General features: G+C 68.7%; 57 protein-coding genes, 5 tRNA genes and 1 other RNA gene (2 of these 63 running past the window's edge). 37 read left to right on the forward strand and 26 right to left on the reverse strand.

What is annotated here, in order from left to right; genetic code table 11:
- The 6 genes from trmD to ACX80U_RS08885 all read left to right on the forward strand — a co-directional run.
- Positions 1-173 carry the end of a tRNA (guanosine(37)-N1)-methyltransferase TrmD gene (trmD, locus tag ACX80U_RS08860; RefSeq protein ID WP_459268131.1) on the forward strand. The gene continues 619 nt to the left of window position 1, outside the view, so the window shows 173 of its 792 coding nt (coding positions 620-792); the start codon falls outside the window, past its left edge; its stop codon occupies positions 171-173.
- 214 nt (positions 174-387) lie between these two features.
- Positions 388-747, forward strand: a complete 360-nt coding sequence (gene rplS / locus ACX80U_RS08865; RefSeq protein ID WP_087075993.1) for a 50S ribosomal protein L19 — start codon at positions 388-390, stop codon at positions 745-747.
- An 88-nt stretch (positions 748-835) separates the two neighbouring features.
- Complete coding sequence (gene lepB / locus ACX80U_RS08870) at positions 836-1,441, forward strand: signal peptidase I (protein WP_459268132.1); 606 nt, start codon at positions 836-838, stop codon at positions 1,439-1,441.
- 83 nt (positions 1,442-1,524) lie between these two features.
- Positions 1,525-2,367, forward strand: a complete 843-nt coding sequence (gene lepB / locus ACX80U_RS08875) for a signal peptidase I (protein ID WP_133080690.1) — start codon at positions 1,525-1,527, stop codon at positions 2,365-2,367.
- A complete protein-coding gene (locus ACX80U_RS08880; RefSeq protein WP_459268133.1) occupies positions 2,364-3,104 on the forward strand; it encodes a ribonuclease HII in 741 nt (246 codons plus the stop codon). The genes lepB (ACX80U_RS08875) and ACX80U_RS08880 overlap by 4 nt, the downstream gene beginning before the upstream one ends.
- Before the next feature lie 7 nt (positions 3,105-3,111).
- Positions 3,112-3,435 carry a DUF2469 domain-containing protein gene (locus ACX80U_RS08885; protein WP_087075985.1) on the forward strand — a complete coding sequence of 108 codons (324 nt, stop codon included), beginning with the start codon at positions 3,112-3,114 and terminating at the stop codon, positions 3,433-3,435.
- Positions 3,436-3,451: 16 nt separating this feature from the next.
- Here the strand turns inward: ACX80U_RS08885 and ACX80U_RS08890 are convergent, their stop codons facing one another.
- Positions 3,452-3,751: a hypothetical protein gene (locus ACX80U_RS08890; protein ID WP_208741364.1), complete on the reverse strand. Its 300-nt coding sequence runs from the start codon at positions 3,749-3,751 to the stop codon at positions 3,452-3,454.
- 190 nt (positions 3,752-3,941) lie between these two features.
- On the opposite strand from ACX80U_RS08890, the gene ACX80U_RS08895 reads away from it, so the two are divergent.
- From ACX80U_RS08895 to ACX80U_RS08920, 6 genes are all read left to right on the forward strand, one after another.
- Positions 3,942-4,307 (forward strand): YraN family protein, encoded by a 366-nt coding sequence (locus ACX80U_RS08895; protein WP_459268134.1) that lies wholly within the window; start codon positions 3,942-3,944, stop codon positions 4,305-4,307.
- Entirely contained in the window at positions 4,307-5,842 is a 1,536-nt protein-coding gene (locus tag ACX80U_RS08900; RefSeq protein WP_459268135.1) for a YifB family Mg chelatase-like AAA ATPase, read from the forward strand. Before ACX80U_RS08895 ends, ACX80U_RS08900 begins: the two co-directional genes overlap by 1 nt.
- Positions 5,839-7,128, forward strand: coding sequence for a DNA-processing protein DprA (gene dprA / locus ACX80U_RS08905; RefSeq protein WP_459268136.1), 1,290 nt, complete (start codon positions 5,839-5,841; stop codon positions 7,126-7,128). Before ACX80U_RS08900 ends, dprA begins: the two co-directional genes overlap by 4 nt.
- Positions 7,125-7,730 carry a methylated-DNA--[protein]-cysteine S-methyltransferase gene (locus tag ACX80U_RS08910; RefSeq protein WP_459268137.1) on the forward strand — a complete coding sequence of 202 codons (606 nt, stop codon included), beginning with the start codon at positions 7,125-7,127 and terminating at the stop codon, positions 7,728-7,730. Before dprA ends, ACX80U_RS08910 begins: the two co-directional genes overlap by 4 nt.
- Before the next feature lie 30 nt (positions 7,731-7,760).
- On the forward strand, positions 7,761-8,693 hold the full coding sequence (locus ACX80U_RS08915; RefSeq protein ID WP_459268138.1) for a tyrosine recombinase XerC: 933 nt from the start codon (positions 7,761-7,763) through the stop codon (positions 8,691-8,693).
- Positions 8,694-8,906: 213 nt separating this feature from the next.
- Entirely contained in the window at positions 8,907-9,410 is a 504-nt protein-coding gene (locus ACX80U_RS08920) for a DUF3145 domain-containing protein (protein ID WP_459268139.1), read from the forward strand.
- 127 nt (positions 9,411-9,537) lie between these two features.
- Here ACX80U_RS08920 and fabF read toward each other — a convergent pair whose 3' ends face one another.
- From fabF to aceE, 6 genes are all read right to left on the reverse strand, one after another.
- Positions 9,538-10,773 carry a beta-ketoacyl-ACP synthase II gene (gene fabF, locus ACX80U_RS08925; protein ID WP_459268140.1) on the reverse strand — a complete coding sequence of 412 codons (1,236 nt, stop codon included), beginning with the start codon at positions 10,771-10,773 and terminating at the stop codon, positions 9,538-9,540.
- Between the two features lie 112 nt (positions 10,774-10,885).
- Entirely contained in the window at positions 10,886-11,131 is a 246-nt protein-coding gene (locus tag ACX80U_RS08930) for an acyl carrier protein (protein WP_133080681.1), read from the reverse strand.
- A gap of 76 nt (positions 11,132-11,207) precedes the next feature.
- Positions 11,208-12,269: a beta-ketoacyl-ACP synthase 3 gene (locus ACX80U_RS08935; protein WP_133080680.1), complete on the reverse strand. Its 1,062-nt coding sequence runs from the start codon at positions 12,267-12,269 to the stop codon at positions 11,208-11,210.
- Positions 12,266-13,231: an ACP S-malonyltransferase gene (locus ACX80U_RS08940; RefSeq protein ID WP_459268141.1), complete on the reverse strand. Its 966-nt coding sequence runs from the start codon at positions 13,229-13,231 to the stop codon at positions 12,266-12,268. Before ACX80U_RS08940 ends, ACX80U_RS08935 begins: the two co-directional genes overlap by 4 nt.
- 78 nt (positions 13,232-13,309) lie before the next feature.
- Entirely contained in the window at positions 13,310-14,638 is a 1,329-nt protein-coding gene (locus ACX80U_RS08945) for a PucR family transcriptional regulator (RefSeq protein WP_459268142.1), read from the reverse strand.
- Positions 14,639-14,758: 120 nt separating this feature from the next.
- A complete protein-coding gene (gene aceE / locus ACX80U_RS08950; RefSeq protein ID WP_459268143.1) occupies positions 14,759-17,512 on the reverse strand; it encodes a pyruvate dehydrogenase (acetyl-transferring), homodimeric type in 2,754 nt (917 codons plus the stop codon).
- Positions 17,513-17,867: 355 nt separating this feature from the next.
- Between aceE and ACX80U_RS08955 the strand changes: the two genes are divergently transcribed.
- The 5 genes from ACX80U_RS08955 to ACX80U_RS08975 all read left to right on the forward strand — a co-directional run bounded on the left by ACX80U_RS08955 (position 17,868) and on the right by ACX80U_RS08975 (position 20,691).
- Positions 17,868-18,287 carry a DUF3052 family protein gene (locus ACX80U_RS08955; RefSeq protein WP_133080676.1) on the forward strand — a complete coding sequence of 140 codons (420 nt, stop codon included), beginning with the start codon at positions 17,868-17,870 and terminating at the stop codon, positions 18,285-18,287.
- A gap of 2 nt (positions 18,288-18,289) precedes the next feature.
- A complete protein-coding gene (locus ACX80U_RS08960) occupies positions 18,290-18,754 on the forward strand; it encodes a redoxin domain-containing protein (protein WP_459268144.1) in 465 nt (154 codons plus the stop codon).
- Positions 18,755-18,864: 110 nt separating this feature from the next.
- The gene (locus ACX80U_RS08965) at positions 18,865-19,710 is read left to right on the forward strand and encodes an NAD-dependent protein deacetylase (RefSeq protein ID WP_459268205.1); all 846 of its coding nucleotides are present in this window, start codon (positions 18,865-18,867) and stop codon (positions 19,708-19,710) included.
- A gap of 118 nt (positions 19,711-19,828) precedes the next feature.
- Positions 19,829-20,431 carry a hypothetical protein gene (locus ACX80U_RS08970; RefSeq protein WP_459268145.1) on the forward strand — a complete coding sequence of 201 codons (603 nt, stop codon included), beginning with the start codon at positions 19,829-19,831 and terminating at the stop codon, positions 20,429-20,431.
- A 44-nt stretch (positions 20,432-20,475) separates the two neighbouring features.
- A complete protein-coding gene (locus ACX80U_RS08975; protein ID WP_208741349.1) occupies positions 20,476-20,691 on the forward strand; it encodes a hypothetical protein in 216 nt (71 codons plus the stop codon).
- Between the two features lie 554 nt (positions 20,692-21,245).
- Here ACX80U_RS08975 and ACX80U_RS08980 read toward each other — a convergent pair.
- The 3 genes from ACX80U_RS08980 to rlmN form a co-directional block, all read right to left on the reverse strand.
- Complete coding sequence (locus ACX80U_RS08980; RefSeq protein ID WP_459268146.1) at positions 21,246-21,488, reverse strand: ubiquitin family protein; 243 nt, start codon at positions 21,486-21,488, stop codon at positions 21,246-21,248.
- Positions 21,489-21,850: 362 nt separating this feature from the next.
- A tRNA-Val gene (locus ACX80U_RS08985) sits at positions 21,851-21,926 on the reverse strand.
- 97 nt (positions 21,927-22,023) lie between these two features.
- Entirely contained in the window at positions 22,024-23,250 is a 1,227-nt protein-coding gene (gene rlmN, locus ACX80U_RS08990; protein WP_459268147.1) for a 23S rRNA (adenine(2503)-C(2))-methyltransferase RlmN, read from the reverse strand.
- Positions 23,251-23,482: 232 nt separating this feature from the next.
- Between rlmN and gndA the strand changes: the two genes are divergently transcribed.
- Complete coding sequence (gene gndA / locus ACX80U_RS08995; protein WP_459268148.1) at positions 23,483-24,922, forward strand: NADP-dependent phosphogluconate dehydrogenase; 1,440 nt, start codon at positions 23,483-23,485, stop codon at positions 24,920-24,922.
- Positions 24,923-24,980: 58 nt separating this feature from the next.
- Here gndA and epsC read toward each other — a convergent pair whose 3' ends face one another.
- The 3 genes from epsC to msrA all read right to left on the reverse strand — a co-directional run bounded on the left by epsC (position 24,981) and on the right by msrA (position 27,202).
- Entirely contained in the window at positions 24,981-25,568 is a 588-nt protein-coding gene (gene epsC / locus ACX80U_RS09000) for a serine O-acetyltransferase EpsC (protein WP_133080667.1), read from the reverse strand.
- Positions 25,569-25,631: 63 nt separating this feature from the next.
- On the reverse strand, positions 25,632-26,567 hold the full coding sequence (gene cysK, locus ACX80U_RS09005) for a cysteine synthase A (RefSeq protein ID WP_459268149.1): 936 nt from the start codon (positions 26,565-26,567) through the stop codon (positions 25,632-25,634).
- Positions 26,568-26,677: 110 nt separating this feature from the next.
- A complete protein-coding gene (gene msrA / locus ACX80U_RS09010) occupies positions 26,678-27,202 on the reverse strand; it encodes a peptide-methionine (S)-S-oxide reductase MsrA (protein ID WP_459268206.1) in 525 nt (174 codons plus the stop codon).
- 105 nt (positions 27,203-27,307) lie between these two features.
- Between msrA and ACX80U_RS09015 the strand changes: the two genes are divergently transcribed.
- The 3 genes from ACX80U_RS09015 to ACX80U_RS09025 all read left to right on the forward strand — a co-directional run bounded on the left by ACX80U_RS09015 (position 27,308) and on the right by ACX80U_RS09025 (position 30,001).
- A complete protein-coding gene (locus tag ACX80U_RS09015; protein WP_133080665.1) occupies positions 27,308-28,234 on the forward strand; it encodes a Nif3-like dinuclear metal center hexameric protein in 927 nt (308 codons plus the stop codon).
- A gap of 85 nt (positions 28,235-28,319) precedes the next feature.
- A complete protein-coding gene (locus ACX80U_RS09020) occupies positions 28,320-29,063 on the forward strand; it encodes a zinc ribbon domain-containing protein (protein WP_208741339.1) in 744 nt (247 codons plus the stop codon).
- Positions 29,064-29,080: 17 nt separating this feature from the next.
- Positions 29,081-30,001: a reverse transcriptase-like protein gene (locus ACX80U_RS09025; protein ID WP_459268207.1), complete on the forward strand. Its 921-nt coding sequence runs from the start codon at positions 29,081-29,083 to the stop codon at positions 29,999-30,001.
- A gap of 3 nt (positions 30,002-30,004) precedes the next feature.
- Here ACX80U_RS09025 and ACX80U_RS09030 read toward each other — a convergent pair whose 3' ends face one another.
- Entirely contained in the window at positions 30,005-30,766 is a 762-nt protein-coding gene (locus tag ACX80U_RS09030; RefSeq protein WP_459268150.1) for a YaaA family protein, read from the reverse strand.
- An 80-nt stretch (positions 30,767-30,846) separates the two neighbouring features.
- On the opposite strand from ACX80U_RS09030, the gene rnpB reads away from it, so the two are divergent.
- An RNA gene (rnpB, locus tag ACX80U_RS09035) (RNase P RNA component class A) lies at positions 30,847-31,243 on the forward strand.
- Positions 31,244-31,330: 87 nt separating this feature from the next.
- Here rnpB and ACX80U_RS09040 read toward each other — a convergent pair.
- Complete coding sequence (locus ACX80U_RS09040; protein ID WP_459268151.1) at positions 31,331-31,720, reverse strand: DUF1643 domain-containing protein; 390 nt, start codon at positions 31,718-31,720, stop codon at positions 31,331-31,333.
- A gap of 856 nt (positions 31,721-32,576) precedes the next feature.
- On the opposite strand from ACX80U_RS09040, the gene ACX80U_RS09045 reads away from it, so the two are divergent.
- The gene (locus ACX80U_RS09045) at positions 32,577-33,878 is read left to right on the forward strand and encodes an MFS transporter (protein ID WP_133080651.1); all 1,302 of its coding nucleotides are present in this window, start codon (positions 32,577-32,579) and stop codon (positions 33,876-33,878) included.
- A gap of 33 nt (positions 33,879-33,911) precedes the next feature.
- Here ACX80U_RS09045 and ACX80U_RS09050 read toward each other — a convergent pair whose 3' ends face one another.
- The 4 genes from ACX80U_RS09050 to orn all read right to left on the reverse strand — a co-directional run bounded on the left by ACX80U_RS09050 (position 33,912) and on the right by orn (position 36,607).
- Entirely contained in the window at positions 33,912-34,484 is a 573-nt protein-coding gene (locus ACX80U_RS09050; protein ID WP_208741329.1) for a peptide deformylase, read from the reverse strand.
- Between the two features lie 5 nt (positions 34,485-34,489).
- Positions 34,490-35,662, reverse strand: a complete 1,173-nt coding sequence (locus tag ACX80U_RS09055; RefSeq protein ID WP_208741327.1) for an acyl-CoA dehydrogenase family protein — start codon at positions 35,660-35,662, stop codon at positions 34,490-34,492.
- A gap of 151 nt (positions 35,663-35,813) precedes the next feature.
- A tRNA-His gene (locus ACX80U_RS09060) sits at positions 35,814-35,886 on the reverse strand.
- Between the two features lie 118 nt (positions 35,887-36,004).
- Entirely contained in the window at positions 36,005-36,607 is a 603-nt protein-coding gene (gene orn / locus ACX80U_RS09065; RefSeq protein ID WP_208741325.1) for an oligoribonuclease, read from the reverse strand.
- Between the two features lie 319 nt (positions 36,608-36,926).
- Here orn and mptB point away from each other — a divergent pair, with 319 nt between their 5' ends.
- From mptB to ACX80U_RS09080, 3 genes are all read left to right on the forward strand, one after another.
- Positions 36,927-38,447 carry a polyprenol phosphomannose-dependent alpha 1,6 mannosyltransferase MptB gene (mptB, locus tag ACX80U_RS09070; protein WP_208741324.1) on the forward strand — a complete coding sequence of 507 codons (1,521 nt, stop codon included), beginning with the start codon at positions 36,927-36,929 and terminating at the stop codon, positions 38,445-38,447.
- Between the two features lie 83 nt (positions 38,448-38,530).
- Positions 38,531-38,950 (forward strand): DUF3224 domain-containing protein, encoded by a 420-nt coding sequence (locus ACX80U_RS09075; protein ID WP_133080647.1) that lies wholly within the window; start codon positions 38,531-38,533, stop codon positions 38,948-38,950.
- Between the two features lie 68 nt (positions 38,951-39,018).
- Positions 39,019-39,091, forward strand: a tRNA-Arg gene (locus ACX80U_RS09080).
- A gap of 74 nt (positions 39,092-39,165) precedes the next feature.
- On the opposite strand, the gene ACX80U_RS09085 is transcribed toward ACX80U_RS09080, so the two are convergent.
- Positions 39,166-39,609, reverse strand: coding sequence for a DUF6098 family protein (locus ACX80U_RS09085; protein WP_133080646.1), 444 nt, complete (start codon positions 39,607-39,609; stop codon positions 39,166-39,168).
- A 195-nt stretch (positions 39,610-39,804) separates the two neighbouring features.
- Here ACX80U_RS09085 and ssb point away from each other — a divergent pair, with 195 nt between their 5' ends.
- Together ssb and ettA are read left to right on the forward strand one after the other, a co-directional pair.
- Entirely contained in the window at positions 39,805-40,407 is a 603-nt protein-coding gene (gene ssb / locus ACX80U_RS09090) for a single-stranded DNA-binding protein (protein WP_459268152.1), read from the forward strand.
- Between the two features lie 56 nt (positions 40,408-40,463).
- Positions 40,464-42,146 (forward strand): energy-dependent translational throttle protein EttA, encoded by a 1,683-nt coding sequence (gene ettA / locus ACX80U_RS09095; protein WP_459268153.1) that lies wholly within the window; start codon positions 40,464-40,466, stop codon positions 42,144-42,146.
- A gap of 128 nt (positions 42,147-42,274) precedes the next feature.
- On the opposite strand, the gene tesB is transcribed toward ettA, so the two are convergent.
- Positions 42,275-43,195 carry an acyl-CoA thioesterase II gene (gene tesB / locus ACX80U_RS09100; RefSeq protein WP_133080643.1) on the reverse strand — a complete coding sequence of 307 codons (921 nt, stop codon included), beginning with the start codon at positions 43,193-43,195 and terminating at the stop codon, positions 42,275-42,277.
- Positions 43,196-43,396: 201 nt separating this feature from the next.
- Between tesB and ACX80U_RS09105 the strand changes: the two genes are divergently transcribed.
- Together ACX80U_RS09105 and ACX80U_RS09110 are read left to right on the forward strand one after the other, a co-directional pair.
- Entirely contained in the window at positions 43,397-43,861 is a 465-nt protein-coding gene (locus tag ACX80U_RS09105; RefSeq protein ID WP_459268154.1) for an acyl-CoA thioesterase, read from the forward strand.
- Positions 43,862-43,868: 7 nt separating this feature from the next.
- Positions 43,869-44,537: a hypothetical protein gene (locus ACX80U_RS09110; protein ID WP_459268155.1), complete on the forward strand. Its 669-nt coding sequence runs from the start codon at positions 43,869-43,871 to the stop codon at positions 44,535-44,537.
- A gap of 121 nt (positions 44,538-44,658) precedes the next feature.
- On the opposite strand, the gene ACX80U_RS09115 is transcribed toward ACX80U_RS09110, so the two are convergent.
- The 4 genes from ACX80U_RS09115 to pepN form a co-directional block, all read right to left on the reverse strand.
- Positions 44,659-45,198, reverse strand: a complete 540-nt coding sequence (locus tag ACX80U_RS09115; protein WP_133080640.1) for a globin domain-containing protein — start codon at positions 45,196-45,198, stop codon at positions 44,659-44,661.
- Entirely contained in the window at positions 45,195-45,827 is a 633-nt protein-coding gene (locus tag ACX80U_RS09120; protein ID WP_459268156.1) for a mechanosensitive ion channel family protein, read from the reverse strand. The genes ACX80U_RS09115 and ACX80U_RS09120 overlap by 4 nt, the downstream gene beginning before the upstream one ends.
- 124 nt (positions 45,828-45,951) lie before the next feature.
- On the reverse strand, positions 45,952-46,452 hold the full coding sequence (locus ACX80U_RS09125) for an OsmC family protein (protein WP_208741316.1): 501 nt from the start codon (positions 46,450-46,452) through the stop codon (positions 45,952-45,954).
- A gap of 70 nt (positions 46,453-46,522) precedes the next feature.
- Positions 46,523-49,075: an aminopeptidase N gene (gene pepN / locus ACX80U_RS09130; RefSeq protein ID WP_459268208.1), complete on the reverse strand. Its 2,553-nt coding sequence runs from the start codon at positions 49,073-49,075 to the stop codon at positions 46,523-46,525.
- Between the two features lie 209 nt (positions 49,076-49,284).
- Between pepN and ACX80U_RS09135 the strand changes: the two genes are divergently transcribed.
- The gene (locus ACX80U_RS09135) at positions 49,285-49,755 is read left to right on the forward strand and encodes a ribose-5-phosphate isomerase (RefSeq protein WP_133080637.1); all 471 of its coding nucleotides are present in this window, start codon (positions 49,285-49,287) and stop codon (positions 49,753-49,755) included.
- Entirely contained in the window at positions 49,748-50,626 is an 879-nt protein-coding gene (locus ACX80U_RS09140) for an Fpg/Nei family DNA glycosylase (protein WP_459268157.1), read from the forward strand. Before ACX80U_RS09135 ends, ACX80U_RS09140 begins: the two co-directional genes overlap by 8 nt.
- Before the next feature lie 97 nt (positions 50,627-50,723).
- On the opposite strand, the gene ACX80U_RS09145 is transcribed toward ACX80U_RS09140, so the two are convergent.
- Positions 50,724-50,794 (reverse strand) — tRNA-Gly (locus ACX80U_RS09145).
- Between the two features lie 114 nt (positions 50,795-50,908).
- Here ACX80U_RS09145 and ACX80U_RS09150 point away from each other — a divergent pair.
- The 5 genes from ACX80U_RS09150 to clpX form a co-directional block, all read left to right on the forward strand.
- Positions 50,909-50,982, forward strand: a tRNA-Pro gene (locus tag ACX80U_RS09150).
- 69 nt (positions 50,983-51,051) lie between these two features.
- Positions 51,052-52,563: a trigger factor gene (gene tig / locus ACX80U_RS09155; protein ID WP_459268158.1), complete on the forward strand. Its 1,512-nt coding sequence runs from the start codon at positions 51,052-51,054 to the stop codon at positions 52,561-52,563.
- Between the two features lie 252 nt (positions 52,564-52,815).
- The gene (locus tag ACX80U_RS09160; RefSeq protein ID WP_279628600.1) at positions 52,816-53,442 is read left to right on the forward strand and encodes an ATP-dependent Clp protease proteolytic subunit; all 627 of its coding nucleotides are present in this window, start codon (positions 52,816-52,818) and stop codon (positions 53,440-53,442) included.
- Positions 53,443-53,482: 40 nt separating this feature from the next.
- On the forward strand, positions 53,483-54,157 hold the full coding sequence (locus ACX80U_RS09165) for an ATP-dependent Clp protease proteolytic subunit (protein WP_133080634.1): 675 nt from the start codon (positions 53,483-53,485) through the stop codon (positions 54,155-54,157).
- A gap of 164 nt (positions 54,158-54,321) precedes the next feature.
- On the forward strand, positions 54,322-55,527 hold the 5' portion of the coding sequence (clpX, locus tag ACX80U_RS09170) for an ATP-dependent Clp protease ATP-binding subunit ClpX (protein WP_133080633.1). The gene runs 87 nt beyond the window's last position; 1,206 of the gene's 1,293 nt are visible here — the first part of the coding sequence; the start codon lies at positions 54,322-54,324; its stop codon lies beyond the right edge, outside the window.

Genomic DNA, 55,527 nt, shown 5'->3' on the forward strand with positions numbered 1-55,527 from the left:
ACGCGAAGATCGCCGAGTGGCGGCGCCTCGAGCAGTTCCACCGGACGGCCGAACGGCGCCCGGACCTCCTGGCAGGCGTCGACACCGGGGCACTGACGAAGGTGGACCTCAAGGCCCTGCGCGCAGCGGGATTCGACGTCGTCGACGGCAGGCTGATCCGGCCGGAGCATTAGCAGTCTGCGCCGCCCCTGTGGAATAATCGTAGATTGTGTCCACTGGGCCGGACCCTGCCACAGGGGGAGTCCAGCCAACAGTTCCACACACCGGCCGCCGGACCTCCGGACCGACCGGGAATCCTTTCTTCGACGGCATTGCCCGGGTCCACGCCCGGTCCTTGACCGTCGTGACCAACGTGAATGACCTGTGGCGTTCACCAGGAGCATCAACATGCATATTCTCGATTCCGTTGACGCCGGATCGTTCCGCGACAACGTCCCCGACTTCCGCGCCGGCGACACCGTCAACGTCCACGTCAACATCATCGAAGGCAAGAACACCCGTGTTCAGATCTTCAAGGGCTTCGTCGTCGGCCGCCAGGGCGATGGCATCCGCGAGACCTTCACGGTGCGCAAGGTGAGCTTCGGAGTCGGCGTGGAGCGTACGTTCCCCGTCCACAGCCCGGTGCTCGACAAGATCGAGGTCGTCTCCAAGGGCGACGTGCGCCGCGCCAAGCTGTACTACATGCGCGAACTGCGCGGCAAGGCAGCCAAGATCAAGGAGAAGCGCGACCCCAAGACGGTCAAGTAACCTCCTGAAGGTGCACGAAACCCCCGCTTCCCGGTCTCCGGTCGGAGAGCACACGAAACGCCGGTCCCGCTGTACGGGCTGGCGTTTCGTGTTCTCCGCCGTCCTCGTCGCGGCCCTGCTCACGGGCCTCGTGCGCGGCTTCCTCATCGACGTCTACTTCATCCCGTCCGCGTCGATGGAACCCCTGCTCACCGAGGGTGACCGGGTGCTCGTCAGCAAGTTCGAGGACACGCGTGGCAGCGTGCGGCGCGGCGACGTCGTCGTCTTCGACGGCCGGGGGTCCTTCGACCCGATCACCGATCCGCGCAGTCTCCCCGAACGGATCGTCGCCGGGACTGGGCAGTGGCTGGGTCTCAGCGGCAGCGACACCGTGTACGTGAAGCGTGTCGTGGGTGTCGGCGGTGACCACGTGGTGTGCTGCTCTGTGGACGGTCGCCTGACCGTCAACGGGGACGGGCTGGACGAGCCGTACCTCCATCCGGGTGACGCGGCGAGTGAGAACGCGTTCGACGTCGTGGTGCCCGAGGGCCGCGTCTGGCTCCTCGGCGACCACCGTTCGGCCTCGATGGATTCCCGGTCCCTCCTCGGCGCGCCGGGAGGCGGGCTGATCGCGGAGGATCGGATCATCGGGCGTGCCTTTCAGCTAGTCTGGCCCCTTGACCGGTTCGCGCCGATCGAGCGCCCTGCCGGCTGATCCGGGAGGCCGGACCGGCGCTCTCGTAGAACTTCCTCCGGTGGGTGGCCGCCGGGTATTCCGACCACAGAGGACACCAGCACATGGCACGGAGCTTCCGCAGGAAGTCACCCTCGGGCGCAGAGGCCCCCGCGACCAATGCACCCGATCCGGACACGGAGAGCGCCCCGGGGACCGCCGCCGACGACGCAGGCGACACCGGGAGGCCCTCGAAGCGCCGCAAGAAGGACGCCGACCACGGTTTCGGCGCGTGGCTGAAGGAGATCGCGACGATCGTGGTCATCGCGCTCGTGCTGTCCTTCCTCATCAAGACGTTCCTGTTCCGTGCGTTCTTCATCCCGTCGGGCTCCATGGAGGAGACCCTCGAGATCGACGACCGCATCTTCGTGAACCAGCTCGTGCCGCAGCCCTTCGACCTGCAGCGCGGCGACATCGTCGTCTTCCGCGACACCGAGGGTTGGCTGCCGCCCCAGGCCGCGGTCCAGGTGAGCTGGCTGAAGGAAGCGCTCATCTTCATCGGGCTCGCTCCCGACGAATCACAGCAGCACCTCGTGAAGCGCGTCATCGGGCTGCCCGGCGACCACGTCATCTGCTGCGATGCCGAGGGCAGGCTCACGGTCAACGGTGAGCCCCTCGACGAGCCCTACCTCTTCCCCGGCGCCAATCCCTCCGACCTTCCGTTCGACGTCGTCGTACCCGAGGGGAAGGTCTGGGTGATGGGTGACCACCGCAACGCCTCCGCCGATTCGCGGGCGAACCGGGACAAGCCCGGGGAGGGCTTCGTCGCGATCGAGAACATCGAGGGCAAGGCGGCCGTGATCGCCTGGCCGCTGACCCGCATCGGATTCCTGGGCAACCACCCCGACGTGTTCGGCGGTGTCCCCGATCCCGAGCCCGCGGCACAGCCCACCCCTGCAGGACCATGACCACTCTCCGTAAGAAACGGTCCAGCGCCCCGAACCTCGGCGTCGAGAAGTCCTTCGCCGTCGACGGGCACCGTTACATCGCCGGATGCGACGAAGTGGGCAGGGGAGCGCTGGCCGGTCCCGTGTCCGTCGGCATCGTCGTCGTCGACCTGGCTGCCGCCACGGGCCTGCGCGGGGTCCGCGACAGCAAGCTGCTCCAGCCCGGGGAGCGTGAGGCGCTGGTCCCGCGCATCCGCCGCTGGTCCGTCGCGTCCGCCGTCGGGCACGCGACGGCGGCCGAGATCGACGCATTCGGCCTGATGGCCGCCCTGCGCGCCGCAGGGAGCCGCGCCTGGGCGACGGTGACGGAGGTCGTGACGCCCGACGCGGTCATCCTCGACGGCAACCACGACTGGCTGTCCGCCCGGTCGCAGGGCGCGCTCTTCGACACGGACGGCCGAACGGCGCCGGTCGAGTCGGTCGGTTGCACGGCGCCCGTCCACACCAGGATCAAGGCGGACCTGAAGTGCGTGAGCGTCGCTGCGGCGAGCGTGCTGGCGAAGGTGGAGCGCGACGCCCTGATGGTCGCACTCGCGGGGGACCATCCGGCGTTCGGCTGGGACGGGAACAAGGGGTACGCCACCGAGGGCCACCGCTCGGCCATCGACGCCGTCGGAGCGAGCGAGTATCACCGGAAGACGTGGCGCCTGGGAACCTCGGCGGGACCCGGCATGCCACGCGTCGAAAGTGGGGGATGATTGTCGAATGAGTGCCGAGGATCTTGAGAACTACGAAACCGACATGGAGCTGCAGCTCTACCGCGAGTACCGGGACGTCGTCGGGTTGTTCAGCTATGTCGTGGAGACCGAGCGCCGGTTCTACCTGGCCAACAACGTCGACCTGCAGGCGCGCTCGGCCGACGGCGAGGTCTACTTCGACCTGACGCTGCAGGATGCCTGGGTGTGGGACGTGTACCGTTCGGCGCGGTTCGTCAAGAACGTCCGCGTCATCACGTTCAAGGACGTCAACGTCGAGGAGCTGTCGAAGTCCGACGACATCGCGCTGCCCAAGGACGGCACGCTGGGCTGACCGGAGTGCCGGCCGCTCACGCGGTCGGGTCGTCGTCCGTTCCGCCGTGGGGGAAGGCGTCCTCGCCGTCCAGCGGGACGTCGGCCGCCTGTTCGAGCCGGTCAGCCTCCGATCCGCCGGTGCCCTCACCGGCGATGCCGCCGCCGGAGACGTCGTCACCCGACGCGGCTGAGATGCCCTGTTCCTGGAGGTCCGCCTCCGAGCCGCCTGTCCCCGTCCCGGTGCGATCCGCGCCCGCGCCGGCTCGGACGGGTGCCCCCTGTTCCTGCCGGTCCGCCTCGGATCCGCCTGGCAGGATGTCGCTCGACTCTGACATGGTGTCCTCCGTTCTGCATCCAGGGCGACGCCGGATGGACGACGTCGCTTCTCCGTCCACGGTACGAAGGGCGGGGAGCCTCTGCCACAGCTTTCTTCCCCGGGTCCCCGGCGCCCGGCACCACCCGTTGTCCACATAGCCCCTCCCCCCACGATGAACGTGCGCCGCTTCCCCGACGCTGGGGGAGGAGGTGGAAGCCATGGTGGTAAAGGATCAGCTCGGGCGTCGCGGGGAAGCGACGGCGGCGGTCTTCCTGGAGCAGGCGGGCCTGAGGATCGTCGACCGGAACTGGCGGTGCCCGGTCGGGGAGATCGACCTCGTCGCGGTCGACGGATCCACGCTCGTGATCGTCGAGGTGAAGACGCGCAGCTCCGACGATTTCGGACAGCCGTTGGAGGCCATCACGGCGAGCAAGCTCGAGCGGCTGTACCTGCTCGCGTCCAAATGGGCCCGGGCCCACGACCTGAGGTTCAGCGGCTTCCGGATCGACGCCGTTGGCGTCCTGGATGACGGTTCCGGCACCCCGCGGATCGAGCATGTGCGGGCGGTCATCTGATGGCGCTCGGACGGACCTACGCCGTGTCGCTCATCGGTATGAACGGACACGTCATCGAGGTGGAGGCGGACATCGGGCAGACCCTGCCGGCCTTCGTCCTGCTCGGCCTGCCGGATGCATCCCTCAACGAGGCCAAGGACCGCATCCGCGCGGCAGCCCGGAACGCAGGAGTGCCCCTGAGCCGCCGGAAGATCACCGTGAACCTCATCCCGGCATCGCTGCCCAAACGCGGGTCAGCCTTCGACCTCGCGATCGTCATGTCCGCACTGGCGGCGGCCGGTGACGTCAGGAGCTGCGGCTCGACCATCTTCCTCGCCGAACTGGGGCTCGACGGACAGCTCCGACCCGTCCGCGGCGTGCTGCCCGCCGTGATGGCCGCCGCGGGGGCTGGACACCACCGGGTGGTGGTCGCCGAGGAGAATGCGGCCGAGGCCGCACTGGTCGCCACCGTGGAGGTGCGCTCCTTCCGGACGCTGGCCGAGGTGGCCCTTGCCTTCGGCGCGGACGCGGCGCAGGTGCAACTACCCGATCCGGCAACCCGGCAGAAACTGCCGGCGCCCGCCGCTCAGCGAACCCCGGTGCTCGACCTGTCCGACATCGCCGGCCAGTACGAGGCGAGGTATGCGCTCGAGATCGCCGCAGCGGGCGCCCATCACCTCCTCATGATCGGACCGCCCGGAGCCGGAAAGACGATGCTGGCGGAGCGGCTGCCCGGGATCCTTCCCGACCTCGACGACGATCACGCGATGGAGGTGACCGCGATCCACAGCCTGAGTGGGGACCGATACTGCACCGCGCTGGTCCGGCAGCCGCCCTTCGAGAGCCCGCACCATACCGCGACTCCTGCCTCGATCATCGGCGGTGGCAGCGGGATACCCCGGCCCGGTGCGGCGTCCAGGGCACATCGGGGCATCCTGTTCCTCGACGAGGCACCCGAGTACGAGCGCCGGGTGCTCGAGGCTCTGCGTGAGCCGCTGGAGAGCGGTCGTCTGGTCCTGCACCGGGCCTCGGGGACAGCTTCGTATCCTGCGAGGTTCCAACTCGTCCTGGCGCTCAACCCCTGCCCCTGTGGCCTCGCCAGCGGCAAGGGGATCGATTGCCTCTGCACGGCGCAGCAGCGCCGCCGGTACTTCAACCGGCTCTCCGGGCCCCTGCTCGACCGCGTCGACCTGCAGTTGGCGGTCCAACGGGTCGGTCTCGCCGACTACGCCGGCGGAGCGAGCGCCGAAGCGTCCGCTGCTGTCGCCCTCCGTGTCGCCGCCGCACGGGACGCGCAGCGTGAGCGGCTGCGCCCCTGGAACTACGCGACGAACGCGGAGGTGCAGGGCAGGGTCCTGCGCGGTGAGCTCGCCCTGCCACGCACCGTCACGGCCTCCCTCGACAAGGCTCTGGATCGGAACCTGGTCAGTGCGCGTGGGTGGGACAGGGTCCTGCGCGTCGCCTGGACGATATCCGATCTCGCCGGCCGACTCCGGCCCGACGCCGACGACGTCGTCACCGCGCTCGGTTTCCGACTGCAGGAGAGTGCGGCGTGACGGCGCCGATCAGCGGGACCGCTCTGGCCCGGGCAGCGCTCTCGAGGGTGTTCGAAGCGTCCGACACCCTCGGCCTGGGGCTGGTGTCCGTCGTCGGGCCTGTCGACGCATTGCGTATCGCCCGCAGGGAGATCACCCCGGGACCGGCGGTGACGGACGAGCTGTGCCGGGTCCTCGACGTCCCCGCGGGGCGCCGGGACCTCCTGCCGGAGGGACTGGCCCGCTGGTCGCCGCGCCTTCGCGATCTCGCTCCCGAGCGCGATCTGGCGACCCTGCACCGTCTGCGAGGGCGTCTCGTCGTGCCGGAGTCCGAGGAATGGCCCTCAGCGCTGGACGACCTGCAGGGCGCTGCTCCGCTCTGCCTGTGGGTGCGGGGCAGGCACCCGATTCCCGACCTCGGCGAACTGGTTGCCCTCGTGGGGTCGCGGGACAGCACGCCCTACGGTTCGTCGGTGACGACGGACCTCGCCGCCGGGTTGACCACGCAGGGCTTCTGCATCGTGTCGGGTGGCGCGTACGGCATCGATGCGCAGGCGCATCGGGCAGCCCTCGCGACGTCCGCGGTCGACGAGCGGCCGGCGACCCTCGCCATCCTCGCCTGTGGTGTCGACCGGTACTATCCGGCGGGCAACGAGGAGCTGCAGCGCGGAATCGCGGACCGGGGGCTGCTGATCTCCGAGGTCCCGCCCGGCAGTTCACCCACGCGGTGGCGGTTCCTGCAACGCAACAGGCTCATCGCGGCGCTCAGTGCTGTCACGGTGGTCGTCGAGGCCCGGTGGCGGTCAGGGGCGCTCAATACGGCCCATCACGCGGCCGCGCTCGGCAGGGCCGTCGGCGCCGTCCCCGGGTCTGTCCATTCCGCCAACTCGGCGGGCTGCCATCGGCTGCTCCGGGACGGAAGCGCCGTCTGCGTCACCGATGCAGCCGACATCGCGGAACTGGCCGGGCCGCTGGGCGCGGTCCCCTTCGGGGATCGAGCCAGGGAGGAGGCCGCTCCGGGACGGGACCAGGACGGCCTGACCGTCCCCGACCTGCTGCTCCTCGACGGGCTACCCGTCCGGTCGGCGACCACGGCGGACAAGCTGTCGCGTGTCGCGGGGCTCGCCCCGCGCGACGTCATCAGCGGGCTGGCCCGCCTCGAGCTCGCAGGCCTGGCGCAGCGGACCGGTGACGGGTGGCACCGTGCGAAGCGCTCACCCGCGCATCCGGCGGGTCCACCCGACACCGGGAGCTCCGGACCACCCGAACGGCCGAACCCACCGAGACACGAGGGAGAACTCCTGTGACCACCATCGATCAGCACTTCGAGGAGGAACGGTTCTTCGTCGAACTCCCATCACCCGTCGGACCGCTGCGCGTCGTCGCCCATCGGTCGGCAGTCGTCGGCGTGTATCACGGCGAACACCATCCACCACCGTCCCCCCTGCTCCTCGGACGGGCGGTGGGGGAGCAGGTCGGCACACCCGAGGGCGCACGGCAGACAGTGGTCCCTCCGGGCGGCCCGTTCCCTCCGGCTGCGACGGCCGACCTCCTCGGCACGGCGGCCCGGGAGCTGGGTGAGTACTTCGACGGGTCGCGGCTCGTCTTCGAGGTCCCGACCAGTCTGCGGGGCACCCCGTTCCAGCTCAGCGTCTGGGGTGCACTTGCCCGGATCCCGTACGGGGGACGTCGCAGCTACCGGGACATCGCGGAGCAGCTGGGCAATCCGCGCATGGGCCGGGCGATCGGGGCGGCTGTCCGGGCCAATCCACTCTCGATCATCGTGCCGGGGCACCGGGTCGTCAGCAGCACCGGATCAGTGGTGGGGTACGCCGCGGGCCCCGAGGCCAAGACCACTCTCCTCGAGCTGGAGAAGATCGTGTCCTGCGGGCTGCCCTTGCAGGGGTGAGGAGCGTGGATACTGGTAGGGGAGGTGGCCATGACACGAGGCAGTAACGGGCTGCACCCCGACGTCGACGCCGCCCTTCAGGCCTTCGTGGACTACCTCCTCAGGGAACGCAACCGCTCCGCGCACACCGTGCGGGCGTATGAGAAAGACATTGCGCTCTTCCTCTCGCACGCGTCTCGCGCCGGTGCGGCGTCGTTGGATCAGCTCGAACTCCGGCACTTCCGGGCGTGGCTCGGCGCACTGAACGAGGCCGGCCTGTCCCGTGCGACGGTCGCACGACGCGCATCGACGGTACGCACCTTCATGGACTGGGCCGTGCGCGAGGAGCTGGTCCCTGCCAACCCGGCGCTGCGCCTCCGGGCCCCCAAGAGGACGAGCAGCCTGCCGGCCGTCCTCAACCAGCCGCAGGCCGCCACTCTTCTCGAGGGTCTCGACGAGAGCGCGAGGCAGGGCGACCCCTACGAGCTCCAGCGGCGGGCGATGCTCGAACTGCTGTACGCGACCGGCGTCCGCGTCGGTGAGCTGGTCGGCCTCGACATCGACGACGTCGACATGGAGCGCCGCACGCTGCTCGTCCTGGGCAAGGGCTCGAAGGAACGCACTGTCCCGTACGGGGTGCCGGCGGCGCATGCCATCGACGACTGGCTCCGCCGCGGGCGGCCCCGCTGGGTCTCGGAGCGCAGCGGGCCGGCCCTGTTCCTCGGCCGCCGCGGTGGGCGCATCGACCAGCGCACGGTCCGCACCCAGGTGAGGGACGCCCTCGAGGCCCTGGGCGACACGGCGGCTCGTGGTCCCCACGCCCTGCGCCACAGCGCGGCAACCCACCTGCTCGACGGCGGGGCGGATCTCCGGGCGGTGCAGGAGATCCTCGGCCACTCCAGCCTCGCCACCACCCAGCTCTACACCCACGTCTCGGTGGATCGCCTCCGGCGCAGCTACGAGCAGGCCCACCCCCGCGCCTGAGCGGCTCCCGGGCATGCCAGGGTGACGTCGCGTGGCCCACAGAGGGTCGCCACAGTGGCGAAATTCACCTATCTCGGGCACAATGAGCAGTAGTTCAATCGAACCTGCATGATATGTGTGGGTGGGTCTCGGGAAGTTCTGGCACATCCGAAGCAGTTTCATCAGCCACTGAAGGTCGTTGGGGAAGACGTACCTACAGCTATGGAGGATGGAATGTCTGTTGTGATGGCGCGCGGTGTCTTGTACGTGCACTCTGCCCCTACCGCGTTGTGCCCTCATGTCGAATGGGCCATCGGCTCCGTGCTGGACAAGCGCATCGACATGGAGTGGACAGCGCAACCTGCCGCGCCCGGAATGCTTCGCGCCGAGCTCTCCTGGGTCGGCCTACAGGGCTCCGGCGCCCAGCTCGCGTCGGCACTGCGGGGCTGGGCCCACCTGCGCTACGAGGTCACCGAGGAACAGAGCCCCGGAGCCGATGGTGGCCGTTGGTCGCACACCCCCGAGCTCGGGATCTTCCACGCCACGACCGACGTCCACGGCAACATCATGGTGACCGAGGACCGCATCCGCTACGCCTACGAGGCAGGCGCCGGCGACCCCGCCGCCGTCCACCACGAACTCTCCCTCGCGCTCGGGGAGTCCTGGGACGAGGAACTGGAGCCCTTCCGGCACGCAGCCGAAGGCGCCCCCGTGCGCTGGCTGCACCAGGTCGGCTGACTCCCACCGCGCAGAACGCCGGCCCTGATCGGGACCGACCATAGCAGGTTCCGATCGAGCAGCTCAGCAGACAGGAAAGGCGCCACCCGCGAGGGTGGCGCCTTTCCTGTGTGCCGGATCGGGGCGGTCAGACGCTGCGGAGCACGATGACCGCGTTGTGGCCCCCGAACCCGAAGGAATTGCTCAGCGCCACGATGTCGCCCGACGGCAGGTCCCGGGCGGTCGTGACGACGTCCAGTGGGATCTCCGGGTCCTGGTCGTCGAGGTTGATCGTCACCGGGGCCTTCCGTTCGTGGATGGCCAGCACGGTCATCACCGCCTCGACGGCGCCCGATGCTCCGAGCAGGTGGCCGGTCTGGGACTTGGTCGCCGACACGGCCACCTGATCCACGTGGGACCCCAGGGCCGCCTTCAGCGCGGTGTACTCCGGCTTGTCGCCCACCGGGGTCGACGTCGCGTGGGCGTTCACGTGGACGACGTCCTCGGCCTGGGCGCGGGCATCGAACAGCGCAGCCTTCAGGGCACGGGTCGCACCGAGTCCCTCGGGGTCCGGCGCCGTGATGTGGTACGCGTCGGCGGTGACGGACGTTCCGCCGAGCTCGGCGTAGATGCGGGCTCCGCGGGCGAGCGCGTGCTCCTCGGCCTCGATGACCAGTGCACCGGCGCCCTCTCCCATGACGAACCCGTCGCGGTTCGTGTCGTACGGACGCGAGGCGAGCTCGGGCTCGTCGTTCCGGCGCGACAGCGCGTGCATGGAGGCGAAGGCCGCGATGGGCATCGGGTGGATGGCGGCCTCGGCGCCTCCGCAGACGACGACGTCGGCCTTGCCCGACCGGATCAGTTCGAGTCCCTGGTGCAGGGCCTCGGTTCCGGAGGCGCAGGCGGACACCGGAGTATGGGCTCCTGCCCGCGCTCCGAGGTCGAGGCTCACAGCGGCAGCGGGGCCGTTGGGCATCAGCATCGGCACCGTCATGGGCAGCACGCGCCGGGGGCCCTTCTCCCGGAGAGTGTCCCAGGCGTCCAGGAGGGTCCAGACCCCGCCGATGCCGGTGGCGAAAGCCACCGCCAGGCGGTCCTTGTCCACGTCCTCGATACCGGAGTCCCGCCACGCCTCACGCGACGCCACGACGGCGAACTGCGTCGAGGGATCCATGCGCTTGGCCTCCACGCGCGAGAGGACCTCCGAGGCCGGAGTGGCGATCTGGGCGGCGAAGGTCACGGGCAGTTCGTACTTCTGGACCCAGTCGGCCTCGATGGTCCGGGCGCCCGAGACTCCCTTGAGGGAGTTGGCCCACATGGTCGGGACGTCTCCGCCGATGGGGGTGGTTGCACCGAGTCCGGTGATGACGACTTTGCGTGGCATGGTCACTCTTTCGAAGCTGGAGTGCGCCGGCAGGACCGGGGCGGGAGGATGACGACTACGGCCGCCCACGGCGGGAACACCGGGAGCGGCCGCAGCGCTGGGAATGCAGGAACTAGGCCTGTGCGCCCGAGATGAAGTTGACGGCGTCACCGACGGTCTTGAGGTTCTTGACCTCTTCGTCGGGGATGCGGACGCCGAACTTCTCTTCGGCGTTGACGACGATGGTCATCATCGAGATCGAGTCGATGTCGAGGTCGTCGGTGAAGGACTTGTCCATCTCGACGGACTCGGGGGCGAGGCCCGTCTCTTCGTTGACGATCTCGGCCAGGCCGGCCAGGATTTCTTCGTTGTTAGCCATGGTGGCTCCTTTTCTGTTCTTGCCGGTGCACCGGCGGGGATGGTCAAACCGCGCAGTCGCGGTCTGGGCTTGAAAACTAGGGGAGCACCACTACCTGGGCTCCGAAGACGAGGCCCGCGCCGAAACCGATCTGCAGGGCGAGTTTGCCGCTGAGGGACGGCTGCTCCTTGAGCGTGCGGTGCATCGCCAGCGGGATGGAGGCTGCCGAGGTGTTGCCGGCATCCACGATGTCCCGGGCCACGTAGACGTGCTCGGGGAGCTTCAGCTGCTTCACCATCTCATCGATGATACGGATGTTGGCCTGATGGGGGAGGAACGCGGCGAGATCCTCGGCGGAGATACCTGCCGCGTCGAGCGCCCGCTGCGCGACCTTCGCCATCTCCCAGACGGCCCAGCGGAAGACCGTCGGCCCGTCCTGGCGCATCGTCGGCCAGAGACTCTCCCGACCTGCATCGACATCCTGCTCCCGCTCGGTGTCGGAGGCGACCGCGCCGATCGCGTAGTCGCGGATGTCGGTGAGCGGGCGGGTCATACGGATGGCCTCGTGCTTGCTGCCGTCGGAGCCCCACACTGACGGCCCGATACCCGCGGCGTCACCGGGACCGACGACCACGGCGCCCGCGCCGTCGCCGAGGAGGAAGGAGATGGTGCGGTCGGAGTTGTCGATGAAGTCGGACAGCTTCTCGACGCCGACCACCAGGACGTACTCCGCCGTGCCGGCGTGGACCAGTGCGTCGGCCTGGGCTATGCCGTAGCAGTAGCCCGCGCAGGCCGCCGAGATGTCGTAGGCCGGGGCCGGCGTCGCGCCGAGGCGGTCGGTGAGCTGTGCGGCGGCGGACGGTGTGGCGTGGGGGTGGGTCACGGTCGAGACCAGGACGGCGTCGAGCTGGGACGCGTCGATGCCCGCAGCGACGAGGGCCTCCCTCGACGCTGCTTCCGCCATGTCGATGACGCTCACGTCGCGCGGTGCACGGTGGCGCGTGACGATGCCTGTCCGCTGCCGGATCCACTCGTCGGAGGAGTCGATCCACTGGCACACGTCGTCGTTGGTGACGATGATCTCGGGTCGATAGGCGCCGACGCCGAGGATGCGCGTGTGTTCGCGGAGGGGGGCTTGCTGGAGGGCGGTGATGCTCACTGAGGTCCTTCGGGGGTAAGGGACGGATCGAGGTCCGTGGTCCGCGAGTGCTCCAGGATGAAGCCGCGGGCGGCGTCCAGGTCCTCGGGCGATTTTACGGCGAGCGTGGCCGTACCGCGCATTCCGCGCCGGGCGAGGCCCGTGAGCGTCCCGGCGGGAGAGAGTTCGACCAGTCCGGTGACGCCCATGCCCTGCATGGTGTCCATGCACAGGTCCCAGCGGACGGGACGCGACACCTGCGCGATCAGGCTGTCGAGGTTGCCCTCGCCGGAGGCGACGGGCAGGCCGTCATGGTTCGACATCAGGGTGGCCACCGGATCCGTCGGCGCCAGCGACGTCCTCAGCTCCTCGAGTGCCGTGACGGCGGGAGCCATGTGGGTGGTGTGGAATGCTCCGGCCACCTTGAGGGCGATGACGCGGGCCTTCGCCGGTGGATCGGCCGTGAGGGCGGCGAGCTGCTCCAGCGTTCCTGCAGCGACCACCTGGCCGCCGCCGTTGGCGTTCGCGGCCGTGAGGCCCAGTTCCGCGAGGCGGGCGGCAACCTCGTCCGGGTCGCCACCGAGGACGGCGCTCATGCCGGTCGGCGTGGTGGCGGCGGCTGACGCCATGGCGTTGGCGCGGACCCGTACGAAGGCGACGGCGTCGTCCTCGGTGAGTGCGCCCGCGACCGCGGACGCCGTCAGCTCACCCACCGAGTGACCCGCCACGACCGTGGCTGCGGTCAGCGTGTGGCCTTCGAGGAGGAGCCGCGCCGTCACGAGGCCCGCGGCGACGATCAGCGGCTGGGCGACGGCTGTGTCCTTGATGGTCTCCTCGTCGGAGACGGTGCCGTGCTTCACCAGGTCGGTACCGGCACGGTCACTGAGCTGTTCGAGGTGCTCCCGTACTCCCGGTAGGTCGAGCCAGGGGCTCAGGAAGCCCGGGGTCTGTGAGCCCTGTCCGGGGCAGGCGATTGCAAGCACTCTTCCAGCTTTCCAAATCGGCGGAGCATTATCGGGTGTTCGGCTGAACCAAGCTGGCTGCGCCTCGTTGTAGGAAGTCTACAAGGCGGCTGCCTTCCCTGCTGTCGCGGAAGCGCCCCTCTCGGACGCCGCGACGCGGGGCGTCCGACCGTTGCCCGCGCCCGCACCCCCGGTGCCGGCGGCAGAGGCGGAGGGCATCGCCGACAGGCGTCCGACCACCAGGGCGGTCTGCAGGACGTAGGCCTCGCGGGGGATGAGCGGGTCCCAGCCCGTGACGTCGCAGACGCGCCGGAGGCGGTACCGCACGGTGTTGGCGTGCACGAAGAGCGACCGCGAGGTCGCCTCCAGTGAGTGCCCGAGGGTCAGGTAGGCGGAGAGTGTCGGCTCGAGGCCGTTGGCGGCGGCGAGGAGCGGCCGGTAGATGGTGCGCACGAGAGCCCGGCGGGCCGTGTCGTCGCCGGACATCACCCGTTCGGGCCACAGGTCCTCGGAGGAGACGGGGCGCGGCGCTGCCGGCCAGGCGCGCGCGGCCGTGAGTCCCGCGAAGGCGGCCTGTGCGGAACTGCTGGCCGCGACGAGCGATTCCGCCTCCGGCCCGAACACGACGGCGCCCTCCCCGAAGAGCTCGCTGATGCGCGGGTAGGCCTTCGCGGCATCCCGCACGCCGCCCAGGACGAGGATGAGCCGCTCGCCCTGGATGCCGACCAGGACGTCCTCGGCGAGGCGTCCGGTGACGCGGCGGAGTTCGTTGAGGAATCCGACGTTCGGTTCCTGCGGGGCGCTGCCGACCATGACGGTGATGCGCGCCTGGGATTTCCAGCCGACCGCGGCGATGCGCGAGCGGAGGGCGTCGGAGCTCTCCCCGCGGAGGATCGCATCGACCACGAGTGCTTCGAGGCGCGTGTCCCACGATCCGCGGGTCTCCGCCGCGCGGGCGTAGACATCCGCTGCCGCGAACGCCACCTCGCGCGAGTACCGCAGGACGGCTTCCCGCAGCGGACCCTGGTCCGCGGCGGGGGCGAGGAACGGCACATGGTCCTCGACGACCTGCACCACCACGCGGATGAGCTGGAGGGCCTTCTGCAGGCTGATGGACCGCGTGAGTTCGGTGGGTGCGGTGCCGAAGACGTCGCTCAGCACCCATGCCGGGGAGACGGGCTTCTGGTACCAGTTGACGAAGGACGCGATGCCCTTCTGGGCCACCATGCCGAGCGCGGACCGTTCGTCGGGGCGGAGTCCGCGGTACCAGGGCAGGTCGGCGTCGAGCTGCTTCAGGGTCGCGGTGGACAGCGACCCGATCGTCGCGCGCAGCTTCTCGACGGTGGCGGGGTCCGGGGGAGCGATCCCTGCGTTCGTCGCTCCGGGTGCGCTCCCGGCACCGGTCGGGGCTTCTGCGGGCTGCGGCATCCTCCGAGCATACGGTCTCGGTGCTGCGCGCTTCCATTTGTGGGGAGGCTACAAAAAGGGCGACGGCGGGAGCAGCGCTGATGCTGCCTCCGCCGTCGCCCCCCTACCGGGCGGGTGGGGTCAGGATTCGCCGCCGGCGTTGCCGGTGGTTCCGGCGTTGACGTCGAGCAGGCGGTACTTCTCGATGGCTTCCTTCGGCGCGTTCGCGTCGACCTCGCCACGGCGGGCGAGCATCTCCAGGGCGCGGACGACGACGGAGTGGCTGTCGATCTTGAAGAACCGTCGTGCTGCCGCGCGTGTGTCGGAGAACCCGAAGCCGTCGGCTCCGAGGGTCGCGAACTCGTTGGGCAGGAACTGGCGGATCTGGTCCGGGACGGCCTTCATGAAGTCCGAGACCGCGACGATCGGGCCCGTGGCTCCCTCGAGCTGCTGCGTGACGAACGGCTTGCGCGCGTCGGCTCCGGGGTTGAGGAAGGCTTCCTCCTCGGCGTCGAGGCCGTCGCGGCGCAGTTCGTTCCAGGACGTCACGGACCAGACGTCCGCGGAGACGCCCCAGTCCTTCGCGAGGATCTTCTGTGCCTCGAGCGCCCACGGCACAGCGACGCCGGAGGCGAGCAGCTGCGTGCGGGGCCCGTCGACCTTCGCGGGCTTGAGCAGGTAGATGCCCTTGAGCAGGCCCTCGACGTCCAGCTCCTCGGGCTCGGCGGGCTGCACGAACGGCTCGTTGTACACGGTGATGTAGTACATGACGTTGCGGACGGACTCGGGCTTGTCGCCGATGTCCCCGTACATCCGGTTCAGACCGTCGCGGAGGATGTGCCCGATCTCGTAGCCGAACGCCGGATCGTAGGTCACCACGGCCGGGTTGGTGGAGGCCAGGATCGGTGAGTGCCCGTCGGCGTGCTGCAGGCCCTCACCGGTCAGGGTGGTGCGCCCGGCGGTGGCCCCGATGATGAAGCCGCGCGCCATCTGGTCCGCGGCGGCCCAGATGGAGTCACCGGTGCGCTGGAACCCGAACATCGAGTAGAAGACGTAGATCGGGATCAGCGGCTCCCCCTGCGTGGCGTAGGCCGTGCCCGTCGCCGTGAAGGCGGCCATCGAACCGGCCTCGTTGATGCCTGCATGGAGGATCTGACCCTCGACGGACTCCTTGTACGCCAGGACCAGGTCGCGGTCCACGGAGAGGTAGTTCTGCCCGTTGGGGTTGTAGATCTTCGCCGTGGGGAAGAACGAGTCCATGCCGAAGGTGCGTGCCTCGTCGGGGATGATCGGCGCGATCCGCTTGCCGAACTCCTTGTCCCGCATGAGGTCCTTCAGGATGCGCACGAACGCCATCGTGGTGGCGGCCTGCTGCTTGCCGGATCCACGCTTTCCCATCTCGTACGCCTTGTCGCCCGGCAGGACGACCTCGGCGTGCTTGGTGCGGCGCTCCGGCACGAAGCCGCCGAGTTCGCGGCGGCGCTCCAGCAGGTACTTGATCTCCGGGGAATCCGCGCCCGGGTGGTAGTACGGCGCGTTGTAGAGGTCGTCGTCGATCTGCTCGTCGGTGACCGGGATGCGCAGGTGGTCGCGGAACGCCTTGAGGTCGGCGTTGGTCAGCTTCTTCATCTGGTGGGTCGCGTTGCGGCCCTCGAAGTGCGGGCCCAGACCGTAGCCCTTGACGGTCTTCGCGAGGATGACGGTCGGCTTGCCCTTGAACTCCGTGGCCGCCTTGTACGCCGCGAAGACCTTGCGGTAGTCGTGCCCGCCGCGCTTGAGGTTCCAGATCTCGGCATCCGAGAGGTCCTCGACCATGGCCTTGGTCTCGGGTGACTTCCCGAAGAAGTGGTCCCGGACGAATCCGCCGGACTCGGCCTTGTACGTCTGGTAGTCGCCGTCCGGGGTCTGGTTCATGATGTCCACCAGCGCGCCGTCCTTGTCCTTCTCGAGCAGCGAGTCCCACTCGCGCCCCCAGACGACCTTGATGACGTTCCAGCCCGCGCCGCGGAAGAACGCCTCGAGTTCCTGCATGATCTTGCCGTTGCCGCGCACCGGCCCGTCCAGGCGCTGCAGGTTGCAGTTGATGACGAAGTTCAGGTTGTCCAGCTTCTCGTTCGCCGCGAGCTGGAGCAGGCCGCGCGATTCGGGCTCGTCCATCTCACCGTCACCGAGGAACGCCCAGACCTGCTGCCCGGAGGTGTCCTTCAGGCCACGGTTGTGCAGGTAGCGGTTGGCCTGCGCCTGGTAGATCGCATTCATGGGGCCGATGCCCATCGAGACCGTGGGGAACTCCCAGAAGTCCGGCATCAGGCGGGGATGCGGGTAGGAGGACAGTGCATTGCCCTCCTTGGACTTCTCCTGGCGGAACCCGTCGAGGTCGGCCTCCGTGAGGCGCCCCTCGAGGTAGGCGCGGGCGTACATCCCGGGGGAGGCGTGCCCCTGGAAGAAGACCTGGTCGCCTCCGCTGGGGTGGTCCTTGCCCTTGAAGAAGTGGTTGAAGCCCACCTCGTAGAGCGTCGCCGCGCCGGCGTAGGTCGAGATGTGGCCACCGACCCCGATCTCCGGGCGCTGCGCGCGGTGGACCATGACCGCGGCGTTCCAGCGCATCCATGCACGGTACTTCCGCTCGATCTCCTCGTCGCCCGGGAACTCCGGTTCCTGGTCCGCCGGGATCGTGTTGACGTAGTCCGTCGTGGTGACCATGGGCACGCCCACGGACTGTGCACCGGCACGCTGGAGGAGCGAACGCATGATGTACTGCGCGCGCTCGGTGCCCTGGGTGCGAATCAGCTCATCGAGGGATTCGATCCACTCCGCGGTCTCCTCGGGATCCCCATCGGGCTTGCCGACGGTCAGACCGCTCAGAATATCCGCCGTACCTTGTTCTGCAGCCACGCGATATCTCTCCACTTCCACAGATCTTGTCTGTGTCGCTTTATGCCTGCGCACGACTCGTGGGCCCGCGCAGAGATGCATGCTCGGCCGATGGGCGTTAGCGCCGCGGCCATATACCGATTCACTCTATCGCCGCCATGCCGCCGATGCGTAGCGGGATCGGGGCGGCGGGACAGATTACGCCGAGGGCGTGCCTCCGGTCCTGCTCCGGCCGGATGTCCGGGACCGGTCCGCCGCCGGGCGCCAAATCACCGCATCGGCTTGATGCTTGGCGTATAAAGGTGTTGGCTGGTAGCCATGCATATCTACACGGGGGCGCGTCAGGCGACAGTCCCGTCTTTCCAGGAGGAGCTAAGTGAGCGAGGCTGAAGCCGCCACTGCGGTCGACGTGGCAGGCAAGTTGGGTTTCAAGGATGGAGACCTTGTTCAGGAGCTCGGTTACGACGACGACGTCGACTTCGACTTCCGGGAGGCCCTGGAGGACGGCGTCGGGTCCGAACTGCTCACGGAGGACGACCAGGACGTCGTCGACGGCGTGATCCTGTGGTGGCGCAGCGGCGACGGGGATCTCGTCGACGCCCTCGTCGATGCGTTGACCTCGCTCGGTGCCGGCGGCGTCGTCTGGCTCCTCACCCCCAAGTCCGGTCGCCCGGGCTACGTGGCGCCCGCCGACGTCCAGGAATCGGCACCGACCGCCGGACTCCACTCGACGTCGTCGGCCGGCGTCTCCAAGGAATGGGCCGCGACCCGGCTCGTCAGCCGGCGGAAGCAGTAGCCTTGCCGCTCGAGGTGGGGTCGACAGCCCCTTCGTTCGCCCTGGCGAACCAGTTCGGCGAGACCGTCGCGAACACATCACTCGTCGGGGGATCGGTGGTCGTGTTCTTCCCCTTCGCCTTTTCCCGCGTGTGCACGGACGAACTCGGCCAGCTCCGGGACAACCTCGAACTGTTCGACGCCGCGGGTGTCTCGCTCGTCGCCGTGTCCGTCGACCACAAGTACACGCTGCGCGCCTTCGCGGACGCGAACGACATCTCCTTCGACCTCCTGGCGGACTTCTGGCCGCACGGTTCCGTGACCCGGGCCTTCGACGCGTTCGACGAGGTCCACGGTTACGCGGAGCGGGTCAGTTACGTCCTGGACGGTTCCGGGACGGTGCGCGCCGTGGTGTCCTCCCCGCACGGCCAGGGCAGGCCGATCGCCGACTACGCACGGGCAGTGGGTTCCGTCGAAGCTGCACTGTGACCCGAGCGGACGACGGTCGGGGCGAACGGGATCTTCCCGGCCCCGAGTCCAACCCGCGGCTCGGCCTCACCGGCTTCGTGAGCGACACCCCGGCGTCCGGCCTCGCTGCGCTGGGGCCCGAGGACCGGGAGCTCCTCGATCAGGCCGTCGCCGTCCTCGCGGGTCTCCGGCTCGCGGTGCTGACCGGTGCGGGTCTGAGCACCGACTCCGGCATCCCGGACTACCGGGGTCCGCAGTCCGTGCCGCGGAATCCCATGACCTACCAGCGGTTCGTGGGCGACGAAGCGCTGCGCCGACGCTACTGGGCGCGGAACCATGTGGGTTGGCGCCACCTGCGCCGTGCCGATCCGAACGCCGGCCATGCCGCCGTCGCGACGTTGGAGCAGCGTGGGCTGCTGACCGGACTGATCACGCAGAACGTGGACAAGCTGCACTCATCGGCGGGCAGTGTGAACGTGATCGACCTGCACGGCACCTTCGACCGCGTGGTATGCCTGCAGTGTGCATCGGTCTTCCCGAGATCGCGCATCGCCGAGATCCTCGAGGACCTGAACCCGGGCTACCTCGAGCGCGCGTCCGACGCCGGGGACGTCGCGCCGGATGCCGATGCGGACGTCGACGACACCGGGGACTTCGAGATGGCGCCGTGCCCGGTCTGCGGGGGCATGCTGAAACCCGACTTCGTCTATTTCGGCGAGAACGTGCCGAAGGCCCGCGTCGCCGAGGCCTACGCCATGGTGGACGCTGCGGGGGCGCTCCTGGTGGCCGGCTCCTCGCTGACGGTCATGAGCGGGTTGCGGTTCGTGCGGCACGCCTTCAAAGCGGGCAAGCCCGTCGTCATCATCAACAGAGGATGGACACGCGGGGACGAGTTCGCCTCGCTGAAGATCGAGACCGGCGTCTCGGAGGCGCTCACCTATCTTGCCGAGCGTCTCCCGGACCTTCCTCCGCAGTAGGTGGTTTCTATCCGGCTCATACAGGTAGTCCGGTCCGAAAGCGAGTATTGATTACTGTCGCTCTGCTCCCTCTATCGCCATAGGTTCATCTCATAGGTCTCTCACGTGGGGTGAAATAATGCGTTCTTCAACCAGGTCTCTTCTCATCGCTTTCGGCACGGCGGCAGCGGTCGCCGTCGTCCCTCTCGCACTCGACCAGGGCGGACAGGCGTCGGACGAACACGCGGTGGCTGTGGTGGACACCACTCCGACGCTGTCGAAGGTCACCGACGTGTCCGCCGGCAGCAGCGCCGTCCCGGCGGGGGACGTGCAGGAGCCCGTCGCCGGGGACACCGCCGTCGCCCCCTCGCCGGCTTCCGGTCCGAGCACTTCCCCCGGCGCGACCGGGAGCGGGATGGGCGGCGACCTCGCGCCGGAACTGCTGCCCCTCCCGCCGTACCCGCAGTGCCCTGTCACCGACGCCGGGGCATGGTGGACCGACCCGGCGGACCCGTACACGTGCCTCCCGCCCGGGTCCGTGCCCTTCCACGAGCCGACGCCGCCGGGCATCGACCCCGAGCTCCTCGAGCCGATCTTCGAGGAGCCCGGCACCCCGCCCGGCCCCGGTGATGACTGCCGCACCATCGGAGCGCTTCAGTGCACCGTCACGATCATGGGTCAGGAGTACGTGGTCACCTTCTCGGACGGGAAGCCCGTGGGGGTCATGGAGGCGCGGCAGTAGTCCGTGCGGTCAGGACGCCAGGGGGCGCTGCCTAGACTGGAACCATGAGGAACCGACGCCGATGGGACCGCCGAACCGGAATGCTCGTGGCCGGTGCCGCCATGCTCGCACTGTGCGTTGCGGCCCGCAGGCTGGGTATCGGCGTCGGTGAAGCCGGTTCCGGGCCGTCCCTCTGGCTGGCGCTGCTGTTCATCATCGGGGCAGCACTCGTGCTGGTGGTCCTGGTCGAGCGGCTGGTCGCGATCCTGCGGAAGCGCTGAAGGGCCGCAGCCAACCCCTCGACGACAGAACCCCGCCGCATCAGGGCTCTCCCTGGAGCGGCGGGGTTTTCTGTCGTGGGTCCGACCGAAATCGGTTCGATGACGTGCACGGTGCGGACGTCGCTGCCCTCGGCCCGCGTGGCCGCCGGGCCGAGGACCGGCACTCGATGGTCATCCTCCGTTCACCCACCCATCAGGTTCCTCTCGCCTGCCGCCACTGTTCGTCGGGTAGACAGGTGGTGTGGTCTCACCGGCAGTACGACGAAGGAACGGGTAGTAGCCATGGTGATCGTGAAGAAGAGCATCGGCATCGTCAGACAGTGCATCGATCGGGTGCGGACCAACCTCGAGGTGCTTGCCGGTCCGGACGAGCTCACCTACTGACGGCCTGCGGCTGATCCCAGAGGTGCGCCCCCGTTCACGCCGATGGGCGGTGCTCCTGTGGAGGACGTCCAGCTGTGCCGCCTGGGCGAGACCGGTACCGATACGGCTGCGCTATAGCGCCGTACGGCGTCGAACGGGGACGCACCGGGCCGTCGCAATATCTGTTTCGCCTAGCTGTCATCGCCGTCAGGATGCCGTCGCTTCCTCGTGTCACGCAGTCCGAGCGATTCCTGGCGCTCGGATACCAGCTCCCGGACGGCGATCGACAGGAGGTCTCGCTGCAGTTCCTCCAGCTGAAGCTCGCCGGCGACATAGCGGGCCAGTTCGTCGTCGCCGGCGCTGCCACCGTTCATGAGATAGCGCAGCCACAGGTCGTGAACGTTCAGTCCCTCCTCGATGACGATCTGTGCCAACTGTCGTCTCTGGTCGTCCGCCCTCACGGCATTCCTCCGGCACCTGGGATCCTGGTGCAGCGATGATGTCACGTGAGTCGGCGGAACTGGGCGAATATGACGGCATGGGGCTGCCTGCAGGAGCCGATAGCGGCGGCAGCTCTCGGCGTGTACGCGAGCCGGTTCGACCAGGACCCGGATGGCGTCGCCGTCCCCTTCGGTGAGTTGATGCCGCAACCACCCTTCAGCGGTTCGGGAACGGATCAGTTGCTCCAGCGGAAAATCGGGAAGCGTTGCACATACGAACAAGGGCGCGATGCGCCCAGGACAAGGAAAAACCCCGCCGTTCCGGGCTTTGGCCCTTGGAGCGGCGGGGTTTTCTGTGGTGGGTCCTACCGGGATCGAACCGATGACATCCACGGTGTAAACGTGGCGCTCTACCAGCTGAGCTAAAGACCCTCGTCCTGTGATGCCGCCACCGGCTCCTGCCGATCGGGCGCCATCACGAGGATCGACTATACCGGCTTGCCGCAGGATCGCGCCAATCCGGGTGGCGCTATTCGCCGGCCGCGAGCTGCCCGCAGGCGCCGTCGATCTCCTTGCCACGGGTGTCCCTGAGGGTCGTGGGGATACCGGCGGCGCGGAGGCGGTTGATGAACTCCGTCGAGACGCTCTTCTCCGACGCCGTCCAGATGGAGCCCGGCGTCGGGTTGAGCGGGATCGGGTTGACGTGCACCCAGCCACGGCCGCGCTGGTTCAGCTTCTTCGCCAGCAGGTCCGCGCGCCAGGCGTGGTCGTTCATGTCCTTGATCAGTGCGTACTCGATGCTCACGCGGCGCCCCGTGGTCCGGTAGTAGTTGTAGGCCGCGTCGAGGGCCTCGTCGACCTTCCAGCGCGTGTTGACGGGGATCAGCTCGTCGCGGAGTTCGTCGTCGGGAGCGTGGAGGGACAGCGCGAAGGTGACGGGCAGCGACTCGGCGGCCAGCTTGTTGATGGCAGGCACCAGCCCCACCGTGGAGACGGTGATGTTGCGGGCGGACATGCCGAGGCCCTCGGGGGAGTCGTCGACGAAGCGGTGCAGTGCCGCCATCACGCGCTTGTAGTTGGCCAGCGGCTCACCCATGCCCATGAAGACGATGTTCGTGACGCGGTCGGCGTCGTGCCCGCCATCGGTGCGCAGGTCGCCCAGGGCGCCTTCCGCGAGGGCGTGGTTCGCGGCGACCACCTGGTCCACGATCTCCGCCGTCGACATGTTGCGGGTCAGGCCCGCCTGGCCCGTGGCACAGAACGGGCAGTTCATGCCGCAGCCGGCCTGGGAGGAGACGCACAGGGTCACCCGGCCCGGGTAGCGCATCAGGACCGATTCCACGAGGGCGCCGTCGAACAGCCGCCACAGGAACTTGATGGTGTCGCCGTTGTCCGTGGTCAGCCGCTTCACCTCGGTCAGGAGCGGCGGGAACATCGCCGAGACGAGCTCCTCCCGCCCGGCCTTCGGGAGATCGCTCATCGCCGCGGGATCCGTGGTGTAGTGCGAGAAGTAGTGCTTCGACAGCTGCTTGGCGCGGAAGCCCGGGTGTCCCAGCTCCTTCAGCCGGTCCTGCCGCTCGGCCAGTGTGAGGTCGGCGAGGTGCACCGGCGGCTGGCTGACCCGGGGGGACTTGAACTGCAGCAGCGGCCGGCCGTCGCTGGACACGATCGGCTCGGCTCCCTCGACTTCAGGGCGCACCTGGGGGCGGGAGGAGACGGGAGCGGGGGCAACGGGGGTAACGGTAGCGTCGGACATCATTACCATTCTTTCATGGATGGCACCAGCGGCCCAGTCGACGGCGTGTCGGCCGCGACACGTCCGGTGGCTGGAAGCGGCCGAAACATGACGGCGCCGAGGGCGGTCGGTGTGGCGGCGGGCGATACGTCGGTAATAGTGTGAAAGCGATCGGATGGCCCGCGCGGGAACGCGCCGGAAGCACCGGCACATGCAGTGCTATGCATGCAGCTGACAAACGACGGAGAACACATTGAGCGCACAGATCGGCGTCACAGGCCTGGCAGTCATGGGAGCGAATCTCGCCCGGAACCTGGCCCGCAACGGCTACGCCGTGGCCCTGCACAACAGGTCCATCGAGAAGACCGACTCGCTGCTGGAGAAGCACGGCGCCGACGGTGAGTTCATCCGCACGGAGTCCCTGCAGGAACTGGTGGACTCCCTCGAGAAGCCCCGCCGGGTGCTGATCATGGTGAAGGCCGGCAAGCCGGTGGACTCGGTGATCGATCAGCTCACTCCGCTGCTGGAGCCGGGCGACATCGTGATCGACGGCGGCAACTCGCACTACGAGGACACGCGCCGCCGTGAGGCCGCGCTGTCGAAGCAGGACCTCCACTTCGTCGGCGTCGGCGTCTCCGGCGGCGAGGAGGGCGCGCTCCTGGGCCCGTCGATCATGCCCGGTGGCTCCCGTGAGTCCTACGATTCGCTCGGGCCGATGCTCGAGAAGATCTCCGCCAAGTACAACGGCGAGCCCTGCTGTCGCTGGATCGGCACGGACGGCGCCGGTCACTTCGTGAAGATGGTGCACAACGGCATCGAGTACGCGGACATGCAGGTCATCGGCGAGGCCTTCGACCTGCTGCGCTCGGGTGCGGGGATCGAGCCTGCCGAGCAGGCGAAGATCTTCAGCGACTGGAACTCCGGCACGCTGTCCTCCTTCCTGATCGAGATCACCGCCGAAGTGCTGGGCCACACGGACGAGCGGACCGGCAAGCCCTTCGTCGACGTCGTCGTCGACGCGGCAGGGCAGAAGGGTACCGGTCGGTGGACCGTGGTCTCCGCGCTGGAACTGGGCAGCCCGACGTCGGGCATCGCCGAATCGGTGTTCGCCCGGGCACTGTCCTCGCAGAAGGACCAGCGCGTGCTGGCCCAGGACCTCCTGCAGGGCCACGAGGACACCGTCGAGCTGCCCGACACGTTCGTCGAGGACGTCCGGCTCGCCCTCTACGCCTCGAAGCTCGTGAGCTACGCCCAGGGCATCGACATGCTCACGTCCGCGGCGAAGGAGTACGGCTGGGAGCTCAAGCTCGACGAGATCGCCTCGCTGTGGCGTGCCGGTTGCATCATCCGCGCAGAACTGCTCGACGACATCATGAAGGCCTATGCAGTGGCCGACGAGCGTCCCGCCAACCTCCTGCTCGCACCGGCGTTCACCGAGGCCATCGCCGGCGCGGTCCCGGCCTGGCGCCGGGTGGTCGCGACCGCCGTGCAGCTGGGCATCCCCGTTCCGGTCTTCTCCGCGTCGCTGGCCTACTACGACGGCCTGCGCCGCACGCGCCTGCCGGCCGCGCTCACCCAGGGCCTGCGCGACCTCTTCGGCGCGCACACCTACAACCGCGTCGACACCGAGGGCACGTTCCACACCCTGTGGGGCGAGGACAAGTCCGAGATCGAAGCCGTCGACACCCACTGACGGCACCCCGAACGCAGGGAAGCCCCGGACCGTGGTCCGGGGCTTCCCTGCGTTCGGGTCAGATGTAGATGGCGGGGTCCACGTACTCCGCGGGGTCGACCGCCGGCTGCGTCTCGCGCCGCGAATCGCGGTGGCGGAACGTCGCCGGGATGCCCGTCACGATCGAGTCGGGCGGAGTGTCCTTCACGACGACGGCGTTCGCGCCGACAGCGCTGCCGGCACCGATGGTGATCGGACCCAGCACCTTCGCGCCCGCACCGATGGTGACGCGGTCCCCGATCGTGGGATGGCGCTTCACCTTCTCGAGCGAGCGTCCGCCGAGGGTCACACCCTGGTAGAGCATGACGTCGTCGCCGATCTCTGCGGTGCCGCCGATCACGATCCCCATGCCGTGGTCGATGAAGAACCGGCGCCCGATGGTGGCCGCAGGGTGGATCTCGACCCCGGTGAGGGCGCGCGCGAGCTGCGCCAGGGCACGCGCCGGGAAGCGCAGCTTCTCGTTCCGCCACATGCGGTGGGTGAGGCGGTGCATCCAGATGGCGTGGAGCCCGGAGTACACGACGGTGTTCTCGAAGGAGCCGCGGGCAGCCGGATCGTGGGTGCGCGCGGTCTCGAGGTCCTCGCGCAGTCGTTCTAGAAAGCTCACCGGCTACCTTCTCGTGGGGGTGTCATGGGGTTCAGCAGTGTCGGAGGGTCCTCCGCGGCGGGATCAGCCGCGGATGTCGTCGAAGAGCACCGTGGAGATGTAGCGCTCGCCGAAGTCGCAGACAACAGCCACGATGAGTTTACCGGCGTTCTCCGGGCGCTTCGCGAGTTCGAGGGCGGCCCAGACGATCGCCCCCGACGAGATGCCGCCGAGGATGCCCTCCTGGGTGCCGAGCGCGCGTGCCACCCGTACGGAGTCCTCGACGGTCGCGTCGAGCACCTCGTCGTAGATGTCGCGGTCGAGGTTCTCGGGGACGAAGTTCGCGCCGAGGCCCTGGATCTTGTGGGGACCCGGTGCGCCACCGTTGAGGATGGGGGAGTCGGCGGGCTCGACGACGACGATCTGCACGCCGGGCTTGCGCTCCTTCAGCACCTGGCCCACTCCGGTGATGGTGCCACCGGTGCCGACGCCCGCGACGAAGATGTCCACCTCGCCGTCGGTGTCCTCCCAGACCTCCTCGGCCGTGGTGGCACGGTGGATGGCCGGGTTCGCGGCATTGGCGAACTGCTGTGCCCAGATGGCGTTCTTTGTCGTCGCGACGATGTCCTTCGCGCGCTCGACGGCGCCGCGCATCCCTTCGGAGCCCGGCGTCAGGACGATCTCGGCGCCGTAGGCCCGCAGCATCACACGGCGTTCGGTGGACATGGTCTCCGGCATGGTCAGCACGACCTTGTAGCCGCGTGCGGCACCGACCATGGCGAGGGCGATGCCGGTGTTCCCCGAGGTCCCCTCGACGATCGTGCCACCCGGGCGAAGCGCGCCGGCCTTCTCCGCCGCGTCGATGATGGCCACGCCGATGCGGTCCTTGACGCTGTTGGCAGGGTTGTAGAACTCGAGCTTGACGGCTACCTGAGCATCCAGCCCTTCGGTCAGGCGGTTGAGGCGGACGAGAGGGGTCCGTCCCACCAGCTGGGTGACGTCGTCGTAGATCTTTGCCATGCGCGGGAGCCTGCCTGTTCGGGGGTGGAGGGATGCGGCGTCGGTCGGGGCACTGTCAGGGACTGCCCGGGACCGACGGCGGTCAGCTTAACGGGTGGGGTCCGGTGAGCCTACGCGGCGAGCCACTGGGCGTAATATTTCCGGGCCTTCGACAGCTTGGGGTTGATGATCACCTGGCAGTAGCCCTGCTCGGGGTGCTTCGCGTAGTAGTTCTGGTGCCAGTCCTCCGCCACGTGGAACTCCGGGAGCCTGCTGACCTCGGTCACGATCGGGTTCTTCCAGTTCTGCTGGTTGCGGCTGATCGCGTCCTCGAACAGTGCCTTCTGCTCGGCGTCCTGGTAGTACATGACGCTGCGGTACTGCGTGCCGACGTCGTAGCCCTGCCGGTTCAGCGTGGTGGGGTCATGGGACACGAAGAACATGTCGAGGATGACGTCCTCCGGGATCACGGACTCGTCGAACGCCACCGCGACCACCTCGGCGTGACCGGTCATGCCGGAGCAGACGGAGTCGTAATCGGGGTGCTTCGTGTGGCCTCCCGTGTAGCCGGACACCACTTCGGTGACACCGCGGGTCTTCTGGTAAAGGGCATCGAGGCACCAGAAACAGCCCCCTCCAAGCACGAAAGTCTCCATGTCCTTGTCAATGCGTGGCACGCTCCGATGATTCCCGGTGCCGATCAGCCCCCAGCGGACGGTGCTGAGTTGGAGGGGCCGCCGGCGGCGGGTATTACTGGTGTCATGGAACAGCACGAGCACGGCCGCGGTGTCGCTCCGTCCGGCACTGCGTGGGCCTCCCGCAAGGGCGACGGTGCCGCGCAGGGAGTCCCGGCGCCGACCGTGGGAGACGTCCTCCGTGCCATCGAGGAGTTGTGGCCGGAGAGCCTCGCCGAGGGCTGGGACGCGGTCGGGCTCGTCGCGGGCCGGTCGGGGAACCGGGCGGCGAAGATCCTGTTCACCGTCGATCCCACCGCTGCCGTCCTGGACGAGGCGCTGGGCTGGGGAGCCACGATGATCGTCTCCCACCATCCCCTCCTGCTGAAGCCCGTCTCCTCCGTCGCCGCGTCCGGCTTCAAGGGCGAGGCGGTCCATCGCCTGATCGAGGCAGGGTGCGCCCTGGTCACCGTCCACACCAACGGGGACAGCGCCGTCGGCGGCGTGTCCGACGTCCTGGCGGACGCCCTCGGGCTGCGTGATGTCGAGCCCCTGGTTCCCGCTGCGGACGGGCTGCCGGAGGAAGGAATCGGGCGCGTCGGGGACCTCGAGGAACCGGTAGCGCTCGGGGCCTTCGCGGAGGCGGTCTTCTCCATCCTGCCGGCCGTCGCCGGTGGCGTGCGGGTCGCCGGGGACAAGGACGCGCTGGTCCGCCGGATCGCGGTGTGCGGAGGCGCGGGAGACTCCCTGTTCGAGCACGTCCGGGCCAGCCATGCCGACGTCTACGTGACGGCCGACCTGAGGCACCATCCTGCCTCCGAAGTGAGGGAGGCGGCCGCCGGCGGTACCCCCTACCTCGTGGACGTCTCCCACTTCGGCAGTGAATGGCTGTGGCTCACGCCCGCCGCCGACGCCCTGGGCACGATGCTCTCCGACCAGGGCTTCGCGACCGACATCCGGGTCAGCGGGGTCAACACCGACCCGTGGGACTTCGTCCTCACTCCCGGTCACTGACGACCGGGAAGGGCGCCGTGGCCTAGGCTGGGACGACGCCCACGCCCGCTCGTCGTGCCCCGTCCGTCCCATCTGGAGGTTAATCGTGGCCAAGGCTGCACCCGAGGAACAACTCCGCCTGCTCGACCTGCAGGCCCTCGATTCGACCCTCAACAAACTCACACGGCAGGCCGCTGCTGCGCGCGGCAATCCCGAGCTCGGCGTCGTCGCCGCCCGGGTCAGTGAGGTCGACGGCGAGCTCGTGCGCGCCACCACCGAGCTGGGCGACCTCCAGCGCGAACTGACGCGTGCGGAGGACGAGGTGCAGTCGGTCGTGAACCGGCTGGAGCGGGACGAGAAGCGGCTGAACAGCGGTACCGGCACCTCGAAGGACCTGACGGCGCTGCAGCACGAGGTCGCATCCCTGACGAAGCGGCGCTCGGACCTCGAAGACGTCGAGCTGGACGTCATGGAACGGGTGGAGGCGGCACGCACCGCGCAGGCCGAGGTGCAGGGCCGCACGGATGCGGTCCGTGCCGAGCTCCGCGCCCTCGAGGAGGCACGCGACATCGAGCTCGCCGACATCGAGCTGCAGCGGGTCGACGTGCAGGCACGCCGCAACGAGCTCGCCTCGACGTTCGATTCCGGGCTCCTGGCCATCTATGAGCGGATCCTCGCCAAGCGCGGCGTCGGTGCCGCCCGCCTGTTCCACGGCAAGTCCGAGGGGTCCGGGATGCAGCTGAGTCCGGGTGACCTCGCCGACATCTCCGGTGCGGCACCCGACGACGTCGTGCTCTGCCCCGACTCCGGGTGCATCCTGGTCCGTTCCGGTGACTGGGGGAACCAGTAGCCGTGACGGAACAGCAGTTGTTCGACCCCCATGCACGCGACGACCAGGCGACGGCGGGTGCGCCCACGCGACTCGTCGTCGAGGCGGACGGCGGGTCCCGTGGCAACCCCGGGCATGCCGGGTACGGTGCCCTTGTCCGCGATCCCGACACCGGCCGGATCCTGGTCGAGAAGGCCGCCTACATCGGCAAGGCCTCGAACAACGTCGCCGAGTACTCCGGCCTCGTCTCGGGACTGGAACTGGCACGCGAGATCAACCCCGGCGCGTCCGTGCACGTGAAGATGGACTCCAAGCTCGTGGTCGAGCAGATGTCCGGGCGGTGGCAGATCAAGCACGCCGACATGCGCGTGCTCGCCGCCAAGGCGCGGAAGGTCCTGGATCCCCGTCGGGTGACCTACGAATGGATCCCGCGCGAACGCAACAAGGACGCCGACCGGCTCTCCAACGAGGCGATGGACGCCGGCATGGCCGGCGTCGAGTGGAAGCCGCGCGCTGCGGCGAAATCCGCTGCGGAACCGGAGGCCGCCGCATCGGAGGAGCTGCCGCGACCGGCGGGCAGGCTCCACCACCTCGAGGTGTGGACCCAGGATCTCGCTTCCGCGGAGAAGAGCCTGGGCTGGCTGCTCGAACGGCTGGGCTTCCCGCGCGGGGAAGCCTGGAAGGACGGTGTCCGCTATGGCTCCGACGAGTTCTACGTCGTCCTGGAGAGCGGACCCGACGTGGTGCCGGGCGGTTCCGACCGCCGTCGTCCCGGGGTGAACCACCTCGCGTTCCGTGCCGGGTCCAGGGCCGACGTCGACCTGCTGGCGCGCCGCGCGGCAAGCCACGGGTGGTCGCTGATGTTCGCGGACCGGCACCCGTTCGCCGGCGGACCGGACCACTACGCGGCCTACCTCGAGAACGCCGAGGGCTTCGAAGTGGAGCTGGTCGCGGACTGAGGCTCAGTCGAGCACGATGTCGAGCTGGGCCGGTCTGCGCGCGGTCGCCGGTACGAGCTCCGCCGTCCACTTCTCGCGGGCTGCCCGGAGCAGGGCCTCGGGCGTCGCCGGTGCCGCTCCCCGCCGCGTCAGCAGGTGGCGGGCCAGTTCGCCGCGCGTGTGCTTCGCGAAGTGGGAGACGACCGTGCGCTTGCCGCCGCGCACCTGGAACACGTTGACCGCGGCACTCTGCAGCGGTGGGGGAGCCCAGGCCGCGGCGTAGGTGCTCGACCGGCAGTCGACGACCAGCCCGGTTCCCGCGTGCTGCGCCAGGGCGTCACCGAGGTGCTTCCGCCAGTAGCCTGCGAGCCGCCCCGTGCCCGGCAGGTCCACCGACATCGACAGCCGGTACGCAGGGATCGGGTCGCCGAACCCGATGGCGCCCCACAGTGCGGAGACGACGACGCACCACTCGCGGGCCTTGCGCTTCTGCACCGGCGTCAAACCGGCGTACCCGAGGGCGTCGTAGAGGACTCCTGCGTAGACGTCGTGGGCCGGAGCGGCGGGGGCGACGTCGAGCACCAGATTCCGGGCCACATCGGCGGCCAGGGACTCCCCGACGCCGAGCACCGCATGCGCGTCGTCCGCACCGCTGGCGTCCTTCAGGGCGGCGAGGACCGTCCGGCGGGCGGGATTAAGTTCGGGGAAGTGCAGGTTGTCCAGCCGCACCGGGCCGCCCCTGCGGGCGGCGGACTTACCTTCGGACGGGGGAAGCAGGATCAGCACCGATCCACTGTACCCAACCCGTGCAGCCCTTGGCCCCGTGCACCCGGCTCCCGGCCGGGCCGCCTAGAATGGTTCCTGGATGGGTCGACCAGGCGGCCGCGTTGGACGGTGTCCGCACCGCTCCACCGAGGAACGTCCGGGCTCCGCAGGGCAGGGTGGTGGGTAACGCCCACTCGGGGTAACCCGCAGGCCAGTGCCACAGAAAAGAGACCGCTGACCGCTGAAGGCTTCGGTCCTCACGGTCAGTAAGGGTGAAAAGGCGGTGTAAGAGACCACCAGCATGCCGGGTGACCGGCATGGCTCGGTAAACCCCACCCGGAGCAAGGCCAGACAGTGCGCGTTCGAGGGCTGCCCGCCCGAGTGCACGGGTAGGCCGCTGGAGGGCGTCGGCAACGGCGTTCGTAGATGGATGGCCGCCACTCGCGCGACGGTAACGGCGCGCGATGACAGAACCCGGCGTATCGGTCGACCCATCCCGCACCGGCCCCGATAGAACGCTGATTGCGGCGCCTTCCCCGGGACACCTCCAACGTCTCCGGTCATCGATGAACGGTGCGGAGCCCATCATGGGGTCCACTCGCTCAGAGCGGCGTCCCGCCGAAGGTAGAGCGGGTGACCCGGGTGGCCGTTCTTGGTCCTGCCCCAGCATTTGAGGGTGATGCCGTGGGAGGCTGCCATCGCGTGGACTGCCTTCGCTCGGTGGATGGCGAAGTCGTCAGCTCCCCAGGCTGCGACCATGAAGTCGACGGGAAGTGTCCGCATGCAATGAGTGAGGATCTCGTCATTGCGCGGCCCGATCGGGTCCGCGTGGATGCGGAGGCCTTTAGGATCGGTGGAGCGAAGCGCGAAGAGGTTGATGACGCGGAGTCCGTCCAGACCGAGGGCTCGCGCGTAACCGATGCAGCGCCGGATCGTCGGGAAGTCCTGTCGAGTCGGCGTACCTATGCCGGTCATCTCGGACCCTCGCTTCCGGTCGCGGCCCGGCTATGCACGCCGTGCCGGGCCACTCGCCGGTCGACCTCAGCGCAGTAGCCGCGCTGAGTAAGCAGGTGTCCGCCGTGCGCATTGCAGTGGCGACTACTCGCTCTTTCCGCAGCATTCGGGCGTACAAACAGGGGAGGGGCTTACTCCCGGCAACTCGAGGGAAATGCGGAGATCAATGGAGATCTTGAAGAAGTGCGTCATGGCCGTCACCCGATGTGTGCGTCGGCTGAGAGACAACCTCGTGGTGCTCGCGGGACCCGACGAACTGTCGTACTGACGCGCTCCCTCCCGCACGGCACGACCCGCCGGCGGATACCGAATCGGCAACAGTCGAGCGTCCGGCGCGTCGCACGTTGTTCCGCGCCGCAGGTCGGCCTACTCTATGGGAACCGCCGTGGGTCTCGTACGCAAACGCGACGGTATGAACGGGCCGACCCACTGCTGGGGCTTCGGGGTTGGCCCGTTCACCTCGGTAACGGCCGCGCCAGGGCGGAAAACGGTCCCCCGTACCCGGTCTCAAGAGGTAGGGGGACCGCCCGGCGTCTATAGCCGCCTCTGGAGGTCATCCACAGCGGTACTGCTGGGGAACGACCGCGGGACGGCCTCCACGCTCCATTTTCCGCTTCCCGTCGAGGCTCGGCAATCGGATCGGGCCCCGGTAAGCCAAGGGAGGAATCGGGAACTTTCCGATGGGAGTCCGAATGGTCATTGCCGAAACGAACTATTATCGGTCGTGCTCCTCCGGCGGTCAAGAGCTGCCGAAGTGGAGCCGTGCATTGGACCATTCCGTCCGGAGACGGCACGCCGCCTCGACTAGGGTGATCGGATGAGCGCTGGCGGTACCGGAGACAGACACCTGCTGGTGCGCAACCGCAACTTCCGCGCCCTCATGGTCTCGAGCACCTCGGGCGTGCTCGGGAACGCCGTGGCAGCCGTCGCGCTGCCGGTGATCGCCGCAGTGGAACTGCAGGCCGGCAACTTCGAGGTCGCGGCGCTCGCCGGGATGACCTTCCTTCCCTGGCTCCTCCTCGGCCTCGTCATCGGCGTATGGGTGGACCGGCTGCCCCGGAAGCCGGTGATGCTCGCCTCGCTCGTCGTGCGGGTCCTCGTGCTCGGTCTCCTGCCCCTCGGGTACTGGCTGGGGTTCCTCAGCGTGCCGCTGCTGTTCGGAACGGCATTCGTCGTGGGAGTGACGTCCGTGTTCTTCCAGCTGGCCGACGCCGCCCTGGTGCAGCAGGCCGTGACGCCGAATGAGCTGATGGAGGGCAACGGGCTCATCACCGGTTCCGGGGCCGCGGCCGACGCGGCGGGTCGCTCCGTCGCGGGGTGGCTCACGAGCTCGGCGGGGGCATCGAACTCCCTGCTCGTCCAGGTGGCGACCTCGATCGTGTCCCTCGTCGCCGTCCAGCGCCTCGACGTCAAGGAGGTGGTGCAGCCGCAGAGCGACCGGAGGATCCTGCGGGAGATGTACGACGGCCTGCGGTACACCTTCAGCACGGGCCCCCTGCGGGCCATCCTCTTCAACGCCGCCCTGTGGAACCTCGGCGGCAACATCGTGGCCTCCCTGCTGGTCCTGCTGGTGCTGAGGACGATCGGGGAATCGGAGGTGTGGCTCGGTCTTCTGTTGGCGGCTGCCTCTCTCGGCGGAGCGGTCGGCGGGGTCACCGCCAATGCGCTCGGGGAGCGTTTCGGCTCCGGCCCGCTCTGGCGCTGGTCGATGGTCCCCGGCGTCCTCGGCTATGCCTCGCTCCTGATCCTCACACCCGGGTGGGGGATGACGTGGGGGATCATCGGGATGTTCGTGATGGGCGCGAGTGTCGCCTGGAACATCGTGGTCGGCTCCAGCTTCCGGCAGCGGGTCTGCCCGCCGGGGATGATGGGCCGCCTCGGTGCCGCATCCCGGACGGTGAGCTGGGGGATGCTCGCACTGGCGAGCCTGATCGCCGGCATCCTGGCGGAGACCGTCGGGATCCGCGATGGGATCCTCATCGGCGTCGTCATCGCGTGCGGCGCTCCGCTCGTCGCCCTGCTCGGGCCGCTGCGCCGTGTCCGGCGGCTGGAGGACCTCTCCGAGGCTCCCGTGCCCGCCGACACCGCCGATCGTCTCGGCGCGTCCGAGAACGCCTGACCGGGATGAGCGGGCCCACGCGGGACCGGTGTCCTAGTGGCCGAACGGGTCGGGATCGACGCCGGGCATCCAGGTGAGCCCGGGCACGCCCCACCCGTGGTTCTTGAGGGCTTTCTTGGCCTTCCTGGACTGCCGGTTGTCGAGGCGGTCGACGTACAGCTTCCCGTCCAGGTGGTCGTACTCGTGCTGCATGCACCGGGCGAACCAGCCCGTCGCCTCGAACTCGACCGGGGCTCCGTCGCCGTCGAACCCGGAGACCCGTGCCCAGTCGGCGCGCTTGAGCGGGAACGCCTCCCCGGGGACGGAGAGGCAGCCCTCGGACTCCTCGTCCGGGTCCGGATCGGATCCGGGCACCTTCGAGGTCACGAGCGTCGGATTGACGAGCACGCCGCGCGCGGCGACGCCGTCGTCGTTCTCCATGCCGTAGACGAAGATGCGCAGTCCCACGCCGATCTGCGGCGCCGCGAGGCCCACGCCGTTGGCGACGTCCATGGTCTCGAACATGTCGGCGATCAGCGTGCGCAGCTCGTCGTCGAAGGCCTCGACCGGCTGGGCACGCCGATGGAGGACCGGTTCGCCCGTGATGGTGATGGGGTGGACAGCCATGGGACCTACCTGTTCTGCGTGGGGCGGCCGGCGATCGACCGCCCGATGGACTCGCGCATGATCTCGCTCGTGCCGCCGAAGATGGTCAGCAGCCGCGCGGCCAAAAAGGCCTGCGACACCGGATACTCGAGGATGTAGCCGTAGCCGCCGTGCAGCTGCAGGCACCGGTCCGTGATGGACTTGGCCCGCTCGCTCGCCCACAGCTTGGCCTGCGCGGCGGCCGTGGGGGTGAGCGATCCGGCGTTGAAGGCCAGCACCGCCCGGTCGACGAAGGTCTCGGTCACCTCGACCTCCGTCAGGACATCGGCGAGGACGTGGCGCGTCGCCTGGAAGTCGAGCACACGCTCGCCGAAGGCACTCCGGTCGGTCACGTACCGCACCGTCTGCTCGTAGGAGGCACGTGCGAGGGCTGCGGCCGCGACGGCGATGCCGAGGCGGCCCTGGGGTATCTGTTCGAGGCTGTAGCGGAGACCCTGTCCCACCTCACCGACGAGATCGGCGCCGGGCACGCGCACATTGTCGAAGAACAGTTCGGCGGTGTCGGAGGCCCGCAGCCCCATCTTGTCCAGTTGGCGGCCGGGGGTGTACCCCTCGCCCCTGCGCACCATGAACAGGGAGAAGGAGTCGCTGGAGCCGCGACCCGAGCTGCCGTCCGTGCGGGCGAGGACGAGTGAGGCATCACCGCTGATGCCGTTGCCGATGAAGACCTTCTGTCCTGTGATGAGCCAGTCGTCGCCGTCACGCACCGCCTTGGTGCGGATGCCGCGGAGGTCGCTGCCGGCGCCGGGCTCGGTCCACGCGCAGGACGTCACGATCTCGCCCGAGACCATGCCCGGCAGCCAGCGCTCCTTGAGGTCGTCGGAGCCATGGGCCAGCAGGTGCGGCAGGACGAGGTCGTCATGCAGGTGGAAGGCGAGTCCGACGGCGAGGTGGTTGCTGCGGGCGAATTCCTCGTCGAGCACGGCGCGGAACCGGTAGTCCGGCATCCCCGCGCCGCCGAACTCCTCGGGGACGGCCAGTCCGAGCAGTCCCTGCTCTCCCGCCGCCGTCCACACCGACCGGTCCATCATGTGCTGCTGGTCCCAGCCCGCGTAGTGGGGGGCGACGGCGCGTTCGTTGAATTCGCGGGCGACATCGCGGAAAAGCTCGTGATCTTCTTCGAACACCGTGCGTTCCATCGTTCTTGGTCCTTCGTTGCTGTCGACCGGAGGATCACGCAGACCGTCATGGCTGCCCTCCGGGGCGGGCGTGCTGGGCCGGAAATACATATGCCGTCCCGGACGGTCTCCGGGACGGCATAGGTGGCCAGGGTCTTCCCTGGCAACTGAGGGTGAGTAACGGGGGTTGAACCCGCGACCTCCTGGACCACAACCAGGCGCTCTGCCAACTGAGCTATACCCACCATGTGTCTTCGCCGCCAGCCAGACCGAGGATCTCCGGCCAGGCTGTCTGCGAAAGGCAGCGGATACAAGTTTACACACTTTTTCCCGTGCTCCGGACCGCCGGTGGAGCGCAGGGCGTCAGGGAGCGATCGTGCGGGCGATGGCCTTGCTGGTCGCGGAGTCGGGTCCGGGTGCGGGAACGAAGACGGCGGCGCGGTAGTAGCGCAACTCCCGGATCGAGTCCTCGATGTCGCCCAGGGCGCGGTGCCCACCGGTCTTCGCCGGGGCCTGGAAGTAGGCGCGGGTGTACCAGCGGCGCGCCAGTTCCTTGATGGTCGACACATCGATGATCCGGTAGTGCAGGTGGTCGACGACGCTCGGCATGTCACGCACGAGGAAGTTCCGGTCCGTGCCCACGGAATTGCCGGCGAGCTGGGCCTTGCGCGGCTCCGGCACCCATGTCCGGATGTAGTCGAGGACCTGCTGCTCGGCCTCCGCCATGGGGATCCCGCCGTCGAGCTCCTCGAGCAGGCCCGACGTCGTGTGCATGTTCCGCACGAAGTCGCCCATCTGGGCCAGGGCCTCGGGCGTGGGCTTGATCACCACGTCCACGCCGTCGCCCAGGATGTTGAGCTCGGCGTCGGTGACGAGGACGGCGACCTCGATCAGGGCGTCGTTCACGAGGTCCAGCCCCGTCATCTCGCAGTCGATCCAGACGATGTGTTCACTCGATATCGGCATCCGACCAATGTACCGCCCGGTAGGGACGCTTCCCGGCGGCGGGAACCGCGGTGTCGGCCCACGTGTCGACCCCCCCCGTGTCGGCCCACGCATCGGCGGGCCTGTCGACGGGGATGGGCCCTGTGCCCTTCCCCGGCAGCCCCTGGTGCCGGTGCTAATATTCGAACAGTTCGCTCAGGGCTGCGGGGAGATCTGGGTAACCCTGCTGCTTCCGGCCAGGGCACCGCTCTGCGGTATGCCCGCCGTCCAGCCCCCGGCTGACGGCCTGAGGACATGGGCGTTCCCGCCCCTTCTGCTTGCCGACGATTGGATTTCCCAGATGCCCGCCCAGGTCCCGCTCACCGAGGTCGAGACGCAGCCGGGCCCGCATCATCCCAATGTCGCCGTGGTGCAGGGGTTCATCGGGTCCCTGCTGATGTGGATGGGGTCGCTCGGCGTCGGCTGGCTCTCCCTCGCCTCGGCGGAGCTCCGCCGCAACCCCGTGATCATCTGGCTCCGTTTCGAGCCGGCCGGTGCCGTGCTGTCCGTGCTGCTCCTGGCGCTGGGCGGCATGCTCCTGATCCGGGCGTGGCTCCGGCTGGGCCAGCGGCTCAACGGCTGGTCGGATGAGACCCGCCCGTACCTGCTCCGGGCGATCATCGCGTGGACGATCCCGCTCGCAGCCGCGCTGCCGCTGTTCAGCCGGGACGTCTTCGCCTACATCGCCCAGGGCCAGGTCATGGTGGCCAAGCTGAATCCCTACGTGGACGGCTACTCCCAGATCTCCAACTATCTGCAGATCGGCGCCGACGATCTCTGGGCGCAGAGCCCCACGCCCTACGGGCCGGTCTTCCTCTGGATCGAGGAGGGGATCGTCCGCATCACGGGCGGGCACCCGGACACCTCGATCATCCTGTTCCGGGTCGTCGCCCTCATCGGTGTGGCCCTCTGCGTCTACATCGTCCCGAAACTCGCGCAGCTCCACTCCATCAATCCGAACCGCGCGCTCTGGCTCTCCGTCGCCAACCCGCTGTTCCTGATCAACTTCGTCGCCGCCATCCACAACGATTCCCTGATGATCGGACTCGCACTCGCCGGGCTGTACCTCGCGGCGACGAAGCGGCCGCTCCTGGGCATCCTGCTGATCACCCTGTCCGTCGGCATCAAGCCGATCACCCTGATCTTCCTGCCGTTCGTGGGGCTGATGTGGGCGGGCAAGGGTGCGTCCTGGCCGAGGCGGTTCCTTTACTGGTTCCTCACGGCCGGACTGTCCCTCGGCATCCTGTGGGTCATGGGCCTCGTGAACACCTTCGGGTTCGGCTGGGTGGGTGCGCTCAGCACTCCGGGCAGCGTCTGGATCTGGTACGCGCCGATCGGGTTCATCGGGCTGGTCATCGCGACGCTAGGCGACGCCGTCGGCCTTCCCGGCTGGGACCTCGCCGGCGTGTTCCACACCCTGGCGCGGCTGGGCTCGCTGGTGATCATCGCGCTCCAGATCTTCCGCGGCGACCACAGCCGGCTGGTCCGCCGGCTCGCCATAGCATTCGCGGCCGTCGTCGTCCTCTCGCCGATGATCCAGTCCTGGTACGTGGTGTGGCTCATCCCGCTGTTCGCGGTCACGGGTATCCGGAATGACTGGCAGGTGAAGTTCCTCTACCTCACGGTGGCCTTCTTCATGGTGTATGCCATCACGGACCAGCTGGATATCTTCCCGTACTTCGACCTCAGCCTGATGATGGCACGCCAGGTGGCAGCCGTCGTCGCGCTCGGATTCGCGCTCTACCTCGTCTTCGTGGACCGCAGCACGAAGGTCCTGTTCCGCCGTCGTTACCGCCCGCTGTCACCCGGGCAACTGCGCTGACTTGCCCGCGCAGCGGACCCGCCGTACCGCCCTCCGTCGGATTCCGGCATGCGGTACGGGCGATGAGCGGCAATACTATGCAGATGATTGAAACAGGAACGACGACGTACAGCGGCGAGTTCGAGATCACCGCCTGGGACGCCGAACCCTACTCGGAGCCCGGCAGCACCGGAGAACTGTCACGCGTGCGCGCCGCGAAGGTGTTCGAGGGGGAGATCAGCGGCACGAGCACCGCGGAACTGCTGATGGCCGGGAACGACGTCGGCGCAGGCTATGTTGCGTCGGAACAGTTCGTCGGGACGGTGGGGGACAGGACCGGCTCGATGACCGTCCAGCACTGGGGTGTCGCCGAAGGAGCCGATGCGGCCAGTTCGGGGCACATCATCCCCGGCTCGGGGACGGAGGGACTCCGGGGTATCTCGGGCAAGGCGATCTACTCGCAGGATCCGGACGGCCAGCATCGCCTCGAGCTGAGGGTGGCCTTCGCCGAGGACGAGGCATAGCGGTCCCCACGGCCGCCGTCCGCGGCGCTGGGACGGGCCGGAACGGCCCATAGTAAACTGGACGGACTGCCTCCGTAGCTCAGGGGATAGAGCAGGGGCCTTCTAATCCTCTGGTCGCAGGTTCGAATCCTGCCGGGGGCACGGGAGAAGGGCCGGACACCATGGTGTCCGGCCCTTTCCCGTCCCGCCTGTGATGCTCGGTGGCGGGCGCCCGCCTAGGGGCGGTTGCCCGTGTCGAAGTTCTCGTCGTACACGCGTCCGGCCTCCTGCAGAAGGTCCCCGTGAAGCCTGCCGAGGGGTTTCACGTCGGCGAGCAAGGGCTCGCAATCGGGACCGCGGCCCACGCACGATCCGGTGAGCACCCAGGGGAAGCGCTCCTCGTCCTCCGCCAGATGCCGGTACTGGCAGATCTGCCGTGCCAGCCAGTCCTCCAGGGGCCGCGTCCACCACTCCTCGGGCGTCAGCGGGTTGACGGACAGGCCCGGCAGGGCGAGTCCGCTCTCCCCGTCCCTGCTGTTCGAGTCGCGGTCGGCCTCGAAGCCGCACGAATAACGCAGGTACACCGTCTCCGAGCCCTGGACGAGATCGACCAGCTCGCGGAGCGTGCCGATCATGCGCTGGTGGGTTGCGGTGGCCTGGGGAGGTGATGCGGTGTCCATACCTCCACGCTAGGAATCCCGGTCCGACCGCCTCAAGGAGTAATTGGTACTCCTGCCGGGCTTCCGCTCCGCCCCCCGGTGATCTAGGCGTTGTCCACATAGGACTGGTCCGGCCTCCGCCCCGGTGTCGGCCCCTCGAGACTTGAGCCGGGCGGGAAGGTACCGCCGCCCTCGACACCACCGGAAGGACGAATCATGACCGACATCATCACCGTGCGGGGCTACGTGGCGACCGACGTGCGCCTCACCCTGGCCCAGAGCGGGCTGCCCATCGCAGGATTCCGCATGTGCTCCACCGAACGCCGGTTCGATAAGGAAACCAACGCGTGGGTCGATGGCCACACCAACTGGTATTCCGTCTCGATGTTCCGTCAGCTCGCCACCAACGCCGGAGCGAGCATCAGGAAGGGCGACCGCGTGATCGTCACCGGGCGACTGAAGATCCGCCCGTGGATCAACGCGCAAGGACGGACCGGCACGTCCGTCGAGATCGATGCGGACACCGCCGGCCACGACCTGATGTGGGGCACCGCGAACTTCCGGCGGACAGCCGCCGACCGTTCCGAGGCGCAGCCCGGCGTCGGCGCGGACGAGCAGACGACGGACATCCCGGGGGATGACGGCGTCCCCGACGGAGTCGACGCCGCCACCGGCGAGGTGTACGGCGCTCCCTCCGCCAGAGCGTCCTCGGACGACGATGCAGGACAGCTCGCGGAGGGGGTGGCGGCCGGATCGGGTGGTGGAGCGGACACGGGCAACCGGACCGAGGTGCTGCAGGAGGCGTCCGCGCCGTTCTAGCGTCGCAGGCCGCCCCGAATGGGAGAACACGGTGGGCAACCACTAGCCTTAGACGCATGGCGGAATTCATCTACACAATGACCAAGGCCCGCAAGGCCGTTGGCGACAAAGTCATCCTCGACGACGTCAGCATGTCCTTCTTCCCCGGAGCGAAGATCGGCGTCGTCGGACCGAACGGTGCCGGTAAGTCGACCATCCTGAAGATCATGGCGGGCCTCGACACCCCGTCGAACGGCGAAGCGCGCCTGAGCCCCGGCTACACCGTAGGGATCCTCCTGCAGGAACCGCCCCTGAACGAGGAGAAGACCGTACTCGGCAACGTCCAGGAGGGCGTCGGCGAGATCTACGGGAAGATCCAGCGGTTCAACGAGATCTCCGAGGAGATGGCCAGCCCCGACGCCGACTTCGACACGCTGCTCGACGAGATGGGCAGGCTGCAGGAAGCGATCGATGCCGCCGACGCCTGGGACCTCGACTCCCAGCTCGAGCAGGCCATGGATGCACTGCGCTGCCCGCCGCCGGAGGCCGATGTGCGTGTGCTGTCTGGCGGTGAGCGCCGCCGTGTGGCACTGTGCAAGCTCCTGCTGCAGAAGCCGGATCTCCTGCTCCTCGACGAGCCCACCAACCACCTCGACGCCGAGAGCGTCCTCTGGCTGGAGCAGCACCTGAAGTCCTACGCCGGTGCCGTCCTGGCCGTCACCCACGACCGGTACTTCCTCGACCACGTGGCCGAATGGATCGCGGAGGTGGACCGGGGGCACCTCTACCCCTACGAGGGCAACTACTCGACCTACCTCGAGAAGAAGCGCGCGCGCCTCGAGGTCCAAGGCAAGAAGGACCAGAAGCTGTCGAAGCGTCTCACCGAGGAGCTCGAGTGGGTCCGCTCGAATGCCAAGGGCCGCCAGACGAAGTCCAAGGCACGCCTGAACCGCTACGAGGAGATGGCAGCGGAGGCCGAGCGCACGAGGAAGCTCGATTTCGAGGAGATCCAGATCCCGCCGGGCCCGAGGCTCGGCAGCCAGGTCATCGAAGCGCGCAACCTGCGCAAGGGGTACGACGACCGCGTCCTCATCGACGAACTGTCCTTCTCGCTGCCCCGCAACGGCATCGTCGGCGTCATCGGTCCCAACGGCGTCGGCAAGACCACGCTGTTCAAGACCATCGTGGGCCTCGAGCCCCTCGACGGCGGGGAACTGCGCATCGGCGAATCGGTGAAGATCTCCTACGTCGACCAGTCGCGTGGAGGCATCGACCCCAACAAGTCCCTGTGGGAGGTCGTGTCCGACGGACTCGACTTCATCCAGGTGGGCCAGGTCGAGATGCCGTCCCGCGCCTACGTCTCGGCGTTCGGCTTCAAGGGACCCGACCAGCAGAAGAAGGCGGGCGTGCTCTCCGGCGGTGAGCGCAACCGCCTGAACCTCGCGATGACGCTCAAGCAGGGTGGCAACCTCCTGCTCCTCGACGAGCCGACCAACGACCTCGACGTCGAGACGCTCTCGAGCCTCGAGAACGCACTGCTCGAGTTCCCCGGCTGCGCCGTCGTCGTCTCGCACGACCGCTGGTTCCTCGACCGGGTGGCAACGCACATCCTGTCCTACGAGGGCACCGAGGACGACCCGGACAACTGGTACTGGTTCGAGGGCAACTTCGACGCGTACGAGCAGAACAAGGTGGAGCGGCTCGGACCGGACGCCGCGAAGCCGCACCGCGTCACGCACCGCCGCCTCACCCGCGACTAGGGGCACCGCGACCGGATACGAAGGAGGGACACGGCATCATGCCGTGTCCCTCCTTTGGTATCCGCTTGTATGCGCTCGAATCCGCGCCCTGCAAGCCCGCGGGCACCGGCGGGACCTGGCAGAATCCCTCAGGCGGACGGAATCCTGACCATGCCCTCCTGCGCCACACTGGCCACGAGGTCGCCGCTGCGGTTGTAGATGCGTCCGGCAGCGAGCCCGCGGGCTCCCGACGCGCTGGGGGAGCTCTGGACGTAGAGCAGCCAGTCGTCGACGCGGACCGGGCGATGCCACCACATCGCGTGGTCGAGGCTGGCCACGCTCATGCCGGGCTGGATCCAGCTCAGCCCGTGCGGCCTCAGGATGGACTCCAGGAGGGTGTAGTCACTCGCGTACGCCAGGGCCGCGCGGTGGAGGTCGGGGTCGTCGGGCATCGGCCCGAGGCTGCGCATCCACACAGCGTTCCGTGGCTCCCGCGACCCCTCGTTGGACAGGTACAGGGGAGCGTCGATGTGCCGGATGTCGAATGGACGGTCGAAGGCCCAGGCGCGGGCCACGGGGTGGTCGAAACCGCCGAGGAGATCGACCGTCGAGGGCAGGCTCTCGGGGTCCGGCACGTCCGCCGGCATCGTGTCCTGGTGGACGATCCCGTCATCCGGCTCCTGGAAGGAAGCGATCATCGACAGGATGGGCACGCCGTTCTGGTAGGCGTGCGTGCGGCGCGCCGAGAACGAGCGCCCGTCCCGCAGGCGCTGCACCCCGAACGTGATCGGCTGGTCCGCATCCCCGGCACGCAGGAAGTAGGCGTGCATCGAGTGCACGTCCCGGCTGGGCTCCACGGTGCGCATCGCCGCGACGAGCGACTGCGCGAGCACCTGCCCCCCGAAGACGCGGCGGCTCGGCTGCCGGACCGAGGTCCCGACGAAGATCTCCTCGTCCGTCTGGGCGCCCTCCGCACTGCTGAGGTCGAGGAGGTCCAGGAGCGTCGCCGTCGGATCCTTCCGCGGTCCTCCCTCCGCCGGTGCTTCAGCCGGGGGCGCGTGTTCTGCCATGGTTCGGTGTCTCCTCGTAGGGCGTCTGGTGCAGTGGAGCCCGGCAGCCGCGCGAGGCGGTCCCGGGCATCTTCTGACAGTAGACGCCGTCCTACCGGCGCTCAACATGCCGGTCGCACGACGGCATGGCGTTGCTCACACCGGAGCCTGAACGGGACCTGCGGATCGCTCCGGCCGAGCAGCTTTTGAGAGTATGGCCCTATGTCTCCCGTGCACACCATCCCCCTCCAGCTGCGGTTCGGCGACGAGGACTCCTACGGCCACGTCAACAACGTCCGTTTCCTGCAGTTCCTCGAGGACGCGCGCGTGCTGCTGATGAGCGAGCCCCAGCCCGGCGGGTCGTTCATGGACCTGGTCGATGCCGATCACTTCACGCTCGTGGGCCGGCAGGAGATCGAATACCGGGCCCCGCTGAACTTCAGCACCACACCTGCCGCCGTCGACCTCTGGGTGACCGCCGTCGGCGGCTCCAGCTTCGAACTGGGCTATGCCGTGCGGGACCGCGTGGAGAGCGAGGGAAGCACCACCAGCGCGATCGCTGCGACCACCATGGTGCTGGTCAGCCGGAGCACCGGGCGACCCGTTCGCCTGTCGGAGGCGCAGAAGCGCATCCTTTCCGCCTGGGCCGGCCCTGCCGTCCCGTTCCGCCGTGCGCGCAGCAAGTAGCACCCGGATGACCTCCCCCTTCGTGCGCCTCGCGGACCCGCAGACCGTCGCCGACTTCCGGACCTTCACCGCGCGCGCCAGGGCCAACGACGACGGCGGCATGCGGCTCGTCGCGGCGGGCCCGGTCCTCGCGGCCTATGTCTGCACCCTGCGCCCCACGGTGCTGGGGGAGCCTGTCCCCACGGTTCTCGGCCTGCGCACCATGGCGCTCGCGGCGGACGCGGGCGCCGCGACCGCCGTGGATGTCACGGTGTCCCTGGGATCCGTCCTCGACCGGCTCGCCCGGATGGGGGACACCGACGTCGAGTTCGCCGTGCCGACGGTCACGGCGACGGAGAACTGGGCCGGCGTCCTGCCGCCCCGCTCCGGCTGGGAGCACGCCGGGACCATCGGCTGCGATGCCCTCGACCGGGCTGCGAGGGACGGCATCGGGGAAGTGGCCCGCAGCCTGCCGGACCGGGCGGGCGCCCCGCTCGTGAGCAGCGCCCGGACCGCCGTGTGGGGCCGGGCCCTCGCAGGTGCAGCCGGCGCGGTACCGGCGGGAGCCGCCTTCGGGGCTTTCAGTCTCGGGTTCCTGGAGCCGGGCGGGACGGCGACGCTGCACACGAACGGCCGCTGGTCCCGCCTGAGCACTCGTCGCGGGCACATCCTGGTCCGCGCGGCAGCCATCCTCTAGGGAGCGCACCAGGACGACTCCGGCCACGACCACCAGCGCTCGAGTCCCCGGGACGGGGTCACCTGCGTCCCCGGCGCGGCCGCGAAACTCCGTGCGCGTGCCGTCCCCGGCGCACGGGGACTCAGTCCGCCGCGTTGACCATCGAGTGTGCGGCGCGGTCGAGGTAGTCCCACAGCGTGGCCTCGTGCAGGGGAGCGAGAGCCAGGGCGTCCACGGCGGCACGCATGTGGTGCAACCAGCGGTCCCGCGCCTCGGGGCCGACCCGGAAGGGCATGTGCCGCATGCGCAGCCTGGGGTGTCCACGCTGCTCCCCGTAGGTCTTCGGACCGCCCCAGTACTGCTCGAGGAACAGCAGGAGCCGCTCCTTCGCGGGCCCCAGATCCTCCTCCGGGTACATGGGCCGGAGGACGTCGTCGCCGGCGACGCCGTCGTAGAACGCGTCGACGAGCGTCACGAACGTCGCATGACCGCCGATCGCCTCGTAGAAGTTGTCCGTGTACTGCGGCTGGCTGAACTGCTGCCCCGCCACGACGAGCCGTTCGGCCGGTAACGGGGGACGGACGCCGGAGACCGGGAGCGGGAGGCCGGGAGCGGGAGGTACCTCGCCCTGCGGCCTGTTCTCGCCCGGGGAAGCTGCCCCGTCGTGCTCGCTGGTGCTCATGCCCGTCCCTCCGTAGCAGCGGCAGCGGGCGCTGCCCCTTCGGCCGGCGGTGCCACGTAGTCCCCCTGCGACCGGTTGCCCACCTTCGTGATGTCTCCGTTGCGCACGTACCAGATGGCTCCGTCGGCATCGACCATCCGGGTGATCCGGAGGCCGAGGGACTGTACGACGCCCACCGTGTCTCCCACCTCGATGGTGTCGCCGATCCCGTACTGGTCCTCGATGGTGATGAAGAAGCCGAGGAAGGCGTCACGGATGACCTCCCTGGCACCGAAACCGATCGCGATACCGACGATGCCGACGCTGGCCAGGATGGGACCGATGTTGAAGCCGAGGGTCTCGATGGCCATGAGGATGGCCACGATGGCGATGGTTCCGGCAGCGATGCTCGACATCAGGCCGCCGATCGTCTCGGCCCGCTGCACGCGCCGCGCGCTGTCGAACGGGCGGAGGGCCGGCTGCGCCCACCTGAAGTGCGGCTTCTTGAAGACGCTGTAGCCGTCCTGGACACGCTTGACCGACCGTGCGATGAGGAAGCGGACGACGAGCCACAGGAGGAGGGCGCCGATCAGGATGATGACGGCGCCGATGACCTGGCCGCCGTAGCCGAGGGAGGGAAGGAATGTCATGTTGTCGCTTTCGTGCAGGCGCCCGGGTGAGGTCCGCTCGGGATCATCGGTCGATGACCGGGGCGCGGGGACGCCTTAACAGGCTACAGCGACGGCAGGGCGGTCCCACGAGGTGGTGCGTCCCTTACCCCTGGGCGCCCGCGGTGCTGCTCGAGGGGCCCGCCGAGCTCGGCTCATGGTGCACCGGGAAGTCGAGGGATCGCGCGATGAAGCACAGCCGGTTCGCCTCCGCGTGCAGGGAATCGGCCAGGGCGGTCTGGGCGGCGTCGGCCACCTCCACGTGCGGGTGCAGCGTGATGCCGGTGAACTCCCCGCTGCCGTCGCTGTTCAGGCGCAGCGTGCCGGTCGCTGCGTCCCGGTATCCGGTCACGACGACGCCGGCCTTCACCGCGACATGGAGGTAGGACAGCAGATGGCACTGGGCCACGGCGGTGAGCAGCAGTTGTTCGGGGTTCCACCGGTCCTTCGACCCGTGGAAGGTGGGATCCGCGGTGCCGGCCAGGGATCCGGGCCCGTCGACCTCGATCTCGTGGTCACGGCTGTAGGACCGGTAGCCGGAGGTCCCCGAGCCGAGGTTGCCCGTCCAGCGGACCCGCGCCGAGTAGTGGTGTTCCTGCAGGTTCATGGATCCAACCTAGTACGCGGCGCGGGCCCGGACACGGGGAGGACCGGTGTCCTCCCCGTGCCGGGGCCGCCTACCTGTCCGCGGCCTGCGCCGCGAGTGCGCGCACGACGCCGTCCCGGCTTTCGAGGATCAGGCGCCGCAGCGACGGCGAGTCGGTCCCGAGTCCCGCCAGGAAGGCGTCGGTCCGCTCGAGCGTCGCCGGCGTGGTGAGCAGCGAGGGGTAGAGCCCCACGACGATCTGCTGGGCGATCTCGTGGGTACGGGTGGCCCAGACCTCCTGGATGGACGCGAAGTACCGGTCGACGAACGGTTCGAGGAGGGAGCGGTCATGGACCCGCGTGAACCCGGAGATCATCGAGCGCTGGGTGGCGTTCGGCAGGTCCGTCGCGTCGACGAGTGCCGCCCAGGCCGCTTCCTTCGCCTCCGGGGTCGGCAGTGCGGCCCGGGCCGCTGCTGCCGCGAGCTGCCCGGTGGCCGTCGAGTCGCGGCGCAGTTCCGCGTCGATGCCGGCCTCGCCGGAGCGCCCGCCCACCACGAGGCTGGTGAGCAGCTCCCAGCGCAGGTCCTGGTCCACGGTGAGGCCCTCGGGGACCTGCTCGCCGCTCAGCATCGCCGACACGGTGTCCAGCTGGGATGCCGTGCGGGCGTGCGCCGAGAAGGCCCTCGTGAACTGCAGCTGGGCGTCGGAGCCGGCATCGGCGGCCAGGGCGAGCTCGAGGAGGCTGTCCGCGGCAGCGTCGCCCATCGCCTCGCGGTCGTCGGGGTTGACGTAGAACGCGAGGGTGGAGGCGAGCTGCCGGAGCAGGACCAGGACCACGGAGGAGTCGGACTCCGCCCCGATGTTCTGCAGGACCAGTTCGACGTAGTCGCGGGCGGCCGTCTCGCCGTCGCGGGCGGCGTCCCAGGCCGACGCGAGCACGAGCGTACGGGGGAGGGAGTCGCGGAAGTCCTTCACGTGCCGCACGGAGGTCCTCAGGGAGGCGGGATCGAGGCGGATCTTCGCGTACGCGAGGTCGTCGTCGTTCAGCAGGACGAGCGCCGGGCGCGGGAGGCCCACGAGCTCGGGCACCTCGGTGCGCTCGCCGTCGACGTCGAGCTCGAGGCGGTGGACGCGCACCAGGGCGCCGTCGTCGTCATGGTCGTAGAAACCGACGGCGAGCCGGTGCGGGCGGATGGTCGGGAAGGCCTCGATGGCCGTCTGGAGGATGGCGAACGAGGTGATGGTGCCGTCGTCGTCCGTCTCGAACTCGGGGCGGAGGGTGTTGACGCCGGCGGTCTCGAGCCAGAGGGCCGACCACGCCTGGAGGTCCCTGCCGCTGGCGGCCTCGAGTTCCGAGAGGAGGTCGGCCAGTTCCGTGTTCTGCCAGGAGTGCTTGGCGAAGTACTGCCGCACGCCCTGCATGAACTCCTCCTGCCCCACCCACGCGACCAGTTGCTTGAGGACGGAGGCGCCCTTGGCATAGGTGATGCCGTCGAAGTTCACCTGGACGTCCTCGAGGTCGTTGATCTGCGCGACGATCGGGTGCGTCGAGGGGAGCTGGTCCTGGCGGTACGCCCAGCCCTTCTCGAGGATGGCGAAGGTCGTCCAGGCCTGCTCGAACTCCGTCGCCCTGGCCGCGGCCAGCGTGGACATGAACTCGGCGAAGGACTCGTTCAGCCAGAGGTCGTTCCACCAGCGCATCGTGACGAGGTCGCCGAACCACATGTGGGCGAGTTCGTGCAGGATCGTGATGGCACGCCGCTCGACGGTCGCATCGGGCACCCGCGAGCGGAAGACGTAGGTCTCGACGAACGTGACCGCGCCCGCGTTCTCCATGGCGCCGGCGTTGAACTCGGGGACGAACAGCTGGTCGTACTTCTCGAACGGGTACGGTGCGCCGAACTGCTCCTCGAAGAAGGCGAAGCCCTGCCGCGTCAGCGCGAAGATGTTCTCGGCATCCATGTACTGCATGAGCGACTTCCGGGCGAAGACGCCGAGCGGGATGGTCCTGCCGTCGGAACTCGTCAGCTCGCTGCGCACGGACTGGTACGGGCCCGCGATGAGGGCCGTGACGTAGGACGACAGGACGGGCGTGGGCTCGAAGTACCACGTCGCGCAGGCGCCGCCGTCCGCGCCGGCCCCTGCCTGGACCGGTTCCGGCGTGGTGGTGTTCGAGATGACGTCCCAGTGCGACGGCGCCGTGACGGCGAAGCGGAACGTCGCCTTCAGGTCCGGCTGCTCGAACACGGCGAAGACCCGCCGGGAGTCGGGGACCTCGAACTGGGTGTAGAGGTAGACCTCGCCGTCCACGGGGTCCGTGAAGCGGTGGAGACCCTCGCCCGTGTTCATGTAGAGCATGTCGGCCTCGACGACGAGCCTGTTGGTGGCGGCCAGGACGGGCAGCTGGATCCGGACACCGTCGGCGACCTCCGCCGGGTCCAGTTCCACGCCGTTCAGCTCGACGCGGTGGACCGTGTCCGTCACGGCGTCGATGAACGTCGAGGCGCCCTGCTGCGCGTCGAAGGAGATCACCGTCATCGATCCGAACACGCGGTCGCCGCGGGTCAGGTCGAGGGTGATCTCGTAGGAGTGGACAGTGAGCAGATCGGCGCGTGTACGTGCTTCGTCGCGCGTCAGATTCAGACCGGGCAAGGATCGCCTCCAGGGTGGTGTGCGGGTGCTCGCAGGTGACCGCGGCGTTTCGTATTCTCTCACTCCACCGGGCGCCGGCGTGAGGGTGGCCCGGTGCGCAGCGGGTCCGGACTAGGCTGGAAGGGTCCTGCCACGCTGGGCGGACGTATCCCGCAGCCACCGCCGGCTCTTCCCGGCGCCACGAGAAGGAACCGATCGCCATGCGCGTCCACCTCGCCACCGACCACGCCGGCATGGAGCTGAGCGCCCACCTGCTCTCCCACCTCACGGCGGCCGGCCACGACGTCGTCGACCACGGTCCGACGTCCTACGATCCCGAGGACGACTACCCCTCCTTCTGCATCGACGCCGCGCAGGCCGTCGTCGATGATCGCGCAGCGGGGACCGAGGCGCTCGGGATCGTGCTCGGCGGCTCGGGCAACGGTGAGCAGATCGCAGCGAACAAGGTACGCGGGGTCCGGGCGGCACTCGCCTGGAACCTTGACACGGCGCGCCTCGCACGCCAGCACAACGACGCGAACGTCATCGCCGTCGGCGGCCGCCAGCACTCCGTGGAGGAAGCCACCGGGATCATCGAGGCCTTCCTCGCCGAGCCGTTCAGCGGCGCCGAACGGCACAGCCGCCGGATCGGCCAGATCGCGCGCTACGAGGAGACGGGCAGCGTTGCCTGAGGGCCACTCGGTCCACCGGCTGGCGCAACAGTTCTCGTCCGTCTTCGTCGGCGAGACGCTGGCCGTGTCCAGTCCGCAGGGCCGCTTCGCCGCGGGCGCGGCGCAACTCGACGGCGGCACCCTGCTCAGCGCCCTCGCCCACGGGAAGCAGCTGTTCCTGCGCTTCGACAACGGCCGCGTGCTGCGCGTGCACCTCGGGCTGTACGGCGCGTGGACCTTCGGCGGGGACGCCACATTCCGTGGGGCCTCGAGCATCGGAGCGCCCCGCCGCGTGGGGGAGTCCGAGCAGCCGTCGGAGGGCGGTCCGACGGCGTATGCGGGACCACCGGAACCCGTGGGCGCTGTGCGTGTCCGGTTCGTGTCCGAGCACGGCTGGGCCGACCTCCGCGGGCCGACCGCCTGCGAGGTGATCACGACAGCTGAGGAGACGACGGCCCGCGCGAAGCTCGGCCCGGATCCGCTCCAGCCCCGGCCCGACGGGTCGGCCTTCGTCGCGAAGGTCCTGTCGAGCATCACGCCCGTCGGGATCCAGCTCATGAACCAGGCGGTCATCGCGGGGATCGGCAACATCTACCGCGCCGAGGTGCTGTTCCTGCAGGGCATCAACCCCTGGCGCCCGGGGAAGCAGCTGAGGGAGGACGAAGCGCTGGGGATCTGGGCCGACACCGTCCGGCTGATGAGGGACGGCGTGCGCGAGGGCCGCATCATCACGACGACGGTCGAGGCCCGTAACGGGAGGCCGAAGCGATCGGCTCCGAACTACGTCTACAAGAGGACGGGCGAGCCCTGCCGCCGGTGCGGGACCACGGTCCTCAGTGCGGAGATGGCCGCGCGCACCGTCTACTGGTGCCCGTCCTGCCAGCCGGACTGACGCCCCCGCGGCCGCCAGGCGGTGTGCTCGAAGCGGTGTGCTTAAACAGGAACACCCGGACGAGGAGTCCGGGTGGGCCGCTTCACAGCGGAAGGAGAGGGGATGACGGGAATCGAACCCGCGTAATCAGTTTGGAAGACTGAGGCTTTACCATTAAGCTACATCCCCGCAGCGGGCCCCTTTCGGGACCCCGTGGAACGCATATAACTACACCACAGCTGCCGCGCGATCGCCAAATGTGCGCGGTGGACGTAAAGGTGCGTAGACTGACACTCGCACTTACGGGGTGTAGCTCAGCTTGGTAGAGCGCCTGCTTTGGGAGCAGGAAGTCGCAGGTTCAACTCCTGTCACCCCGACTCTGTCGTGTGATGAGGAAAGTGCCTCCGCTGCAGAACCAATCCCAATCATCTCAGGAGTCCTACGCTGTGAAGAGCGCTGTTGAAACCCTTTCCCCCACCCGGGTGAAGCTGAACGTCGAGGTTCCCTTCGAGGAACTGAAGCCCAGCATCGACGAGGCCTACAAGACCATCGCCACCCAGGTCCAGGTTCCAGGGTTCCGCAAGGGCAAGGTTCCGCAGCAGCTCATCGACCAGCGTGTCGGCCGCGGCTACGTGATCGAGACCGCCATCAACGACGGCCTGAACGGTTTCTACCAGAGCGCCGTGCAGGAGACGGGAATTCGTCCCCTCAGCCGCCCCGAGGTCGAGATCACCGAGGTCCCCGATCCTGCGAAGAAGGACGGCCAGCTCACCTTCACCGTGGAACTGGATGTCCGTCCCGAGATCGAGCTGCCCGACTACAAGGGCATCGAAGTCACCGTCGAACCCGTCGAGGCGTCCGACGAGGACATCGAGAAGGCGATGGACGAGCTGCGCGGGCGCTTCGGCACTCTGGCCGCCGTCGACCGCCCCGCGAAGGACGGCGACTTCCTCACGATCGACCTGACCGCAGCGGTCGACGGCGAAGAGGTTGACTCGGCACAGGACCTGTCCTACCAGATCGGCTCCGGCACGATGCTCGAAGGCATGGACGAGGCCGTCACCGGGTTGTCCACGGACGAGACCGCGATCTTCGAGACCAAGCTCGCCGGTGGTGAGCACGCCGGCGCCGACGCCCAGGTCACCGTGCTCGTCAAGGCCGTCAAGGAGCGCGAGCTCCCCGCCGTCGACGACGAATTCGCCCAGCTCGCCTCCGAGTTCGACACCGCCGAGGAACTGCGGGCCGACCTCGCCAAGCAGGCCTCCGAGTCCAAGCTCATGGACCAGGGCGTCGAGGCGCGCGACAAGGTGCTCGACCGTCTCGTCGAGCTCGTCGCCGTGCCCGTCCCGGCCAGCGTCGTCGAAGAGCAGCTGGAGCAGCACTTCAACGGTGAGAACGCCCACAGCGCCGGCGAGGACCACGACACCGAGGAGCACCGAGCCGAGGTCCGCACCAACACGGAGCGCGCCTTCCAGAACGAGGTCATCCTCGACGCCGTCGCCGAGAAGGAAGAGGTCGGCGTCAGCCAGAGCGAGCTGATCGACTACATCGTCTCCACCGCCGGCCAGTACGGCATGGAGCCGAACCAGTTCGCCCAGATGCTGGACCAGAGCGGTCAGGTCCCGATGATCGTCGGAGAAGTCCGCCGCCGCAAGGCCCTCGCCAAGGTCCTCGAGTACGCCACGGTCACCGATACCAGCGGTGCCGCCGTCGACCTGAGCGAATTCGTCCGTCCCGCCGGGGACGACGCCGAGACGATCACCGTCGACGACGTCGAGACCGAGCAGGACGCCGTCGAGGGCATCGAGGCCGGCGAGTCCGAGACCGTTGAGGCTCCCGAGGCCGCTGAGGCTCCCGAGGCTTCCGACGCCGCCGAGGCTCCGGAGGCAGCCGAAGAGGCCGAGACCGAAGCAGCTCCGAAGAAGAAGGCACCCAAGAAGAAGGCCGCCACGAAGTAGCCTTCCTCCGCAGCGCCGACAGCGGTGCCGCAGCCTCCGGGCGGCGGCACCGCTGTCTCGTTAAGCGCCGCCGGAGCCGTTTCCAGGCCCCCGCGAAGCGGCTCCCGGGACCCCGCCCGCCACCGTGCGCCGTCAGCGAACAGTTCGCGGTGCGGGAGCAATTCACCGCCGCAGCGGGTTAGTGTCCAAGGAGAGACAAACGGACGGGTCGGCCGAAGTGGCAGCGGCCCGCCAGAGTGAGAGGTTAACGCAATGGCAACCGAACCAAGTACCCCGAGCATGGCCGGTCCCGAGATGGGCGGACGTGACGAGTACATCTACACCCGGCTCCTCAAGGAGCGCATCATCTGGCTCGGTTCCGAGGTCCGCGACGACAACGCGAACGCCATCTGCTCGCAGCTGCTCCTGCTGTCGGCCGAGGACCCCGAGCGCGACATCTTCCTCTACATCAACTCCCCGGGCGGCTCCGTGACCGCGGGCATGGCCATCTACGACACGATGCAGTTCATCCCGAACGACGTCGTCACCGTCGCCACGGGCCTCGCCGCCTCCATGGGGCAGTTCCTGCTGTCCTCGGGCACGAAGGGCAAGCGGTACGCGACGCCCCACGCCCGCATCCTGATGCACCAGCCCTCCGGCGGTATCGGCGGAACGGCCACCGACATCCGCATCCAGGCAGAACTCATCCTCCACATGAAGCGCGTCATGGCCGAACTCACGGCGGAGCAGACGGGCCAGACCGTCGAGACGATCCTCAAGGACAACGACCGCGACAAGTGGTTCACAGCCCAGGAGGCCCTCGACTACGGCTTCTTCGACCACATCTCCGCGCACTCGGGCTCCGTCGCCGGCGGCGGCGGCACCGAGCAGAACGCGTAGTCCGCAGCAGCCTTCCACCAGTCGTCCTACAGGAGACACCATGAACCACGATTTCCAGGCAGCAGCGGGATCCACGGCGCAGAACCTGCCGACCAGCCGCTACATCCTTCCCCAGTTCGAAGAGCGCACGCCGTACGGCTTCAAGCGCCAGGACCCGTACACGAAGCTGTTCGAGGACCGCATCATCTTCCTCGGCACGCAGGTCGACGACGCGTCCGCGGACGACGTCATGGCGCAGCTGCTCGTGCTCGAGTCCACGGACCCCGAGCGCGACATCACCCTGTACATCAACTCGCCCGGCGGATCCTTCACTGCGATGACGGCGATCTACGACACCATGCAGTTCATCCGGCCCGAGGTGCAGACCGTGTGCCTCGGCCAGGCTGCCAGCGCCGCGGCCGTCCTGTTGGCTGCAGGCGCACCCGGCAAGCGCCTCGCGCTGCCGAACGCGCGCGTGCTGATCCACCAGCCCGCGCTGTCCGGCGGCCAGGGCGGGCAGGCCTCCGACCTGGAGATCCAGGCCAACGAGGTCATGCGCATGCGCACCTGGCTCGAGGACACGCTGGCACTGCACTCGGGCCGCACGGCCGAGCAGGTCAACATCGACATCGAGCGCGACAAGATCCTCACCGCCGCCGACGCCGTCGAGTACGGCCTGGTGGACGAGGTCCTGACCTCGCGCAAGATCACCCCGCCGAAGATCAACACGCCGTAGTCGGCAGGGCGGATCCGATGGCCCAGGGGGCCGCCGGATCCGCCCGATCGTCCGGTCATCGCCCGTGGCGCCGCAAGGCACCACGGGCATTTTGATACCGGCTACCACGGCCATGTGGCCTAGAGTGGTTCTAGCAATCGCGTAATACCTAAGGGGATTGAACCATGGCTCGCATTGGTGAGAGCACGGATCTGCTCAAGTGCTCCTTCTGCGGGAAGAGCCAGAAGCAGGTGCGGAAGCTGATTGCCGGCCCCGGCGTGTACATCTGTGACGAGTGCATCGACCTGTGCAACGAGATCATCGAGGAGGAGCTCTCCGAGGTGGCCGATCTCGGTACGTTCGAGCTGCCCAAGCCCCGTGAGATCTTCGACTTCCTGCAGGAGTACGTGGTGGGCCAGGAGCCCGCGAAGCGTTCCCTCGCCGTCGCCGTCTACAACCACTACAAGCGCATCCAGTCCGGCAGCGGTCCGCGTGCGGCGGGAACCCTCGCCGACGCGGCCGAGACCGAGGACGTGGAGATCGCCAAGTCGAACATCCTGCTGATCGGCCCCACCGGGTGCGGCAAGACCTACCTCGCCCAGACCCTGGCGCGCAGGCTGAACGTCCCGTTCGCCGTGGCCGATGCGACGGCACTGACGGAGGCCGGTTATGTGGGCGAGGACGTCGAGAACATCCTCCTCAAGCTCATCCAGGCCGCCGACTACGACGTGAAGAAGGCCGAGCAGGGCATCATCTACATCGACGAGATCGACAAGATCTCCCGCAAGAGCGAGAACCCCTCGATCACGCGCGACGTCTCCGGCGAGGGCGTCCAGCAGGCGCTGCTGAAGATCCTCGAGGGCACGGTGGCGTCGGTGCCGCCGCAGGGTGGGCGCAAGCACCCGCACCAGGAATTCATCCAGATCGACACCACGAACGTGCTGTTCATCGTGGCCGGGGCGTTCGCGGGGCTCGAGGAGATCATCGGGTCCCGGGCGGGACGGAAGGGCATCGGCTTCGGCGCGCCGCTGAGCTCCCTCAAGAACGAGGAGGCGAGCTACGGCGATGTCATGCCGGAGGACCTGCTGAAGTTCGGGCTGATCCCCGAGTTCATCGGCCGACTGCCCGTCATCACCACCGTCACCCACCTGGACCGTCCGGCGCTCATGCAGATCCTGACGGAGCCGAAGAACGCGCTGATGAAGCAGTACCAGAAGATGTTCCTGCTGGACGGGGTCGAGCTCGTCTTCGAACCGAAGGCGCTCGAGGCCATCGCCGACCTCGCCCTCGACCGCGGCACGGGCGCCCGGGGACTGCGAGCCATCATGGAGGAGGTCCTCCTCCCCGTCATGTTCGACCTGCCGAGCCGCGAGGACATCGCCACCGTGGTC

It is taken from the genome of Arthrobacter sp. TmT3-37 (genome assembly GCF_054510835.1).

What these genes read in the sequence shown, in the direction of transcription:
- rplS (WP_087075993.1), top strand. Translation starts at nt 388, where the DNA reads ATGCATATTCTCGATTCCGTTGACGCCGGATCGTTCCGCGACAACGTC.
- lepB (WP_133080690.1), top strand. Translation starts at nt 1,525, where the DNA reads ATGGCACGGAGCTTCCGCAGGAAGTCACCCTCGGGCGCAGAGGCCCCC.
- ACX80U_RS08880 (WP_459268133.1), top strand. Translation starts at nt 2,364, where the DNA reads ATGACCACTCTCCGTAAGAAACGGTCCAGCGCCCCGAACCTCGGCGTC.
- ACX80U_RS08885 (WP_087075985.1), top strand. Translation starts at nt 3,112, where the DNA reads ATGAGTGCCGAGGATCTTGAGAACTACGAAACCGACATGGAGCTGCAG.
- ACX80U_RS08890 (WP_208741364.1), bottom strand. Translation starts at nt 3,751, where the DNA reads ATGTCAGAGTCGAGCGACATCCTGCCAGGCGGATCCGAGGCGGACCGG.
- ACX80U_RS08900 (WP_459268135.1), top strand. Translation starts at nt 4,307, where the DNA reads ATGGCGCTCGGACGGACCTACGCCGTGTCGCTCATCGGTATGAACGGA.
- ACX80U_RS08915 (WP_459268138.1), top strand. Translation starts at nt 7,761, where the DNA reads ATGACACGAGGCAGTAACGGGCTGCACCCCGACGTCGACGCCGCCCTT.
- ACX80U_RS08920 (WP_459268139.1), top strand. Translation starts at nt 8,907, where the DNA reads ATGTCTGTTGTGATGGCGCGCGGTGTCTTGTACGTGCACTCTGCCCCT.
- fabF (WP_459268140.1), bottom strand. Translation starts at nt 10,773, where the DNA reads ATGCCACGCAAAGTCGTCATCACCGGACTCGGTGCAACCACCCCCATC.
- ACX80U_RS08930 (WP_133080681.1), bottom strand. Translation starts at nt 11,131, where the DNA reads ATGGCTAACAACGAAGAAATCCTGGCCGGCCTGGCCGAGATCGTCAAC.
- ACX80U_RS08945 (WP_459268142.1), bottom strand. Translation starts at nt 14,638, where the DNA reads ATGCCGCAGCCCGCAGAAGCCCCGACCGGTGCCGGGAGCGCACCCGGA.
- ACX80U_RS08970 (WP_459268145.1), top strand. Translation starts at nt 19,829, where the DNA reads ATGCGTTCTTCAACCAGGTCTCTTCTCATCGCTTTCGGCACGGCGGCA.
- ACX80U_RS08975 (WP_208741349.1), top strand. Translation starts at nt 20,476, where the DNA reads ATGAGGAACCGACGCCGATGGGACCGCCGAACCGGAATGCTCGTGGCC.
- rlmN (WP_459268147.1), bottom strand. Translation starts at nt 23,250, where the DNA reads ATGTCCGACGCTACCGTTACCCCCGTTGCCCCCGCTCCCGTCTCCTCC.
- cysK (WP_459268149.1), bottom strand. Translation starts at nt 26,567, where the DNA reads ATGGCAAAGATCTACGACGACGTCACCCAGCTGGTGGGACGGACCCCT.
- msrA (WP_459268206.1), bottom strand. Translation starts at nt 27,202, where the DNA reads ATGGAGACTTTCGTGCTTGGAGGGGGCTGTTTCTGGTGCCTCGATGCC.
- ACX80U_RS09015 (WP_133080665.1), top strand. Translation starts at nt 27,308, where the DNA reads ATGGAACAGCACGAGCACGGCCGCGGTGTCGCTCCGTCCGGCACTGCG.
- ACX80U_RS09040 (WP_459268151.1), bottom strand. Translation starts at nt 31,720, where the DNA reads ATGACCGGCATAGGTACGCCGACTCGACAGGACTTCCCGACGATCCGG.
- ACX80U_RS09045 (WP_133080651.1), top strand. Translation starts at nt 32,577, where the DNA reads ATGAGCGCTGGCGGTACCGGAGACAGACACCTGCTGGTGCGCAACCGC.
- ACX80U_RS09050 (WP_208741329.1), bottom strand. Translation starts at nt 34,484, where the DNA reads ATGGCTGTCCACCCCATCACCATCACGGGCGAACCGGTCCTCCATCGG.
- ACX80U_RS09055 (WP_208741327.1), bottom strand. Translation starts at nt 35,662, where the DNA reads ATGGAACGCACGGTGTTCGAAGAAGATCACGAGCTTTTCCGCGATGTC.
- orn (WP_208741325.1), bottom strand. Translation starts at nt 36,607, where the DNA reads ATGCCGATATCGAGTGAACACATCGTCTGGATCGACTGCGAGATGACG.
- mptB (WP_208741324.1), top strand. Translation starts at nt 36,927, where the DNA reads ATGCCCGCCCAGGTCCCGCTCACCGAGGTCGAGACGCAGCCGGGCCCG.
- ACX80U_RS09075 (WP_133080647.1), top strand. Translation starts at nt 38,531, where the DNA reads ATGATTGAAACAGGAACGACGACGTACAGCGGCGAGTTCGAGATCACC.
- ACX80U_RS09085 (WP_133080646.1), bottom strand. Translation starts at nt 39,609, where the DNA reads ATGGACACCGCATCACCTCCCCAGGCCACCGCAACCCACCAGCGCATG.
- ssb (WP_459268152.1), top strand. Translation starts at nt 39,805, where the DNA reads ATGACCGACATCATCACCGTGCGGGGCTACGTGGCGACCGACGTGCGC.
- ettA (WP_459268153.1), top strand. Translation starts at nt 40,464, where the DNA reads ATGGCGGAATTCATCTACACAATGACCAAGGCCCGCAAGGCCGTTGGC.
- tesB (WP_133080643.1), bottom strand. Translation starts at nt 43,195, where the DNA reads ATGGCAGAACACGCGCCCCCGGCTGAAGCACCGGCGGAGGGAGGACCG.
- ACX80U_RS09105 (WP_459268154.1), top strand. Translation starts at nt 43,397, where the DNA reads ATGTCTCCCGTGCACACCATCCCCCTCCAGCTGCGGTTCGGCGACGAG.
- ACX80U_RS09110 (WP_459268155.1), top strand. Translation starts at nt 43,869, where the DNA reads ATGACCTCCCCCTTCGTGCGCCTCGCGGACCCGCAGACCGTCGCCGAC.
- ACX80U_RS09115 (WP_133080640.1), bottom strand. Translation starts at nt 45,198, where the DNA reads ATGAGCACCAGCGAGCACGACGGGGCAGCTTCCCCGGGCGAGAACAGG.
- ACX80U_RS09120 (WP_459268156.1), bottom strand. Translation starts at nt 45,827, where the DNA reads ATGACATTCCTTCCCTCCCTCGGCTACGGCGGCCAGGTCATCGGCGCC.
- ACX80U_RS09125 (WP_208741316.1), bottom strand. Translation starts at nt 46,452, where the DNA reads ATGAACCTGCAGGAACACCACTACTCGGCGCGGGTCCGCTGGACGGGC.
- ACX80U_RS09135 (WP_133080637.1), top strand. Translation starts at nt 49,285, where the DNA reads ATGCGCGTCCACCTCGCCACCGACCACGCCGGCATGGAGCTGAGCGCC.
- ACX80U_RS09160 (WP_279628600.1), top strand. Translation starts at nt 52,816, where the DNA reads ATGGCAACCGAACCAAGTACCCCGAGCATGGCCGGTCCCGAGATGGGC.
- ACX80U_RS09165 (WP_133080634.1), top strand. Translation starts at nt 53,483, where the DNA reads ATGAACCACGATTTCCAGGCAGCAGCGGGATCCACGGCGCAGAACCTG.